The following is a 57,671-nucleotide window of genomic DNA, read 5'->3' as shown; positions in this document are numbered from 1 at the left end:
GTCTTACTTCCGTCTGCCGGTATAACACTGCACCCAGACGTACTGCCGCCAGCACCAATGCCTCATTCAGCAGGGAAGGAATAAGCTGCTGTTCGGATCGGTTGTAGAGCATCCCGTGCTCTGAGCGGATATATGGCTCTTCCCTTGCCAGACGCTGATTATCCCACCATTCCAGATGAGAGCTGTCAGCCTGTACGCTATCCTGCTCGCTATCATAAGGCCGCTCTCCAACAGAATCCATCTCTGCAGAGGCAAGCTGACGAGAATGATGTTCCAGATCATGTGATTCCACAGGCAGCAGGAATCCTTCACTGCGCAGTCCACAGTGTATACCTGTCAGCTCATACAGCTGTTCGGTCAGCCCGGTGTACAGAGAGCGGCTGTACAGAGCCAACTGACGAAGATCCGCATGCTGGAAATGTTCCGACTCCGCTGCCAGCATTCCTCCGGCAGCGCCTGATGCCCCCGATGCAGGCTGATTTTTCTCAATGATGGCTACTTTCATGCCTTTCACCGATAATTCATAAGCGATAGAGGCTCCAATCACACCAGCTCCGACTACAATCGCGTCATAATATCCGTTGCTTCTCATTGCTCATATCACCTTCCTCAGTCTATGTTCTCTCTGTCACAGCTGATGCAGCGGATAAGGCGGCTCTATAGGCGGCAGCCTGTTCAGCCGGATCATCGGCTGCGAATATGCCGGACATGACAGCTATACCGGCTGCTCCGGCACGAACCAACTCCTCGGCATGCTGCGGCTGAATGCCTCCGATGGCAATGACAGGAATATGCACAGCACCACACAGCTGATGCAGCTGATGAATTCCGCGGGCCGGAACTCCCCGCTTGGATGGCGTCTTATAAATATGCCCGTAAAAAAGATAATCCATGCCTTCCTGCTCTGCCTGTATTGCGTGCGCGGTAGTGTGTACGGATCGCCCAGCTATATATTTCCATGGATGCTGAATGCCCTGTTCCGGTTCGTATGAAGCGGACGCCGTTTGCAGCAGACTCTTCATGTCATGCCGGGACAGATTATTGTCTGAAAGAGATATACTTGTCCTCCATCGATCCGCTTCTGCTCTGTTGAAACTGTGCTGTTCAGGCAAATGGATGCCCCCGATTCCCAGCTCCGCAGCAAGCTGAACTCTGCTATTGAGGCGAATCTTCGCAGCAGGGATTCCTTCCTGCAGCATGACTTGTATCAATTCTTTCACCTGATCGTCTGACCACTGCTTCTCCCGAATGTGAATCGCTGTCACCTGGTGATGCACCTGTGTACCGACTGCAAGTATCTTCTCTGCCGGCTGACTGCCTGTACTCACAATGTGCAGCTCCATCATGCACCTCCTGCTTTCTACTGACCGACTAATCTGTATCTCTAATCTGTACAATTGAATAATGAGCAACGAACCGACCGTGCCTTTAGAGGCTAATCAGACAGAACCCGATAACGCAAAAAAAACCACCTTCCCGCAGGAAAGTGGTTGTCTGATTCAAACAATAACAGGGCTATTTTACAAGCAGCCTGCCGAAGTATAATCTTGTCAAAACATTGATGATATCATTGTGTGCATCCTTATGTATTATTGCCTGATAGATGCCGTTAATCCGTTCAGCGCTGAATAATGAATGAGAAACAGGATTGCCTGTTCATTCATGTGTCTGCCGCCGACTGCATAATGATAATTTAAATCCAGTCTGCATCGGATCAAGTTGATATACCCGTATCGTCCAAGGTTATTCTTCTACCACTTCCCTACGCTGGTATAATCCAGATCAGGTACAAAGGGTTCGGCAATCAGTTCTGCCATCTCAGCCATTACAGGCTCCCCCAGTGCATTGTAGCTATTCAATTTAAGCATATTCATCTTAGCAAAACTGCTCTTATAAAGCAAATATTATGTAGGAATGGGAAACCTGACAACGGAGCCTGATAGTACAGGTACACCACCTAACTGCTCCATGACCGCCGCTGTCAGAAAAAAAGACTGTCGCAGAAAATCAGCAGATTCCGTATGAGTCCGGTCGAGAATCAAATGTTGACGCATAAAGGAAAGCAGGTTCTGCGTGTTCCATGCATCTTGAAAAGCCTGGTAGTAATTCAGCATGTACATGGACTGATGTACACTGAATTTGCGAACAATACTGGCAGCAGTCAGCAGAGATTCCGGCTGATATGCACCCAGCACCGGAATCCATGGTCTGGAGCGAAACACTTCGGTATGGGCATACTCATGGAAAAATGCTTTTAACTGCGTTATATTTTGGCTCAGATTAACTACAATAAGATCGGCTTCGGCGAGCAGCGGTATTTGCTCTGCTCCCGAACCTGCATCCATCAGGATCAGATCATAATACTCTCCTGCCACGGTGAGCAGATATTTCCAGAAAGAATGATCCGGTAGCTTCTGCCCCCTCTCTTCTGTGCCGATCAGCAGATCCAGTCGGTCTTTGAGCAGGGGAATCATATAATCCGATACATTATTGCAGGTCAGAATACCTGATTTATACAAATAATGAAGCCGGTCTACTCCCGGATTTTTGCGTGGATGAGTATGGCCCATCCTTACCTCTGCAGCCACCAGCCCTGCCTCGATACTGTGGTTGCGACATTGATTATGACACAGCAGCAATCTCAGCCGGTACTGCAGTGAGGCGGTGACAGCGGTAATGGCCGTATGGGACGAGGTTCTTCCATGACCTCCATCCGGACTCCAGAACATCACGGTAGTCATTAATTTGCTCCTTTTCGCTTAATTAGCGCAGATTGAACCACAGTTTGCGTTTTTTCACCGGAGAAGGCAGATAATCGCTCAACAGTTCTCTCAGTACCGAAGCTGCTGCCGGCTGATGATCAAAAGGATCCGGATGCCAGGGAATACTGTACACCTGCTCCGTATGAAGCTCCCGCTGCAGACGCTGCACGGCATCTTCCGGAGCCAGTGGAAGACAATATTGCCATTTGTCCTGAGGATACCGGCGCAGATCTGCAGACATTTGCAGCACATCCTGGTAGCGCCATTCCGCTCCTGATCCCACAACGACTGGAATATCCGCACGCAGAAATTCCTCCAGCCGATCATTTTGCTGGTAACGTCCTAGATCGAGAATGATAAACCGATAGCTGCCACCGAGCAATCCCACCACTTCCGCTCTGGCCGATTCACGCCAGTAATCAACACCTTCTAACGTAAACTTGCGTTCTTCCAGCAGCATATGCTGTTCTGCCATTCCATCCACTGCTACCTGCTGTATGCGGGCAAAAGCTCCAGGCGTATGGTTCATTTCCACCAGTGCGACCTTTTGCTGGCTTCTCGCCAGATGATGGGCAATGGCAACAGCCGTATGTGTAGTTCCCGTACCTGATGTCGCTCCCATAACCGCAATAACCTGTGTGGTCTTGTTCCAACTGCTGGCAGCTACATGAGGGCCTCCGTGCATCCGGTTATAATGTTCGTTGACAGCCTGACCGAGTGCCATTCTGGTGTCGGCTGCAGACTGGAATCGCTCGGATGGCTGATGATGAAGCAGCTTGCGCATGACTGGAATCATCGCTTTGGGTATGTCATTGCGTATAAATTTTTCCATGCCGGGCATCCATTCACTGTAATGTCCTCCGGTCGCCAAATACAGAAGAAGTGCTCCCAGTCCGTACAGATCCGAACGGTGATCGGTCTGTCCGCTTCCATATTGCTCCGGCGCAGCAAAGCCGATTGTGCCCAGTTTCACGGTATCCTGGCTTTCCTCTGGTTTAAAAGTACGGGCTATGCCAAAGTCAATCAGCCGAATATCCATACCTGAAGTGATCATCACATTGGATGGCTTCATATCGCGAAACACGATCGGAGGTTCATGCTGATGCAAATAGTTCAGTACATTACAGAGTTGATCGGCGCAGCGTATAATAAATGCTGTGTCCACCGCGGCAGGCTGGCTTTTGAATTTTTGTTCTAAGGTCTCTCCCTCGATATAATCCATAACCATATACGTATACCCGTCCGGATCGTCAGCGATAAAGTCGACAATCCGCGGTAAAAACGGATGACTGAGTGTCGTCAGCATTTTGGCCTCTGCCGCCACCTGCCTGTATTGAGATGGTGAAGAAATGCTTTCTTTTACAGCCCATTTCTTGCCGGGCAATCTCAGATCATGAGCCAGATAGACGTGGCTCATTCCTCCGCTGCCCAGTTTCTCATCAATACGATAGCGCTCTGCAAGCACCATTCCCTCATAGAGCCGCGTTGGATGAATCATATATATACCGCTCCCTTCCGAATACAACAAAAAAGGGAAAGCCTCCGTCTCACCAAGCAGACATATGATGTCTGTTCAGAAGACGGGATGCTTTCCCTATCCATTGTATATCCATATACCTATATTATAGTAACATTCTCTGAGTTTGTAAAGGAAAATGCAAGCCTAAAGACTCACTTTGATACACCGGAATTACTTTTGGGCTGCAAAAGCTTCGCGATTGCGCTGAATCTGATTCACATGGCCTTCCAGATGAGTCACGCAGAGTTTTTCTACCAGCGCCCGGGCCGTAATCTCGCCGTCTACATTATGCTGGCCTGTACGCTTCTGGTCCTCTTCGGTGATGGTCTCCAGCACGGGAGCAAATGCTCTGCGCATCGCCAGCAGCGCCTGCAAATGATGTTCCAGATCAAGTGAAGCATATCCGAGCCGCTGTGCCCAGCGATCCTGATCAAAAGCAACGATCACCGGATTGTCATCCGCCAGTATGGCCTTGAGCCGATGCTGCAGCACAATCTCCACATCATACAGATGAACAACAATCTCGTGAATACTCCATGCTGCCGGGTCAGGTTTGAATTGCAGCTCTGCCTCGGGAATACAGCGTACCTGCTCGACAAAGCGTTCCATATCCGGTAAATAACGATAGATTGCATTTTGCATAACGCACAGCACATCCCTCTCAAAGATATATAAACCGTTACAGATTAGTATTTCACCATATACAGCGTAATCTCATCGCGATTGTGGAAAAGCTGCTTGGCCCGCTGTATCTGAAGTCTGGATTCCTCGAACGTATGGATAACCTCCTTGATCAGTGCAAGTGGTTTTTTATGCATGAGTTTGACAGTAACGATAACCGTACCGCCGGGCACGACCGCATCCAGCAGATCAATAACGAGCCTTGCCGTCAGTTTGGGGCTCCAGCTCATATCACAGACGAGCAGATCAAATTCTCCTGCGCTGAGCTTCACTTCGGATGCATTGCGCCGGATCACTTTGAGATTCGGATAGTTCTGCAAGGAAGGATGCATTTTGGCAGGATCGACAGCTGTTACCTTCATGCCCCGCTCAAGCAGGAACGACGTCCAGCCTCCAGGTGCAGCTCCCACATCCAGGGCGGAGCGGAAGCTTGTAAAATCAATGCCAAACACCTTTTCCGCTTCCAGCAGCTTGAATTTGGCACGTGAAATCTGTCCTTCTTCCCGCTGAAAGCGTACCGCCCCTCCATTCCAGTCAGACAGGTTATCTTGCGGAAGCGATATGCCTGCATACAGACGGTCTGCTGTCCAGAAGACAGACAGGATCAGATCCGGATTCTGCACGGTATATTCGGAATGCAGCGAAGTCAGACGCTCTTCGAGCAGATGACGAAGCTCGGACATATTCTCTTCCACGTCCGCATCTCCGCTCTTACGCACCTGCACCGACAGCGATATGCCGTATAATTCTTCGCGCTTGAGCAGCAGTTCGGTCAATGCATCCAGCGGATGCTGTCCAGGTTCCAGCTGTTCCAGCACCAGATCGTAGCGTACAGGCTGAATATGACGCAGGAACATCGGCGTTTCCATTTTCAGACGGGCAATGACATCTTCCGGTGCTGCAGGAAGTGTCAGCAAAAGCACTTCACTATGGATCAGCACTGAACTTTTGACGGAGCCAAAGCTGCGTTTCAGTTCCTCCTGCGCATATGCGGCGAATCCGTGATTGGCCGTTCCGATCCAGCGGGATTCCGCCTGTATGTCCTGCCCCTGCTGTATAGTATTCTCATCATTCATGAATATTCTTATAGCCTCCAATAGTTTATGCAATAACACTCCGTATATGTTCAAGTATACGCTGTACCGACTCCATCCGGTAGAGCATGTGCGGACTTTTCACACGCCAGGCTTCAAATGCGATCAGGCAGGGAACACTTGTTATTTCATAAGCCTGCACAAACCGGGGAGCAAAATTGATATTAAGCGCATAGACCATATGATCCGGCAGCAGCGGAAGCGAAGTCTCCAGCATCCTTCGTCCCATCCGGCAGGTACCGCATAACGGAGTATATACGTAGATCGCAATGGCCTCTCCGGATTGTGAGGCCATTTCCAGAGCCTGCTGCTCCGTTAATTCCTGAATCACGGCCATCACTCCCTGTATTATTTGCCGCGTGCGGCTGCACGGGCGATTTGTTCCAGCAGCTCTGCCGGCATCGGGCCATTATGCACAATGACCTCTTCCGGCTTCGCCTGGTAAAGCAGTTCATACATCTTTTTCTTGCCATACATGCTGGAGGTATGCAGATAGATCTCCCTGGCGTACAATCCCTCATGAATCATGGCTTTGACAACATCCGTTCCATCCATCTGGCCAAAACCAAGCTCGTGATCGAGCGAGAGGATGTTCACTTCGCATTCACGAAGCATCATTAGACATTCCTCTCCGTCTCTTGCCAGCGCAAATCCGTCGGGACATGGACGGTAATCATCCATATACAGATTGATCATCAGCCTGCTCCTCCCGGATCACTGTTCGAACTGGGATGCCGGACAGTAGTAGGTTTTTTTGCCAGCTACGTCGGTTTTGACCACTTTGTCTGTAGCAGAGCGTACGGAAGGTTCTCCTTCGCGTTCATAGACACGGCGCAGCGCATGGAATCCGCCGGTCAGCGAGTCGTTTGCTGTCAGGGGCTGTCCTTCCATATGACCGCCTGTCTCAATCGCTTCTTCCAGTACACTATGCATGGCATTGTAGAGTTTGGACAATGCTTCTTCGTCGAGATCCTGCACCTTTGCTGAAGGCAGCAGTCCTGCCGTAAAGGCTATTTCATCCGCGTAATAGCTTCCGATCCCTGCAATCAGGGACTGATTGATCAAAGCGGTCTTGAGTGCACCCCGGCGGCCTTTGAACAGGGTAATAAACTGCTCTCTGGTCAGCTTGCGGTCTGTCGCTTCAGGGCCCAAATCGGCAAAGTAAGCCTGGGTTTCCTTGGCGGAGCAGAAATACATCAATCCCTGGCGTCCGGCTGTATAATACAGTGCTGTGCCATCTTCAAATTGCAGCTCCACATCCGACTTGCGATCCGCATTCTGTTCACGGATACCATAATACAGCGAGCTTCCAAGCACGATGCTGATCAGCAGGCGATGACCGCTGTGCAGATGCAGGTTCAGATATTTGCCGCGACGTTCAATAAAAGCAATCCGGTTGCCTGCCAGCATCAGATTGACATGATCCGCTTCAATATTTGTTACTTTTGGACGATGAACAACCATTTTCTCAATAGCTACATTCAAGATATAACCTGTCAGTTGGATCTTATAATTTTCAAGTTCTGGCAATTCAGGCATGGGTTTATCCCTCTCTCTCCAAGTATCATTCATATATTTCATGATTACACGGGCGGTTAGACCGGGCAATCCCTATAACTGATCGTACCCAATCTCGGCCAGTGTCTGACAGATTCGGTCCGGCTTTACACCTGTACGACGCTGGTGACTGGCCAGATTATCCATTGTCGTTACACCGGTCGTCACCAGCACAGTATAACAGCCCGCGGCAGCTCCTGCTGCAATATCTGTCATCATATTATCTCCTACCACAATCGTATCTGCAGCAGGCAGTCCCAACCGTTCCATTGCATATTTCATCAAAATGGAAGAAGGCTTGCCGATAACGACAGGCTCTACACCTGCAGCCGCAGAAATAGCTGCTCCCAGTGTCCCTGCTCCGGGCAGCAGCCCATCATGAGAAGGCAGCTGAAGATCGGGATTCGTCAATACAAAACGCGCTCCCTCTCCAATCAGCCGTAAAGCTCTGGTTAACTTCTCATATGTAAAAGAACGGTCAATCCCCTGCAGCACATAGTCCGGCTGCTGCTCGGTGGTATGAAGTCCTGCTTGGGCAACCGCCTCATGCAGTCCCGGTTCACCAATTACATATACGGATGCTCCAGGCGATTCTGCCGCGATGTAGGCTGCAGCGGCAAGCGCAGACGTGCATACACGATCTGCAGAAGCCTCAATGCCGAGGCCGCGCAGATGTTCTGCCACTCCTTCTGCCGTACGGGAAGAATTATTCGTTACATATAAATAAGGAATATTTGCCTGATCCAGGCTGCTTATCCATTCGGCAGCACCCGGAATCACACGGTCACCATGATACAATGTACCATCAAGATCAATCAGTAATCCTTTGCGATTGCTCATTTCCAAGCCATCCTCTCTATTACTCACAATCCCCATTGTAAAAAAAGTTGCGGCATAAGGCAAACGCTTTGCTTACCCTGCCGCAACTGTCTGTTGGAATCTACGGATTAACGTACCGGGAAAAGCTTATGCTCCTCCGCAAGCTGTGTATTGGCAAATATGCTTTTCGCTTCTTCCAACAACGAATGAAGCTGCTCATCGTCCTTATAGCGAGAACTAAAATGAGTCATAATCAGCTCGCCTACCTTCGACTCTTTTGCCGCCTCGGCAGCTTGTACAGATGTACTGTGATAATATTTGCGCGCCGTATCTTTCAGATCATTGCTGAACGTAGCTTCGTGTACAAGCAGATTGGCGCCATGTGCTAGTTTTTCCACATTTGGACAGGGACGAGTATCACCGAGAATAGTCACGATTTTTCCCTTTTTCGGCTCTCCGACGACTTGATGGGAGTGCAGAGTTTCCCCATTTTCCAGCTGTACACTGCCGCCGTTTTTCAGCTTGCCATATACCGGACCCGGCTGAATGCCGTACTGCTTGAGCAGTTCCTGATTGAGCTGCCCTGGACGATCCTTTTCAATAATCCGATAGCCGTAGCTGTCGATCCGGTGCTCCAGCAGAGCAGACTCTACTCGGAACGTCTCGTCTTCAAATACGACTCCGCCTGTATGTTCCTCGATAATCAGCTCGTATTCCATACGCGACTGACTCAGTTCCAGCGCCATATCGATAAACTGCTTGATTCCTGGTGGACCGTAGACGGTCAGAGGAGAAATCCCACCCTGATTGGAACGGCTGGATAACAATCCTGGCAGTCCAAACAGATGATCACCATGCAGATGAGTAATAAAGATCTTCTCCAGCTTGCTCAATTTGAGCTGTGAGCGGAGAATCTGATGCTGGGTTCCTTCCCCACAATCGAACATCCACAAAGCCTTACGCTCTTCGTAAAGCCGCAGACCGATTGATGTTACATTACGCTGCAGGGTAGGCACACCTGCATTTGTTCCAAGAAAATATAGTTCCATACCTGATAACCTTCTCTCTATATATAGCGTTTCTTGCTGTCATCATGCTATACCGCAGTCTGAAGCCTGGGATATAGACCTTTTATAATGATGCATCCCATCCCGCGGCTGCTGCAGCTTAATAAAAATCCCCCGATGGCTTCGGAGGATTATGCCTGTCATCCTGCCGCTATCGGTTCGGATCGATTCCCGACACGCATAACGGATGTTATATCGCTCAAGCTCAACTCTATTATCATACCATGATATGCGCACTTCCAAAAGTCACTAAATAGGCTGCTGTTTCTCGCTTATGCAGAAGCCATCTGCCTTTGGAGCGGATGTATTTTAATACCCGTATTTAAAAGTGTGAAATCACGGCATATCTCCATTTGGTTGAACCTGTCTGTGTCTTGCTTTATGATCAGTAGGAACATGTACAAACGGAATTATAATGAATTGTTGATGAAAGTGTCGACAACGAAAGTATTTTCTTTTATAATACATCATAAAAATGATGAAAGAAGGGTAATCCGATGGCTGAAATCAGAATTAGAAATACAAATGAGCGAATTGCTGGAGATGACAATGTCCTGGAGTTCCTGAACAAGCACGAAGTGGTCTATGAGAAATGGGATGTGTCCAAGCTGGCTCCCGAGCTGAGCGAGAACTTTACGCTGACTGACGAGCAGAAACAGGCTGTTCTCGATACATTTGATGCCGAGATCAAGGATCTCTCAGCCCGTCGCGGTTACCGCACCTGGGATGTAATCACTCTCTCCGAAGCGACTCCTGACCTCGAAGCCAAACTGGCCAAATTCGAGGAGATCCATACGCACACTGAAGACGAGATTCGTGCGATTGTATCCGGGAATGGTATTTTCATCATTAAAAGTCCGGAGCATGGCTACTTTGATGTGGAGCTGGAACCTGGCGATGTTATCTCCGTTCCAGAGAACACACCTCACTTCTTCACCCTGGTGGACAATCGCAAAATCGTCGCTGTCCGCCTGTTCGTCGAAACCGATGGCTGGGTAGCTCATCCGTTCGCAGATTCCAGTTTCCAAAAAGCTTGATTATCTGTCATATCATTTCTATCTCCTATCCTTAAAACAAAATCCCCTGCGCTGGGTAGCTGCAGGGGATTTTTACATATCTTTGCGTAATGTCTGCTGATATCAGACCAGTTGAGCCGTAATATCATGAAGATCTGTCAAACGCTCAATCTCGTAATCAGGATGAATATCACTGTCATTCACCTTGTGGTTGCGATTAACCCAGACTGCCTTGATCCCGGAGGCCAGAGCACCCTTGATATCGGTCGTCAGTTTGTCTCCTACCATCAGCGCCTGTTCTGGCTGTACATCCAGCAGCTTCAAGGCATGATGGAAAATGGAAGGGTCCGGCTTGCCTTTGCCAAACGCTCCGGATACCACAATATGGTCAAAAAATGGAGTCAGCTCCGGCACGCCATCCAGTTTCTCCTGCTGCAGAGCCGGACAGCCGTTGGTCAGCAGCAGCAGCTTGACCTTGCCTTGCAGTTCACCCAGAATCTGCAGCGTCTCTTCGTAGATATGTGGACGACTGCGACGCTCCTGTACAAACTGCTCGGCCAACTGATCCGCCAGCTGTTCATTCTCCACTCCCAACGCACTTAGTCCGCGCCGCCAGGCATCCCGGCGGTATACCGGAGCAATCTGCTGCAGCTGCCGGAACTCCTGCTGTTCGCCAGCAGAGAACTGTGCCCACAATCCTTCAAACGGATTGATGCCGATCTGTTGAGTAAAAGCGAAAGTCTCATACGATTCATACAGCGCTCTGGCTTCACGGCGTACCGATTCTTCCAGAGCGGAAGCATCAACACCTGCCGCCTGCTGTGCTGTCAGGCAGGTCTGTTCAAAAGCTTCCTGTATACTGCGTTCATCCCATAATAAGGTATCGTCCAGGTCGAATAAAACAGCTTCAATACTCAACGTCAAATCCCCCTTGATCTTTCGGTTATCCCCGATTGTCTAACACAGCTTCATATTACAATTTGTCTTCAAGCGTAACATTATTGGCAGCTGCAAAAGTTCTCAGCTGTGCAGCCATTGCATTCGTATCATAACGGTTCAGTGTGCGGGCAAATACCCATGCTCCACCTTTGCCGCTGTGCTCGATGATCACATAGCCTTTTTGCAGACGGATCTTCTTGATCTGAGCTGCTGTTACGAGGCGTTCACGGTTAAATTTGGTCGTGATCACTGCATCTTTGCCGACTTTGAGATACGGTCTGCGCAGATAAAGGATAACGCCTAGCAGCAGATACATAACTACCGTTACAATAAACAATACGGTGCTGCCCATGGATGCAGGATACATCAGACCCATCGCACCATAAGCCAGACCGAGCAGAACCAGCGTAGCCGGGAATACAAAATTCCGGCCTTTGTAGGTCGTATATTCGGATGGTTTGGTGCTCTTGCTGCCTACTTCGCTTTGACCGGCCTTTTTGCGCCGGGCATTGACCTGCTTGGTATTACGTTTGACTTGCCTCTCCCAGGAACGGGACATCGCGATTTCCCCCTAAATAAAATATAAAAGATGATTGTTCTATATTCAGACTGGTCGAACTGTAAGCCGTACTTCCTAAGGGACAAGCCGGACTGGCAGTTCAATGATCTCAATACGCTTACATGTCGAGAAACCGTGAAATGAAAGGGGATGCCCAGCCATGATCAGCTATGACATCCCTGTATGGTTGTTGCATCTTATTATAATGAAGATTGAACAATACCATCTTATTTATATTGGAATATCTGTTTCACCATGCCGCGCAGCAGCTGCTCAGCGTTTGCCTTTGGCGCTGTCTTCAGCGTCTTCAACAAACTCAATGGTCTCCAGCTGCTGACGGAAATTGCGGCGGATATTACCAAGATAAACGGCACGAAGTTCATCCCGCTCGATTGTTTCTTCTGCGGTCAGACCGGTGTCCTTCTTTTTACGTGCCAGTTCATTAATACGTGCAATCAGTACATCGATGTCCATGACTAACCTCCCATTCTTATCTTTACTAACTTTGACATGTAAAAAAAGGCTTGTCAAGGCTATTACAGCCGGACAAGCCTTTTATATATCAATATAGAAATAAGGTGTATATAGCTCAATTAATCATACGGAATAACCAGTACATCGCCGCTCTTAATCTGGGTGGAAACGAGCTGGTTATGATCGCGGATCTCAGCTACATAATCACGGATATCCGTCTCCTCGGATTTGTAACGAGAAGCGATTGCCCAGAGGCTGTCACCACTCTCAACAATAACACGCTGTTCGTTGCCCGGCACTTCATCGGCAATGACCAGATGCTGAAAACCTCCATATAAAAGGATCGATGCGAACAGAACACAGATGAGCAGGCGTCCGCTCGATTTCCATTTCGACTTCTGGACGGTCATCTCAATTAGATTCAGCGTCTTCTGTCGCAGTGTTTTTTTGACAGGTTTTTGGCGGGAAACTGCTTTCCGTTTCTGGTTCGTATCATCAGGCAGCTCGGAAGCGTATGTCCATGTATCGACTGTCATCCCTTTCTCTGCCTTGGTTGCAGAAATGGGAGCAGTCTGGCTCGGCTGTGCTGTATCCGCAGATGTATGTTGAATATCGGTCTTAATGGAAGCGGCAGATTGCTCCTGCTGTTCCGGCTGATTGTGTATGCTCTTGTATGTACTGTACTTTAACATGAATACCACACCCCAAACGTTTGTTCTTGTTTCTTCGTCAATAATATAGCACGAACATATGTTTTGATCAACACCTTTTTGCGAACTTTCGTTCGCTTTTTTGGAAATGAGGTGTATGATGAATAGGGAAGCGGGTTGAGGCAATTATAGCCGTCTGCTTTGCTTCGAAATAAGGCAGGAGGAAATAGTCACTAACTTTTAGAACTTATGTTTGTACGAACGGAAGTTCTATGTTATACTTTTTCCAAACGTTACTAGTATTGGGGTTGATACGGCATGTCCAAGATTTCAAGTCGCCAACAGGCTATTCTGGAATTTATCCGGAATGAAGTTAAACTCAAAGGTTACCCACCGTCCGTACGTGAGATTGGTGAAGCTGTAGGTCTGGCTTCCAGTTCCACTGTACATGGTCATCTGGATCGTCTGGAGAAAAAAGGCTTGATCCGCCGCGACCCTACCAAACCTCGCGCGATCGAGCTGCTGGGTCAGGAAGAAACCGAAAATAATCTGCTGTTTGCGCAGACGGTGTCCCGTGTACCGATTATCGGCAAAGTTACCGCCGGCGTACCGATCACTGCTACTGAGCATATTGAAGATTATTTCCCTCTTCCACAGCAATTTACAGGTGACAATCAGATCTTTATGCTTTCCGTTGTCGGAGACAGTATGATTGAAGCCGGTATTCATAATGGTGACTTTGTTATCGTCCGCCAGCAGCAGACTGCTGATAATGGCGATATCGTTGTTGCTATGACGGAGGAAGACGAAGCCACCGTCAAAACGTTCTACAAAGAGAAAGATCATATTCGTCTGCAGCCGGAGAACCCAATGTACGAGCCGCTTCGTCTGACTCGTGTCACGATTCTTGGCAAAGTAGTGGGCTTGTTCCGCAACCTGCACTAAGTTTTGTCGCTGCGCGCAGATTGCTAACCAGCCCTTTGCATGTATGATCACTCTTGTTCCGCCACTTTCCTTTGTGGCGAAATAACCGAAACGCAAAAAAGACTCCTGTTTATGGAGTCTTTTTTGCGTTTCATGGGTTTTACCTTTTGTCGGCTGGATTCTGCCTATCTAGTTTATCCATTTACTTTGTTCATTTGCTCCGATAAGCTGATTCAGCCATGATTAACAATGCCTGTTGGGCATACCCTGTTAGGTGGCTACATCTTACGCAGCCTGTTCAGCTCCTGAATGAATCCCTCGAGCAGCAAACTGATATTCTTGATCTCCGCAGCATGCTGCAGCTCCAGCTTTAACTTGCGCGCTTCAAACACTTCCTTGGCCTTGGTCGTATGAAAAGAATACGAATGGTACATATCATAGGTCTCGCCTTCGCTGGTTCCTTCGATATCAATCCGCTGATAAATCTCTTCCAGACGTCGGCAGATCTCCAGTTCCACCCGTACATCGATAATGTCTCCGCCTGCCACGTCGCTTCCCCGCAGCGGATTCTCGATCGTGTACAAATTGCGCAGTTGCTCCTCCAGATTGCCGATATGCATCTCACAAATAGTAATCAGACGCTGCCTGACTTCCTTGTCCATTGAAATGCCTCCTTTATTTGTACGAATGGTGCTGCAACAAGTGGTCAGTCATTTATTACCCGCACCGGTCATAGAGTTACCTCATGTTCGTAAAATAGAAGAGTGTGTTCTTGCATTATTAGTTCTCGCATTATTATTAGATAAAGAAATAGTAGTAGATAATCCATTTTGATTCCAAAAAAGGGTGTATGCAATTATTTAGTTACATACTGATCATATAAAAAATAAACATCCCAAACTCCCTTCAACCTTTTGCATAATTTTATAGTGAAATTGCAATCGGTATGAACTACAAATCTCATACCAATCTTTCTCTATGGAGAACTACTATGCTCAATTCTCAGTTTGTCTGCAATAGCTGCAATAAACGAACTATTGGTCGGCTTTATTTTGCTGACGTTAATTTCATAATTGAAAAGGTGACTCATATGCGACATATCTCCCCTGTTCCAGGTAACTTCGATCGCATGACGAATCGCACGCTCAACCCGTGCCGGATTGGAATTGAACTTTTGGGCTATTTGGGGATACAGCACTTTGGTCACGGAGCCGAGTATATCGATGTTGTGATATACCTCTGTAATAGCTTCGCGTACGTATTGATAACCTTTGATATGCGGTGGTACACCAATTTCGTTCAGAATCTTGGTAATGGACGCTTCCAGAAGCTGCTCCTTGTCAGCATTACTAATCGGGGCTGCCGCTGCTACAGGGCGAGGCGCTGCAGGCACCGACGGCTGTGAATGATAGGCTTTCGCTGATACCGGTACGTCAGCCAGCTGTCGTATTCGGCTGCCCAACACCTGAAGATCGAAGGGCTTGAGCATAAAATAAGAGGCACCCAATTCCAGAGCACGCTGCGTTACCTGTTCCTGTCCAAAAGCAGTCAGCATAATAATCTTGGGTCTCGGAATAATATTCATATCAGGAAGACGTTCCAGCACTCCTAATCCATCCAGATGCGGCATAATAATATCCAGCAGCACTACATCCGGTGGTTCCGGTAACTCTTCAATCAATTGTAAAGCCTGCTCCCCATTATAGGTCGTACCTGCGAGAGTCATATCTTCCTGATGGGAGATGTAGTCTGACAGCATCTGCGTGAATTCCCGGTTATCATCTGCAATGAGTACATTGATCATTATAAATACATATCCTCCTTTTCGTTAATAACAATCATATCACCACAAATATATGTAATAAAATGGTATTAAAGGTATTAATATGATTGTAACACTTTTAGGGAGTTAGTTTTCAAGTTTAGTAATTGAAAATAAAATTTATTGTAATATTTTCCAATTTAGTGGAGGCGTTTGATGCTATGCAATGATTTTATTTTGGTCCATTATAGTTTCCAATAAAAAAGACGATGCTATGATATGCTCTCGTCTTGTCAGATTTCCATCAAATTGGAAGTACCTAGGTTAGATTTACTTTATCAAATTTGCTAATCTTGATTAGGGAGCAGCATTAGCTCTCCAACTGAGCAAAAAATAAAGCCCTGTTTGCCGATAATCGGCAAACAGGGCTTTTTGCAGCTTAATACAGCGTCATATACTGATCGCGTTCCCACTGGTGAACCTGTGTTCTGTACATGTCCCATTCGATCTCTTTCAGCTCATAGAAGTGAGCTGTCGCATGCTCTCCCAGTGCTGTAACGACAACATCGTCACGCAGCAGTTCGTGCAGTGCTTCTTTCAGATCGCCTGGCAGGCTCGGGATACCTTCGTCGATACGCTCATCTTCAGTCATTATGTAGATGTTGCGGTCGATTGGTTTGGACAGGTTCAGCTGACGGTCGATTCCATCCAGACCGGCTCTCAGCATAACAGCCAGTGCCAGATAAGGATTGGCCGTTGGATCCGGATTACGTACTTCGATACGTGTGCTCAGACCACGGGAAGCCGGGATACGAACCATCGGGCTGCGGTTACTTGCAGACCATGCTACATATACAGGAGCTTCATAACCAGGCACAAGGCGCTTATAGGAATTCACTGTCGGGTTGGTTACCGCTGCCATGGAACGGGCATGACGCAGAATACCTGCCATATAATGACGGGCTACCTGGCTCAGTCCCAACTCATCCGATTCATCGTAGAATGCATTGCTGCCATTCTGGAAGAGGGATTGGTGACAGTGCATACCGGAACCGTTCATACCGAACAATGGTTTTGGCATAAATGTCGCATGCAGACCATGCTGACGGGCAATCGTACGAACAACCAGCTTGAACGTCTGAATCTGGTCAGCCGCCTGCAGTGCATTCGCATATTTGAAGTCGATCTCGTGCTGACCTGGAGCTACTTCATGGTGAGAAGCTTCAATTTCAAAGCCCATCTCTTCCAGCGTAATCACGATCTCACGACGACAGTTCTCTCCCAGATCGGTAGGTGCCAGATCAAAGTAACCACCCTGATCATTCAGTTCTTCGGTCGGATTGCCGTTGGCATCCGTACGGAACAGGAAGAACTCCGGCTCTGGTCCAACCATCATCTCGGTGAAGCCCATAGCTTCCGCTTCCTTGAGGTTGCGTTTCAGAATACCGCGCGGGTCACCAGCGAATGGTGTACCGTCAGGCATATAGACATCACAAATCAGGCGCGCTACGCGGTTCTCGGTTACCCACGGGAAGATCACCCATGTGTCCAGATCCGGATACAGATACATATCGGATTCCTCGATACGTACATAACCTTCAATAGAAGAACCGTCGAACATCATTTTGTTATCCAGTGCTTTGGTCAGCTGGCTCAAAGGGATTTCGACGTTCTTGATCGTACCCAGCAAGTCAGTAAATTGCAGGCGGATAAATCGTACGTTTTCTTCCTTGGCAATACGCAGAATATCGTCTTTTGTATAACTCACGTTACCCTCTCCTCTGTGCTCTTTTATTTTTTATTGAAGAATCGGGATAATTCCCCTTGGATCAGTGAGACTTGTCCAGGACGTTTGCCTGTGACAAGCTGCTGCTTAAGCATACGATGAAGTTGCGAATCTGACAATTCCCTGCGGCGTTCTTCCGTGTCCGCCGTGATCACTGTAGCTTCTTCCGATTCCTTGGATACCGGGTTCATCACCTGCTTGATCCCTGCGATATTTACCCCTTTTTCAATCAGAGCCTTGATCTCCAGCAATCGTTCTACGTCATTAAAGGAAAATAACCGCTGGTTACCCGACGTACGCGCCGGTACGATCAGATTATGCTGCTCGTAGTAACGGATCTGCCGTGCGGACAGGTCTGTGAGCTTCATTACGATCCCGATAGGGAACAGCGCCATATTTCTCCGAATTTCATCGCCCATATATTCATCAACCTTCCAATTAACTTTTAAGTTATCTGTATCCTATTGTACATATCCTGATATCAAGCGTCAATAACATGTTAAGTTTACTCACAATAATTTTATATCCAGTTAACATGAGGTTAATAATTGTGGATGCAAACGCTTTTTAACGCTATATTTCCATACTTATTATGGATATATTATAACATCCATTCTTCATCCAGATGACCCTGGCTGTCTCATAATCCATTTCTGAATAAGACCATTGGAAAAGCTATCAAAAGCCGTCCTGCAGGATATACCGCTGCGGTTCATAAACTTTTTTATCCAAATCGATTCCCATGGTTGTCGATTGTTTCGTATCCTCTGCACACCGAGTGTATGCACGTGAATTTTATAATAAATCGCGTTCAAGCATCGTCTGCAGGGCCATCAGTACACCCAGTTTGACATGAGAAAAGGTAAGACCACCCTGCATGTAGCCGATATACGGTGCACGGATTGGTGCATCCGCAGACAATTCCAGACTGCCACCCTGGATAAATGTACCAGCTGCCATAATGACCGGATGCTCATAACCCGGCATATCCCAAGGTTCAGGTACGACATGACTGTCGACAGCTGCAGCCCGCTGAATGCCCTGTACAAATGCGATCAGCTGCTGTTCACCCTTGAAGGATACCGCCTGAATCAGATCTGTCCGCTGTTCATTCCAGCCAGGCTTGCTGTTGAATCCGGCCACTTCAAACATGGCTGCAGCATAGATGCTGCCTTTGAGTGCCTGTCCTACAATGGTAGGTGCCATATACAGCCCCTGATAGATGCCGCGTGTGGTCCCCAGCATGGCTCCCACCTCTCCGCCGATTCCCGGAGCGGTCAGCCGGTAGGAAGCAAGCTCTACATACTGGCGTTTGCCGCATATGTAACCGCCCGTTTCGGCAATACCGCCGCCTGGATTTTTGATCAGCGAGCCGGCGATAAGATCTACGCCTACCTGTGTCGGTTCCCGTGTCTCTGTGAATTCGCCATAGCAGTTATCGACGAAAATAATAAGATCCTCACGATATTCACGAATCCGGCGTACCATCTCTTCAATCTGATCTATCGTAAAGGAAGAACGCCAGTCATAACCACGGGAACGCTGAATTCCGATCACCCGGGTTTTCTCATTGATCAGCGAAGCGACCTGTTCCCAATCGACCTGCCCGTCCGCTGTCAAAGAAGCTTCCTGATAGGTAATACCGAAATCAGCCAGCGATCCTTTACCATCACCGGGTTTACCGATTACTTTGTGCAGCGTGTCATAGGGACGACCTGTAATGTACAGCAGTTCATCTCCCGGCCGCAGCACGCCGAACAGCGCTGTAGCAATCGTATGTGTACCCGAGGCAAAATGCGGACGCACCAGGGCAGCTTCACTGCCAAATACTTCGGCATATACTTCTTCCAGTACTTCTCTTCCCCGGTCATTATAAGCGTAGCCTGTTGAACCTGCGAAGTGATAATCACTTACACGGTGTTTTTGGAAAGCTTCAATGACTTTCCACTGGTTGGCATCTACAATGCGGTCCATGCCTTTTACAGCCTCACCGATCATCTGTTCAGCCTGCACGGACCATTCCATTATTTGTTTATCAAAAACTGGCATTCCTGTCTCTCCCCATAATGATAGCCCGCCCCTATGAATATAAGGCGGGCTATCAGCATATTCATCTTCCATCATTCTACCACAAACCAGCGCTGCTGGCTAAGCCGGCGCATCGTTGTTCACATGAATACGACGCATCTGTGCAGATTACATCGTAAAATGTAAACTTTCGCGCTTCATATTTTACATGCAGCGGTAGGGTGAAGGGAAGTCTTTATTCAAAATGTCGCAATTCTGTCACTTTATTTCATATTCCTGCAGTCGATAACCGAATTTATCATAATCGGTCTGATTAATCTCTACTGTAAACAGGGCATCATTATCTTCATAATCCTGATCTACTACACTGCTGAATGTGTACAGTTGCGAGATCAGATCTCCACGATCGGCCGGGATACGATAAGTGCGTGTGCCGCCTGCCAGCTGATCCTGAACCATGTTTTTGACCGCTTCCAGATCCTGCTCATTGTAGGCGCTGATACGCAGATGCGTCTGATCAACAGGCAGCATCTCCTGCTGCTGTGGCGTACACAGATCGATTTTGTTATATAAAATGACCTGCGGCTTGTTACCCGCGCCGAGTTCCTGGAGAATTTCGTCTACCACTGTCATTTGCTCATCTCTGCGCTCTGAAGAAGCATCTACTACATGGAGGATCAGATCGGCTTCATTCACCTCTTCCAATGTGGCACGGAAAGCGGCAATCAGATCATGCGGCAGATTCTGGATAAATCCAACCGTATCGGTCAGCACAATTTCTTTGCCTCCTGGCAGTTCCAGATTGCGGGAAGTAGGATCCAGGGTAGCGAACAGCTGGTTCTGAATATAGACATCTGCATCGGTCAGCTGCTTGAGCAGGGTCGATTTGCCAGCATTTGTATAACCGACGAGCGCCACCTGCACTGCGCCTGCTTTTTTGCGGCGTTCACGGTACAGTGTACGATGACGCATAACCTCTTCAAGCTGGCGCTTTAGATCGGTAACACGGGAACGAATATGACGGCGGTCTGTCTCCAGCTTGCTCTCACCGGGACCCCGTGTACCGATACCACCGCCCAGACGGGACAGGTTTTTACCCTGGCCGGACAGGCGTGGCAGCAGATAGCTGTATTGAGCCAATTCCACCTGCAGAATACCTTCACGCGTCTTGGCACGCTGAGCGAAGATATCAAGGATCAGCTGGGTACGGTCAATGATTTTGGCATCCAGATGTTCTTCCAGGTTACGTACCTGTGCACCGGACAGTTCCTGGTCAAAGATCACCGTATTCGCCTCCAGCGAATCGACAAGAATGCGAAGTTCTTCGACTTTCCCTTTACCAATAAACCAGCGTGAATCCGGTGTCTCCCTGTTCTGCGTTAGCTGCTCCAGCACTTCTACACCTGCTGTCTCGGCCAGACTGACCAGTTCTTCGATCGAGCCTTCCGCGTTAACGCCATTTCTTTTATCCATCTGGGTATACAGACTGACCAGTACGGCTCTCGCCTGCTGCTCGGTCTGCGTATCGTGAGTTTCATTTTTCATATTATCCGGCTCCTTGTAAGATATAATGGCCCGGGTCTGTCAGGAAAGGAAGAGTAATCTCCCTATCCTGTTATTCAGCACCCGCTTCATTGTGCAATGATGTACTTGTTCTATATTTACCATTGTTGCTGCAGATGAATCGGATCAGGAAGATTTGGGGATTCCCTTCTTCAAAAGCCTAACTATCATTCAGTCAGTTGGATACACATACAGCAGTCTGTGTTCGGGCTAGCGATGTTCCCTGTTAAACAGACTCTGACGGTGCTTAAGGGATAAGGAGAATAATGGAAATGCATGAGCATCAATCTGCTTGAGCAGTTTGCTTGCAGTACGGTGCGCCAGTTCATAATCCTGCTCGGTAATCACTCTGCGACGCAGCGCATCGTCCAGCTCATCTTCGTCCAACAGGAAAATCTGCCCATCCTTCATTACGACGATATCCAGATACAAATCATCAAACCAGGGCACTCCCTGGTCCGTCACTCCCTGTGTTTTGCAAATATCGATATACCATTCGATAATCTCCTGCTTGTCATCGAACATGGCGGTTACGACATAATTGGCGTTCTCGGGATAGTATTGCATCCACGAATATTCTGCTGCTGCGATACAGAACCGGCGTCCGCCGTAGATTTTATACAAAGGCTCACGCAGGCGGTTCATATGGTACAGTGTCACATATCCTGTAAAAATACTATTATTGACGTAGCGACGTGTATAGCTGCGCTGGATAACGCGTCGCCAGTTCGCTCGATCTGCAAATTTACGTTTCATGGAAGTGTCCCTTTCCTACAAAGTAACTTCAGAATAGCATATTTGCCCGTATCACTCAAAAAGCCTCCAACCGATAGGATTGGAGGCTTTTGAAATTACGTCTTACTGGGTATCTGTCGGCGCTGCCGAATCTCCCTGGGTATTACCCGTATCTCCTGTGGCTGCCGCAGGATCGGTAATGCCGGTAGATGGTGCACTGGTATCGGTAGAAGTACCTTCACTTCCCGGCGTGGTTGAACCATTTGTTGGAGGTGTGGTTCCTCCATTGTCGGCTGGTGTCTGAGAATTACCATTTGGTCCACCATTTCCGTTGCCGTTTCCATTATTTCCGTTACCGTTACCATTTCCGTTACCATTACCATTTCCATTATTGCCATTCCCGTTGCCTCCGCCGTTATCAGGCCCTTCTTCTCCTGTAGGGGGAGTCTCTGGCATTCCTTCCGGCGGCACGATACCATCCGGATTATCCACAGACGGTTCTACAGGTTCTTCCTGGGCCTGATCCACGGTAATCTGCACCGTATCCGAGGCATCGGATTCTCCGCCATCCGTCGTAGCTGTTACATAATATTCGTAAGTGGCACCAGGTGTAATGCTGCCATCCTGAAGGGAAGTACCCCCGGAGCCGCTGGATATCGCAGTGAACTGGGATTCCGAGCTTTCCTTACGATATACCGTATAACCTGATGCCCCTTCTACTCCAGACCAAGACAGAGCCACAGCCTGGTTATCCTGATCATACGAAGCCGAAAGTCCGGTTACCACTTTTGGTGCTTCCGGTTCCTCTTCTACCGGCTGCTGCGGTTGAACAGGTTCAGCGACCTGCTGCGGTGCATCAAAGTTCTGCACCGGATAACCTTCCAGCGCCGGACCCATTACGGCAGCAAACATCGCTGCTGCCCGGCCGCTGCTTTCATTGAGCAAGTGGTTACGATCCGGTCTGTCATATCCCATCCAGACAGCTGCCGTCCATTCTTTGGTATAACCGACAAACCAGGCATCACGGTTGGCACTGCTGCGCAGTCCTTCAATCCCGTGCTGCGTCGTACCGGTTTTACCGGCTACCGGACGATTGATTTGCGCCCGTTTACCTGTACCATCGTTAACAACGTTTTGCAGCATCGAGGTCATCTCGTCGGCTGTCTGCTTCTTCATGACTGATTTGCTGTCCATTGCATTTTTGTAAATTTCTTTGCCGGAATTATCCGTAATACTCTTCACAGCATAGGCTTGTGTATAATTACCGCCATCTGCAAATGTGCGATAGGCTTGCGCCATTTCCAGCGTATTGGTACCACTGCTCAGACCACCCAGCGCAATCGCCAGGTTACGGTCGGCATCCGTGAACTTAAAGCCAAGTGACTTGGCAAAGTTAACGCCTGTATCGACACCGATCTGATTCAATGTCCATACTGCCGGAATATTAATTGACTCTTGCAGCGCATCCGCCATAGTGACGGTACCGGAATAACCATGCAGGTTACTCGGACAGTAGCTGCCAAAACACTGCTTTTCATTGCTTAGCTGCGAAGTTGGTGTAAATTTGCCTGATTCCAGTGCCGGAGCATAGGATACAATCGGCTTGAACGCCGATCCTGGCTGTCTGCGGCTGTTAACCCGGCTAAAGTCACCTTCGCGATAATTACGGCCGCCGAGCAGCGCAACCAGTCCACCGGTATCATTATTGACGATAACCATGGAGCCCTGGACAGGAATATCATCCGCGCTCTTCTCAAACAGATCTTCGTTTTTGAAAGCATCTTCCAGCGTTTGCTGGGCTTTGGCATCCATTGTAGTGTAAATGTTATATCCGCCACGAGTCAGATCATCCGAAGACAATCCGGTGACATCTTCCGCTTCCTGCATCGCATACTCCACAAAAGCCTGATAGTGCGATTCTTTGGTGGAACTGTTGGCAGGACTCTTGTACACTACCGCTTTGGCTTCTTCCGCTTCGGCTTTGGTAATATAACCCTGATCGGCCATTAGCTGAAGTACCACCGCTCTACGCTCCGTGGACAAATCCGGATTGGTGAGCGGGTTATAACGGGAAGGAGCTTTGGGCAGACCCGCCAGCGTGGCAATCTGCCACAGCTTCAGCTTATTCAGATCACTTGTACCAAAATAAGTCTCGGAAGCTTCCTTGATTCCGTAAGCGCCCCGACCGAAGAAAATACGGTTCAGGTAGGTTGTGATAATATCCTGCTTTGATTTATCACGCTCAATTGCCAGTGCGATGGAAAGCTCCGTCGCTTTACGGAAGAACGTTTTATCATCATTCAAAAATACGTTTTTCGCCAGCTGCTGGGTAATGGTACTGCCACCCTCTACAGCCGACCGTGCGATAATATCTTTTACCGCGGCACGTCCGACAGACCAGAGGTCTACCCCCTGATGATCAAAAAAGCGCCTGTCCTCGGTCGCTACAAATGCATTTACCAGCATTGGAGGCAGGTCTTCGTATTTGACCGGATCACCCTGCCGTGCGGAACGCTCAACGATCAGCGTACCGTTGCGGTCGTAGATTTTGGTCGGTTCGTTGATCACAAGTTTATCGATATTTGCTTTGTAGATTTTTTCCCCACTTACCATAATGAATAAATAAGCGGCCAGTGCACAAAAAATACCTAAAGCCGTTACACCGAACAGCGTCCAGAACACGCGCTTGGCGGTTATCTTTTTCTTTTTTGTTTTGGGTGCGGGTTTGGACTGTCCCGGTCTTGTTCTTTTTGGTGGTTGGTTTTTGTCACTGCGGGATAGATTCTGTCTAGGCATATCTCATTCTGACTCCCTTTCGGTAAAACAAATTGAACCCCTTTAACGGAAAGAAACGAACAACCCTTTTGGAGAGGCTGTCCGATTCTTTCTCTTCATTAAGACGCTATATGAAGCTTAAAGGTTTCGTTTTTTTGCATTAGCCTTCGCTCTGGTTATCCTGCATGAGGGATACGTTGCGCGATGGTGTGAAGGTGGACACCGCATGTTTGTAAATCATTTGCTGGCGTCCTTCACTGTCTACCATAATGGTAAAGTTATCAAAAGCCTTGATCGTACCGCGGATTTGAAAACCGTTGACCAGGTAAACAGTTACCGGAATATTTTCCTTGCGCAGTTGATTTAAAAAAGTATCCTGGATATTAATCGACTTGTTCATTGACCGTACCCCCAAATGATTATTAATTCAGCATTAGCAAATGCTCAATTGTAATACGAATATGATACCTGGCTAAGCTGAATGTCAAATTAAGTTGTTGAAGTATATTCCCTGTCTCTGTATAAATTTCCTGCTACGATCTCATATACTTTATCGATATGCTGTTCTCTATGATTCGTATCCGTTACATCGACCCAGTGAATATCCTGCATATGGCGGAACCAGGACAGCTGCCGTTTGGCAAAGCGGCGCGTATCACGCTTAAGCAGCACGACGGCTTCCTGCAGCGGTACACCGCCTGACAGATGCGCGGCAATTTCCTTGTATCCGAGTCCCTGCATGGCTACCATTCCGGGAGTATACCCCTGATCAAGCAGATGCTGCACTTCCTCCAACAGGCCTTCTTCCAGCATTTGATCAATCCGCGCTTCAATACGTTTATATAGCATTTCCCTATCCATTGTCAAACCGACGATACATAATTCATAGGGAGACTGCTTCATTTGCCGGGATAACTGGTCCGAAAGTTTCACTCCGGTCATATGATACACTTCCAGAGCCCTTATAATGCGTCTCTGGTCATTGGGATGCAGACGGGTCGCCGACTCTGGGTCTACCGCTGCCAGACGGTCATGCAGCGCCTGTGCACCATGCTCCAGTGCATAATCGGTCTGCTCCTGACGGAACTGCTCATCCGCTCCGGTCTCACTGAACTGGAATTCATAGCTGACCGATTCGACATAAAGACCGGTGCCCCCGACGATAAAAGGCAGTTTGCCGCGGGAAGCAATCTCCGGAATCAGTGTCCGGCAGCGCTGCTGAAATTCGGCCACCGAGAATGGTTCGTCCGGCGAATGAATATCAATCAGATGATGAGGAATGCCCTGCATTTCTTCGGGGGTGATTTTGGCTGTACCGATATTCATACCACGGTACACCTGCATAGAATCACCCGAGATAATCTCGGCGTCGAATCTCCTGGCAATCTCGATGCTAATGGCTGTTTTCCCTACAGCGGTAGGGCCAACAAGGACCAGTAATTTGGGTTTTCCTGCTGCCAGGCTCATAGGTGAATCACTCCATATTCAATTTTGGAATTCTTGCGGCGGATGCGTTCAAAGCCAAGCCGCTCGTATTCGGGACTATCCCATTTTTCCTTGAGCATGACCGTTTTGCGAGCTACGCGAATCGCATGAGAAATCGACTCCGGATCAAGCGCATGATCATTGGCAAAGCCGCGCAGCGGCGCGATCGCAGCCGACTCATGCAGCGCTTCACGGAACATGGGATCAAAGTATACGATATCCACGCTTTTATCCGGCAGCTGGCTTAAGTAGGTCTTATGGTCCTGCTGCACTACCCGAATGCGCCGCATCGCTGCATTGACAGCCTCCAGATTGCTTACATAAGTGCGCAAACCTTCTGTCAGAAGCGCCGCCAGCGGAGCGGAGCTTTCCAGTGCGGTCACCTGTCCTTGCGAGCCGGCTGCCAGGGAAAAGACCAGTGAATCCGACCCGAGTCCCGCTGTGCAGTCCAGAACGGTATCTCCCGGTTCCAGACGGGATACGGTGATCATCGGGTCCTCTTTTCCCTGTAATAAGCGCTTGGCCCGTACAAAAGCCATGCTTGGATGGAAAAACATCGCAGACTCACCCGGGCGGACGAGTCTTGCTTCATTTTTCACCAGTATAATAATGTCCTGTTCCCCATGACGGGCAGCCAGCTTGGCTACCGACTGTCCGCCCCGTGGAACAAAAGGAACGGCGAATTCCACTGCCAGCTGCTGTGCACGCTGCAAAGTAGCCTGGGAGGGATCATCACCTGTTGTAATTATCATCATTCATTCTCCATTCTTCTTCACACTTCAATTACATGACCCGTTTGAACATTTTCTCCAGATCATAGCTGGAAAAGGATACGACAATCGGGCGGCCGTGCGGACATGTATAAGGCTGTCTGCACGCGGCGAGGCGATCAAGCAGTGCCTGCGCCTCGGCCTCGGTGATTCTCTGGTTGGCCTTAATGGATGCCTTGCACGAACAGAGCGTGGAAGCCTGCTCTCTCAGCTGGGCCAGATCAATCTTGCGTTCACTGAGCACCCACTCGGCCATTTCTTCGATAACACGCGCTTCCTCGCCTTTGGGGAACCAGTACGGATAGGCACGTACGCGGAACGTCTGACCGCCAAAATGCTCCAGATAGACGCCGACACGTTCAAACCAGTGCAGACGATCCTTGAGCTTGTCGGCTTCGGCGCGTGTAAATTCCAGTGTAATCGGCAGCAGAAGCTCCTGGGATGCCGATTCCGGCTGGCCGAATTTCTCATAGTAAAATTCGTAGTTGACCCGCTCATGGGCAGCATGCTGATCGATCAGAAATAATCCCTCCGCATTCTGTGCGATCAGATAAGTGCCATGATGCTGGCCGATCAGATTCATTTCCGGAAACTGCGGCAGACCCGGCTCCTCTGCTGTTCCATAAATCATTTCGGCCGGAATGCTGCGATTCGGATTCGCTCCGCTTGGCCGCTGCTGCGTCCGTGATGACGATTTGGCAGCCGGGCGATTATAGTCACGGGCATAGGATTGTTCCCGGATCTGCTGGGCCGCTGACTGCGACGGATTATGGCGTTCATATTCTACCGGTGCAGAGCCTGTGTCTCCCGCTTGCGGCAGGCTTGTATCCCCTCCGGGCAGCTGTGCATATTCGGCAGTCGGTACAGAGAATTGATCCTGGTTCGCTGATGGAACATGAGCAGCCCCAGAACCCAATGCTTCAGTAGACGGCTGGGCTTCTGTATGATTAGCTGCTGAATCCATGTCTGTTTCTGTCCGGGCAGCTGTTTGGTCTGTTGAAAGAACTTCTTGCTGTCCTGCTGCAGAAGACGTTGTCTCCTTTTTCGCTGGCAATCCGGCTGTATCTTCAGGCAGCCCGTTGGAACCGGATTGCTCCATTGTATTCGCTGCTGGGCCGGCAGTTACGTTGTCCGTCTGCTGTCCAAAACGATCATCCGGCATATCGGAGCGGCTCGGAATTCCCGGAATATCCTGATCCGTATATGGCGGTATATAAGGTGCATCCAGATCGCCCAGTTCGGTTCGTATCACTGGTGCAGGATTCTTGAAAGTGGATGAAGCCGCAGCAGAGCTTGCCGGCTCCTGCAGATCATTTTCAAGATTCACAGCCGGTGTGCGATTAAAATTGAACTGCTCCTGAATAATCGACTCACTGCTGCCGCGCTTGACGGTCTGCTTGGTCGCGTGGGGAATCAGTATTTCCTTACGCAGTGTCTGGCGTACCGACTCTTCCACAAACATCATCAGTTCCGCTTCCTTGCTGAATCGCACTTCCATTTTGGCCGGGTGCACGTTAACATCGACCAGCGACGGATGCATCGTCAGACGCAGCACGGTCAGCGGATACCGGTTGATCGGCAGCAGCGTATGATACGCTCTCAGAATCGCCTGATTGACGGCATAACTCTTGATATAACGACCGTTCACGATGACCGACATGGCATTGCGGTTGGCTCTGGCAATCTCCGGGCGGCCGATATAGCCGCTAATGTGGTAATCCAGATGATCCTGCTCAATCGGCAGCACCATTTTGGCTGCTGAGGTGCCGTAGACGGCAGCGATCACCTGCAGCATATCGCCATTACCCGGCGTCTGCAGCAGCAGATTGCTGTTATGCCTCAGGGTAAAGGCAATCTCCGGATGTGCCAGAGACATACGATACATAATATCCGAGATATGTCCCAGCTCAGTCTGAACGGTTTTCATATATTTCAACCGTGCTGGCGTATTGTAAAATAGTGAATTGACCCGGAAATCGGTTCCGCGTGGAGCTGCATCATCCTCATTGCTCTTCAGCGTACCACCTTCGATAACAAGACGTCTGCCTGCTCCGTCATCGGTTGCACTAGTGAGCAGTTCCACTTTGGAGACGGCTGCAATACTCGGCAGTGCCTCCCCGCGGAAGCCCAGACTGGTAATCTGATACAGATCACGGTCGTCCACCAATTTGCTGGTCGCATGACGGTAAAAGGCAGTCTCGCAATCCTCGGCGGCGATTCCCTGGCCGTTATCATGCACACGAATCGATTCCAATCCACCTTCACCGATATGGACATCTATCCGGGTGGAACGCGCATCAATTGCGTTTTCGACGAGTTCTTTGACGACCGATGCAGGTCGTTCGACCACTTCACCGGCAGCAATCTGGTTGGCGATATGTTCATCCAGCACACGAATCTGACCCATGGATTCTCCTCCCTCCGGTTATTTGAATTTTAGTTGCTTTATTGGTCGATACGAATTAACGCATCGTTTTCATTTTCAGTTCATTCAGCAGCTGCATCGCCTGCAGTGGTGTCATATTCATCAAATCAGCACTCTGGATCTGGCTGACGATCTGTTTGGCGACCGGATCTTCTTTTACTTTCACCGGCTGAGGAACTTCATCTTCCTCAAAAATCGACAGCTGTACAATATCCTGCTGTACAGCACCTTTCCGGCTTCTGGACGCATCGCTGTCTGCTGGCTCAGACGGGAATCCGCCTGTCGCCAGCACCGGGATCGCTTCATCCTCTGCTGACTGGCGTTCTTCGTACACGTAGCCATGTGCCTGCTCTTTCACCGAATCGCTGTTTCCCGCAACAGGCGCATCCTCTGCAGATAATACAGACTGCGTACGCTCTGAGGAGCTGCCTCCTGCTGTCACAGCATAATCGACAGCTTCATCCTGAGCCACCACGGTGCTTGTCGCTGCCTGTTCCATCCGGTCAAGCAGCAGATTGGCACGGTCGATAATGCTGCCAGGCAGGCCCGCCAGCTGTGCACAATAGATCCCGTAACTGCTGCCAGCCGCGCCGGGTACGAGCTTGCGCAGGAAATGCACTTTGTCCCCGCTTTCCTTGACCGCCATGGAGAAGTTGCGCAAATGTTCCAGCGTCTCCTCCAGATGAGCCAGTTCATGGAAGTGGGTAGATACGAGCGCTTTACAGCCAATCTCGTGATGGACATACTCGATCACAGCCTGGGCGATTGCCATCCCTTCACTGGTCGATGTTCCCCGTCCCAGCTCATCAATAATGATCAGACTGCGCCGGGTCGCCCGTTCGGTCATTACCTGAATATCTGCCATCTCTACCATAAAGGTACTCTGGCCACCAATCAGATCATCCGCTGCTCCGATCCGGGTGAAAATCCGGTCAATCATCGGAATCTCCGCCTGGCGTGCAGGCACAAAACAGCCAATCTGCGCCATGATGGACAGCAGCGCCACCTGACGCATATAGGTACTTTTACCAGCCATATTCGGACCGGTAATCAATACGATATTGGCTTCTTCTTCCGTAATATTCGTACTGTTGGAAATAAAGCTGGCATGATCCATAACTGCTTCCACGACCGGATGACGTCCATCCTGGATTACCAGATCATACCGGTCGGTCAATACCGGTTTGACAAATGAACGCTCGGCACTGACGGTTGCAAAGGATTGATACACATCAATCTCAGCCACTTTCTCGGCCAACAGCTTGAGACGGGCCACCTCATTCGATACACGGGTACGCAGATCGGTGAACAGCTCATACTCGATATCAACCATCTTCTCCTGGGCTTCCAGGATCAGTGCTTCTTTTTCCTTCAGTTCCGGTGTAACAAACCGCTCGGCATTTGCCAGCGTCTGCTTGCGCTCATACCGCCCTTCCGGCAGGGTGTTCAGATTGGAACGGGTAATTTCAATATAATAGCCGAATACTTTGTTGTAGCCTATTTTGAGCGACTTGATGCCTGTCGCCTGACGTTCAGCAGCTTCCAGTTCGGCGATCCACTGCTTGCCGTTCACACTGGCTTCACGCAGTTCGTCCAGATGTTCATGATATCCCTGACGAATCAATCCTCCATCACGCACCGAAATCGGCGGATCATCGACAATCGCCGAACCGATCGCTTCCGCCAGATCATGGCAGGCATCCATCTGCTGGGCGACGCTCTGCAAAGTGGATGAAGGCGAATCGGCACACAGCTGGCGCAGATCCGGAATACGCAGCAGGGAGTCCCGCAGCGCAAGCATATCACGTCCATTGGCGGTACCAAATGCCATTCGGCCAACGAGACGCTCCAGATCATAGATGCCCTTGAGCTGCCCTCTCAGATCCTCACGCAAAATAAAGCCCTGATGCAGCTTGTCCACCGCTTCCAGGCGTTCTTCCACCAGACGGCGAGACAGCAGCGGCTTGTCAATCCAGCGGCGCAGCAGACGTCCACCCATCGGTGTCTCTGTGCGATCCAGCAGCCATAACAAGGTGCCTTTGCGTGAACGCTCACGTACGGTCTCCACTAGCTCCAGATTACGGCGAGTGAATGGATCGAGAATCATATAATTTTCCGGTTCATAAGCGTTAATATGGGTCAGCTGGCCGAGTGAACGCTTCTGCGTCTCGCTCAGATAGGCAAACAGCAGCGCAATACAGGCCTGCCGCTCCTCATCCAGTCTCGCCCAGACCGCTTCGCCAAACTGGCGCCTTGCCAGTTCTTCGCGGGATTTGTCCCACTCTGTATACAGCACCTTACGGCCCATCTGTGACGCCTGCTTGTATACATCGTCAATCAGTTCAATCCGGCCGATAATCTCGGACGGCTCATATAGTCCCAGCTCGTCACGCAGCCATTCCTGCGAAGACAATGCCGAGGTGACATGCAGTTCACCGGTAGACAGATCACAGGCAGCCAGCGCCATTTTGCCATCCTGTTCGGTCACACAGACCATATAATTGTTGGCTTTGTCGCTGAGCGCCTTGCTCTCCATCATCGTACCCGGCGTAACCACACGGATAATTTCCCGTTTCACGATGCCTTTGGCTGTCGCCGGATCTTCCACCTGCTCACAAATGGCGACTTTGTAGCCTTTTTCAATCAATCGGTGGATATAGTTCTCCGCTGAATGATAAGGCACTCCGCACATCGGGACACGTTCCGGCACACCGGCATTTTTGCCTGTCAGCGTAATTTCCAGTTCCTTGGCAGCCAGCACGGCATCATCAAAAAACAGTTCATAAAAATCGCCCAGACGGAAAAATAAAAAAGCGTCCCGGGCCTGCTCCTTGATCTGCAGATACTGCTGCATCATTGGTGTATATTGACTCATTATGCCCCTCCAAACCAACCTGTATTCCTGTGCCTGTATGAAGCCTGTTCGCTCCCATACTGCACTTATTTATTATTGTTTAAACATTTTTCTACTATTAAAATAGTGAATCTGCGCCAGCACCCTGCTGCACAGCCTATGCAAATGCGTGTTCGTCTATCTATTATAACGAAAGAACCCAAAAAGTTCTACGCTTCCCGGGTTCATTGAACAGCATCCCACTACATCGCAGAACATAACAGAAAGGACCGGTAAGCCTGGGGCTTCCGATCCTCTCCGGATACAGTATATTTTATACGATTCATTGATCCATGAAAATAATAGATTACTGTGTTACTGGTTTGTCCGCTGTCAATTCAACTTTGGCAAGTGTATCGTAACCTGCATCATACGAAATATCCAGGTTTTTGACACGCTTGTTCACTGCCTGCAGTTCATAGCGGTACAGTGTCGGAATAACCGGAGCTTCTTCAAACATCAGCTGCTGCCATTGTTTGTAGGCATTTTTGCGGAACTCCATATCAAATGCTTCCGGTGAAGTTCCTTCTTTGAGGAACTTATCCGCATCTTCACTTGTGAAACGGGAATAGTTGAATGCTGCTTCACGACCATATAGACCCGATGGATCGATATCGCTGCCTGTACCCCATGCTGCGCCAAACACATCGATATCTGGGCTATCCGCTTTGATATTATCGTAGAAGGAGTTAAACTCTTGCAGGCGACCATTAACCAGTTGTACGTTCAGACCTACATCTTTCCAGTTTTGCATGTAGAATTTGGCCAGCGGTTCGGATACAACATCTCCGCTCATCGCTGCATAGTTGATCACCAGCGGTTGGCCTTTAGGATCTTCACGCAGTCCATCACCGTCTTTGTCCACATAACCCGCTGCATCGAGCAGTTGTTTTGCTTTTTCCGGGTTGTACGTGTAACCTGCCAGACTGGAATCATAGTAGTTGGCAAAAGCAGGAATGATCAGTGAGGTAGCCGGTGTACGCAATCCTTTGTACAGCTGCGTACCTACCTGAGCGTTATTCATTGCATATCCCATAGCCTGACGCAGGGATTTGTTTGCCATTTTGGCATTCGGGTCCATTACGCTTTCGCCTTTGGCTTTGTCATACTTACCCAGTTTGAATCCGATATAGCTATAGGCCAATTCCTGACGACCCAGGAATTGAATATTGGTAGGGTTGGTTTTCTCATCATAAAGGCTGACAGGGAAGCCATCGACATAGTCCACATCGCCTTTTTTGAGAGATTCGATCAGTACGTTAGGGTTAACGACTTTCAGATGTACACCGTCAAGTTTTGGTGCACCGAGGAAGTAATCCTTGTTGGCTTCGAACTCCACCGACTCACCTGTAACCATGGACTTGATTTTGAACGGTCCATAACCAACCGGTTTTTTACGAACAGGATCGGAGGCGGACATATCAGCAATAGCCATATCTCCAAATACTTTTTTCTCCAGTGGATAGCTCCACAGACCGGATTTCACGGATGGAGTAGCTGTAATAAAGTCGATCTGTACCTCTTTGTCATTCAGGATTTTAATGCCTGAAATTGTTTTGGCTTTACCGGCATGATAATCTTCCATACCGACGATATTCATCATCAATGCATCATAACGAACGCCTTCGTAATCTTTATTGCCAATGACTTCAAAAGCAAAAGCATAGTCTTCTGCTGTAACCGGATTACCATCTGTCCAGTTCAGCTTGTCATTGATCGTAACGGTAACCGTTTTATTTTCGTTGGACAGTTTGATGTTGGCTCCACCGCCATCCGTGATATCGAAGTTCTTGTCAATTGCAAAAAGGGAAGGATAAAAGAACTGCATAACATTGGCATCCGGATTACCTTCATAGAATACCGGATTCAAGATGCCTTCAAAAGGAGTATCCGAAGCCAGCCCATAATTCAGAATGCCGCCCTGAATCGCTGCTTCATTGTTCGACGTTTTGCTCGCAAACTTGCCTGTTTCCTTGACACTTTCATTCGTTTTTGGTGCATCTGTTTTTTCGGCAGCCGAATTGCTTCCGCTGTTGCACGCAGACAATACCAGAACGAGAGACATGAACAAAATGGATAGTGATTTTTTCTTTTTACTTCCCCACATAAACCTTCCTCCTTTTTGATATACAGCTCTAATTTATTATCCCAATCGCTGTTTGGCGTCGGATGCACGTTTAAGTGCCTGTCCAATAAAGTTGATCGCCAAAATCAAAATTAAAATCAGCAGCGATGCCGGTAACCAGTTCCACCAGTACTGCTCCAATACGATCGGATTGGTCGCGCTGCTCACCAGCGTACCCAGACTCGGTGTTCCATCAGGCAGACCAAATCCCAGATAAGACAACCCTGTCTCAATCCCGATATTACCGGCCAGATTCAGAGTAAGATTAACAATAACGATAGAACTGAGGTTAGGCAGTATGCCGAATGTAATGATCTTCCAGTTCGGCGTACCCAGTGTCTTGGAAGCCTGAACATAGTCCAGTTCCCGCTCTGCCAACACTTTGGCCCGGATTAGCCTTGCTTTGCCGACCCAGAGAAATGCGGTCATAATAGCGATAAATTCCCATACCCCATACTTGGGAATAATGGTAACAAATACGATGACCAACATCAGGAAAGGAAGCACAAGAATAAAGTCGATAAAACGCATAATAATATTATCAACCACTCCACCGAAAAAGCCTGCAATCAGACCAATGGTCAGTCCAATCGCTGCGGACAAAATCGTAATCATGAATCCAATCGTAAAGGAGTTCCGTGCTCCGATCACCAGTTGTCCGAAAATATCACGGCCCGCATCATCGGTACCGAGCCAGTGATCTGCACTTGGAGCAGCCTGAATCGCCATCAGATCAATAGTAGTTACTTCATCCTGGTTAATAACTGTAATGGAACCATAAATCCCGATCAGGAATAAAATCAGAAAGATGAGCGAGCTGATCGCCAGCTTGTCTTTAAGCAGCTCACGGCCCAGAATAGACCAGTTTGAAGGCGATTTCTGAATCGTTTCAATAGGTGCAACAGTCTCTACACGCATTCCCATAATGTGTACCTTCCTCCGTTCTTATTCATATATTGAATGGTTAAAATGTCTGCGGTTACTGCCTTGCGTGCTTTAACCCATTCGAATACGCGGATCAACCCAGCTTAGAATAAGATCAGATAACAGAGTACCTATTAACGCAAGCAGACCGGATAACATAACCAGCGCTGTTACGACGGAGAAATCGCGTTGGGTAATGGATTGCAGGAACAGCTGTCCGAGTCCCGGATAACCGAAAATGGATTCGATAAACAGATTGCCTGCCAGTACAGCCGTTAGATCATAGCCGAGAAAGGCTGCAATCGGCAGCAGCGAGTTACGCAGGATATGACGGGAATACACTTTGGATTCCGGCACTCCTTTGGAACGGGCTGTTTTTACAAAATCCTTAAGACGGGTATCAATTACTTCGTTACGCAGATACTGGATCGTCGCTGTAGTACTTACCAGTGCACCTGCACATGCCGGCAGGATCAGATGGTAGAATTTATTTACATAATACGACCATGTGCCCGGCTGCACGCCTACATCCACACTTCCGCTCGTTGGGAACCATCCCAATCGGAAGCCAAATACGAACAGCATCAATAAGGAGAAAATAAATATCGGAGTCGCAAAGCTTAGATACGTATAGCCGGTGATCGTCTTGTCCAGCAGGCTGTTCTGATACCTGCCGCTCAGAATTCCTAATGGAATCGAGATTACATAGGTAAGAATCAATATGGCTACACCAAGATAAAACGTATTGGCCAGTCTGCTTCCGATAAGATCAGTTACACCAACCTTATGTACATAGGATTTACCAAGGTCACCCTGGACCAGATTGCCCAGCCAGCGTCCATACTGCACCCAGGCCGGATCATTGAGTCCCAGTCTCTCGCGCTGCTCTTCCAGCACCTGTGCGCTGACTTTCGGGTTGGCTTCGATCGCTCCGCTAAGAGCATCGCCCGGCATCGCTTTGGCTACAAAAAAGATCAGTACACTGAGTATGAACAGCTGGGGAATCATGATCAGGATACGGCGAAGCGTGAATTTCCACATAATAGTTATCCCCCTTACTTTACGGTAGTGCTACCTGATGGGATGGGCTAATCGTTTTCAAAGCCAGCGGTTTGCCCTCCGCATCCATAAGCTCTTTCAGATCCTGCTGATATGACACCATGATTTTCTGCCGGGTCCGTGCACTTTCCTGACGCTGGGCCGGGTCAATGTTCGGAATCGCCGTAATCAGACGCTTCGTGTAAATATGCTGCGGATTCTCATAAATATCATCCGTATTGCCCTGCTCGACCAGACGGCCGCGATACATAATTCCGATCTGATCACACATATGACGGACGATGCCCAGATCATGACTGATGAACAGATACGTAAGATTGAATTCTTTCTGGATTTCTTTCATAAAGTTCAGTACCTGTGCCTGTACAGACACATCCAGCGCTGATACTGGCTCATCCGCAATAATCAGCTTGGGATTGAGCGTCAGCGCCCGGGCGATACCGATCCGCTGCCGCTGTCCGCCGGAAAATTCATGCGGATACTTGAAAGCCGCCTCGGGATTGAGACCGACTCGATCCAGCAGATTCTGCACACGGCGGCGTTCCTCATCCGGACTCAGCTTTTCAAAGTTACGCAGCGGCTCGGCGATAATATCCATCACCCGTTTCCGGCTGTTCAGCGAGGAGTAAGGGTCCTGGAAAATCATCTGGATATCCCTGCGCAGCGGATGCTGATTTTTGTGGGCGATCCGTGTCAGATCCTGCCCGTCAAAGGCTACGGTTCCATCCGTTATTTTATTTAAGCCGATAATGGCGCGGCCGGTAGTCGTCTTGCCACATCCCGATTCACCGACCAGTCCATATGTAGTTCCCGGTTCGATCTGGATAGACACTCCGTCTACCGCTTTGACATGATCCACGACACGCTGGAAAAAGCCGCCGCGAATCGGATAATGCACCTTGAGGTTATTTAGCTCCAGCAATGCCATCCATTACGATCCCCTTTCCCTCATCTTCAAAATGAAAATGCTGATAGCACGAGCAGCGTACCCAGTGCCCCGGACCAACTTCATCCAACTGAGGGTTCTGCACATGGGCAGTCTGCGGAATCCACGGAATACGTTCCGAGAACCGGCAGGAACCGCGCGGAATATTTTGCAGTGACGGTACACGTCCATGAATAACATGGAGCTGTTCCTGATCGGCATTGGCACCAGGCATGGAAGCCAGCAGGGATCGGGTGTACGGATGCAGCGGATTGTTGAACAGATCCATGACACTGGCAACTTCCACAATCTCTCCCGCATACATCACGACTACCCGGTCAGCCATCTCGGCTACAACGCCCAGATCATGAGTAATCAGCACAATACCGGCTTCTGTCTCTGCCTGCAGCTGCTTGAGCAGATCGAGGATCTGCGATTGAATCGTCACATCGAGCGCCGTCGTCGGCTCATCTGCGATAATCAGGGAAGGTCGACAAGCGATCGCGATAGCAATCATGACACGCTGCCGCATTCCTCCGGACAACTCATGTGGATACTGGTTATACACGCGCTGCGGATTCGTAATGTTTACATGTTCCAGCAGTTCATAAATGCGCTTCGTTTTTTCCTTTTTGGATAAAGTCGTATGATAGTCCAGATTCTCTTCAATCTGTCTGCCAATCGTCATCAGCGGGTTAAGCGCCGTCAGCGGATCCTGAAAAATCATCCCGATCTCTGAGCCACGAATTTTGTTCATCTGTCCAGGCGACAGTTGGTTAAGATCCTGCCCCTTAAAAATGAGTCCACCATCAATGCGTGTATTTTTGTTATCATGCAGTCGTGTCAGGGAAAGTGCCAAGGCACTCTTTCCACATCCCGACTCTCCTACGATAGCCAAAACCTCGTTTTTGTTAATGGTTAAATCCAGCTGATCGACAGCAGGATAATACTCATCCTTAATGCGGAAAGACACCGTCAGATCTTTGATTTGCAATACCGGTTCTGTATTCAAAATTCTGGTTGCCCCCTCACCTCAAACTTTAACGCAATGTAAACATTCCTCATAAGATTGTTATCATTTTATATTCATAATCTTCCACAGGTCAATAAAATTTATCTTTTTGCCAAAATGGACGAAAGATTTTAGTAAAAAAGCTATCACCAAATGTAATAAAGGTGATAGCTTTTGCCTATAGCGTTATCCTTATTTTACCTTATTATCCTGAGTTAGCAAGGGGTTTCTTGCTTTATCCCGCTTAGAAATTTTGAGATACTGCTCCAGCTCCCTGCACAGCTGCAAAATGGCAGAATACACTTCGAATTCCTCACGTGTAACCGGCAGTCTCGTTTTACGGAAATCTTCTTCGAATTGTAAAAGCAGCTTTTCTGTTTTCCCTGTGTAATACGGCGTTTTTACATCCTGGGCCAGCTGTTCGAAAATCTCGGCGGCCTGATCTCCCTGAGGCATCTTGCTGTATACCTGGGCAACGAGCTGCATCATGTTCTGAATGGAATCCAGATGCTGCTTGCGCATATAAAAATATACAATCCACGACTCATCCGGGTGCAGCATCTGGTTCTCCAGTTCGCGCTTGGCTGCTGTATGGCCCTGCTCCACCTTGGCGGCCGCCTGAATCACTTCTTCCCCATCCCATACATAGGCAGGTTCATGCAGTGTACGGGCAATCTGACCAAACATCTGGGACAGCAGATCATTGACTTCCTTGCGAATGGCATTCAGCCGCTTGTACGGATTGGGCATATACACTAGATTGACGATCGCTGCCGACCCGAGACCGATCAGCAGAAGCTCCACCTCAATCAGCATTGCCTGTGCAGTCAGCAGTCCACCATTGTAGATATGGACAACGATAACCGAACTGGTGACGATTCCTCCGCTGAAGCCGGCGCGGGTAATGATCGGAAAAGCAAGCAAAATATACAGCGCAAATACCCAGTGTTCAAATCCGAAAATAGAAAATAATACAAACGCACAAACCATCCCGATCAGTGATGCAAAAAAACGGGCAGATATCGTCTGAAGACTGCGTTTGCGTGTAACATCCACTCCCAGTATGGCGAGCAGTGCTGCCGACATTGCGCTGCTGATTCCCAGCGTACTGGCTGCTACTACAGCCAGCAGTGCAGCAATGGCGGTCTTGATCACGCGAAAGCCCATCGGTTATTCTCTCCTTACACTCTTCTCTTATAGTGTTTTCTATTTATAATCAACCTGACAAAAAGGGTATATGGTGTCACCCGAACATCCTGTCTGAACAGGTTGGATTTATCCAATTTCATATAACATCTATCCTACTGTATTTCGCCTGATCCTACAATGTGGACAACGACGCAAAAGCCTCTCCTCCACCTTTGGAAAAGTGAAAGAGAGGCTTAACGAACTGCGTTATTTGATAATCAAAAGATATACTGATCCAAGCAGTATAATGGGTAATTAGTTACATATTCGATGATAGAAGAACATACAGTCAGACCTATTGACTTTATAATGCTTTTTTTAATTCCAATTCTTTTTCTACTATTATAAGGGCCTACTCTAACAAATTAATACAGCCAGACCTAAAAACTGGATCAGACGAGTTTATAGATCTCTGTATATTTCTGCTCCAGATAATCGGCCAGATAATCCGGATTCAGCTCTTCACCAGTGATCGCCTGGATCAGTTCGGATGGCGTTCTGCTTTTACCGTAACGATAAATTTTATCGGTCAGCCATTCCTTAATCGGCAGCAGATTGCCTGCCGCGATCCATTGTTCAAACTCCGGCAGTTCCTTACGCATCGTATAGGTAATCTGGGCGGCATACATATTGCCAAGCGAATACGAAGCAAAGTAACCAAAGTCCCCGCCGGACCAGTGTACATCCTGCAGAACGCCCTGCGCGTCATTTGGCGGCGTGATACCCAGATACTCTTCATATTTGCTGTTCCATACTTTCGGCAGATCGGCGACAGCCAGATTCTCGTTGAAAATCATTTTCTCGATTTCATAACGGACAATAATGTGCAAATTGTATGTCAGCTCATCTGCTTCGATTCGGATCAGTGAATTTTCCACCACATTGGCAGCCCGGTAAAATTGTTCTTTGCTCACACCGGACAGCTGTTCCGGGAACAAGGACTGCAATTTATCGTAATAATGATCCCAGAATACACGGCTGCGGCCGACAATATTTTCCCAGAAACGGGACTGGGATTCATGAATTCCCATCGACGTACCGGTTGCCAGCGGTGTACCGACCAGGTCAGCCGAAATATTTTGCTCATACAGCGCATGTCCGCCTTCATGCAGGGAACTGAAAATGGCGCTCATCAGATCTTCCGGATAATAGTGCGTCGTGATGCGTACATCGCCCGGATTGAGTCCGGTTGCGAACGGATGCTCACTCTCATCCAGACGCCCTGCCTGGAAGTCATAGCCCATCTGCTCCAGCAGGAACAGGCCGATTTCTTCCTGTTTTTTCAGATCATACTCCTGCTTCAGGAATGAATTGTCCGGCTTGTTGCTTGATTGCTGGATTCTTTGCAGCAGCGGGACAAGACGTGATTTTAACCGGTCAAAAACGGCATCCAGCTTGGTTACCGTCATATCCGGCTCATACATATCGAGCAGCGTATCGTAGCGGGTATCCTTGACACCCCAGTAATCGATAAACTCGCGGTTCATCTCTACAATCTCCGACAGCATCGGTTCAAAGCCCTGGAAGTCGTTGTTATGCTTGGCTTCTTCCCAGACGGTCTGGGCATGTGTCGTCAGGCTGGAGTACTTTTGAATTCTCTCCGGCGGGATTTTCTGGCTGCGTTCGTATTCCTTGCGGCACTCTGTCACCGAGCGCTGATCGGTATCACTCAGCTGACTGAATACGTCGGTGCGGGACAGAAACTCAATATAGCCTCCCATCTCCTCGGAGATGGACAGCTTGAATACTTCGGTTGACAGCATCCCGATCGTTTCTGCACGCATTTCCGCACCTTTACGCGGAGCGCCGGTGCGCAGATCCCAGCCCAGCAGGCCGAGTGCTTCGTGGTAGCTGCTGATCTTGCGGACCAGCTGCCGGAATGAGCTTAATACCTGTTCTACGTTTTGTTCCATGATCGGGTACACCTCATTATTTGTATTTTGTAACTTTATCCATCTTGATGATACGTTTTTCAAACCGTATAATCAATGTTACATAATTTAATATTTTGGAATCAAGACATTTACAGACGTCAAAAACTGATGTAAAATCTATTCGTTTACATGAGAAAATGATGGATGGTTGTGCAGGAAAGTAATGAAAAGAATTATCAGGCAATTGTAGCCGATCATTCGAAGCTTCACCGTTCCATGATTCACCATCTGAAGTTTTAATTGAGGAGGAAATACAATGGATTCAGTTACAAATATTATGCAGCACAACGAGAAGTTCGTGCAGACCAAGGAATATGAAGCTTATCGCTCCAGTGCTTTTCCGGACAAAAAGCTGGTTATTCTGACATGTATGGATACACGCCTTACCGAGCTGCTGCCCAAGGCCATGAATATTCGCAACGGCGACGCCAAAATCATCAAAAACGCCGGCGCTGTTATCTCCCATCCATATGGAAGTGTTATGCGCAGCGTGCTGGTTGGACTATATGAGCTTCAGGCAGAAGAGGTTATCGTTGTCGGCCACTATGGCTGCGGTATGGCCGCACTGGACGCTGATCACATGATTAATGAGATCAAAGAGCGCGGCGTTTCCCCAACTGTATTGTCAACTCTGGAACATTCAGGAATTGATTTAAAAAGTTGGCTGCAGGGGTTTGGTAACGAAAAGCAAGGGGTAATAAACAGTGTGGAGATTATTAAGAATCATCCATTACTTCCCCCCCATGTACCAGTACACGGCATGATCATTGACCCCGCAACAGGTCAACTGGAATTGCTCGTGAATGGGTACACCCAACAAGAGACATCATTGTAGCAGAAATCGCGGGCCGGCTCCTTACATAATGAGGACTTAGCACAATCCGATTTACTGCTAAAGCCCGGATGAATTCATCCGGGTTATTTTTTTATCAGCTGCTGCTGCTGTTTATTTGGAAAAGTTGAATCTTTTTGCATACTCATACGTAAGCTTAATTATGACTATTTTTTGTCTAATATGTACTTACTTTTGTATGCTTTCTTCTATTTTGTTCGTCGATTTCTTGCGAAAGCATACAGTTGTAGTGTACACTTTATTGTAAATCGGCCGATTTGCTGCTTTAGAGATAGGAGAGACTGCTTATGAATACGCTATCGTATGGTTTACTTGCACTGCTTGCACGCAAACGTTCATCCGGATATGACCTGATGCTCAGAATCCAACCGTTCTGGCAAGCCAAACACAGTCAGATTTACCCACTGCTCTCACGTATGGAAGAGCAGCAGTTGTTGACAGCGGAATGGGTAAAACAAACAGACAAACCGGACAAAAAAATCTATGCCATTACTCCGCTTGGCGAGCAGCGTCTGCAAGAATGGATGCAAATGCCCGCCAGTGAACCGGTCACACGGGACGAGCTGGTACTCAAGGCGTTCTGTCTGTGGATTACGGACAAGGATACTGCACTCGCCCTGTTCCGCAAAAGATCCATCTTTTATCAGGAACAGATTCACTACTTTGAGCAGGCGATTCACAAAATGCCTGATGAGAGCCACCAGTTTGGTTCTCAAGATTTCGGATTGTATATTTTGCGTCAAAAAGCGCTCGGAACAGCAAGATCGAATATGGAATGGACGACCTGGGTGATCGATATGCTCAAAAATGCGACACCACCGGAAGTATCTTCTGAACCACAGCATTACTAGTACCATCCGGTAAACCGAATTTATTTAAAATTCGTCTAAAATCGTGAAACCGGTCGATCATCATTACGTATTACCGTAAGAGTACCCAAACACAATACCAACTAGGGGGATAATGGACATAATGAAAAAAGTGCTTATGGTCTTCATGGCATTCACAGTCGTTTTTGCTTCCCTTGGCATCTTTGCCAGCGATGCAGATGCAAGACGTGGTGGCGGCGGATTCAAATCCCAGCCAAAATCCTATACAAACACACCGAACCGCGCGGATAACAACAGCGGCAGCGTGAACAGCACCAACCGTTCCACTACCAACAACCGCAGTACTGCAGCTACAACAGGCAAACGCGGATTTTTCAGCGGCGGTAACTTCTTTACAGGCATGATGGTCGGTGGTCTGGCAGGTATGCTGTTCGGCAGCATGTTCGCGAACATGGGCTTTATGGGTAACTTCCTTGGCCTGTTGATTAACCTGATTGCTATCTATGTACTCTTCATTGCAGCTCGCGGAATCTATCGTATGATCCGTCAGCGTAAGAAATCCGCTGACCCTTACAACAGACGCTAATGGCAATGCGGCTTAGCATGGATGAGATTATTAATGCAGTATGTCTGAACATCGCAGAACGTAAAGGCATCCAGCCTACGGACGTCACTGTTCAGCTCGCCTGGGAAGAAGATACAGGCTATACAGCAGAGGTCTGGGCGCAAGGTCGCAGCCAGTACCTGATCGAAAGTAATCTCATTGAAGCGATTCTGCGGTATATGTTTTCCGAATACGACGCGAGAGTATTCCGGGAACAGGTTGAACTGATTATCAACGATGACGTAGAAGAGATTCAGGCTATTATTCACGACAATTAAGTAATTTTATTACTTCCAGCATAATATAGCATTTCAGCAAGCCCTCCTCTGTATCCCAACCGGTACATGGAGGGCTTTTATTTTTTGGTGACTGAATCGCAGCCTTGAATCATTTATAATATAGCGCTGGATAATGTATCGCTTTACCGGCCAGGCGAACGGATAAAACGCTTTCTTGTTGACATTCTGGCCGGAGCTTGTTAGAGTTTTAGTGAAATCAGAATATGAATTAGGGATGTTACCTGTTGGGCATAACCTGAATTCTCCTGTCTGCTTGTGATGAGCTGTCGGGAGAGTTCAGGTTTTTTATTTGCCTTGGACACCCTTACTCCAGACATATGGAAGGAGAACGACTATGACAACATTGAAGTTTCCGGACAATTTCTTATGGGGAGGCGCGATTGCGGCGAATCAGGCTGAAGGCGCTTACCTCGAAGATGGAAAGGGCCTGACGGTAGTGGATCTGCTTCCTACTGGCGAGAAAAGATACGAGATTATGAAAGGCTATCTCTCCTCTCTCACCCCACTCGAGGGAGAGTTCTATCCGGCTCATGAAGCGATTGACTTTTATCATCGTTATCCGGAAGATATTGCCCTGTTTGCCGAAATGGGATTCAAGGCACTGCGTGTCTCCATTTCCTGGGCACGTATTTTCCCGACCGGTGAAGATGCCGTACCGAATGAAGCAGGTCTTGCCTTTTATGACCGGATGTTCGATGAGCTGTTAAAACATGATATTCAGCCGGTAGTTACACTCGCTCATTTTGATGTACCGATACAGCTGATCGAGAAATATGGCAGCTGGCGCAGCCGCGAGCTGGTTACTCTGTTCGAGACGTATGCGCGTACCGTATTGGAACGTTACCGGGATAAAGTCAAATACTGGATGACCTTTAACGAGATCAATATGCTGCTGCATCTTCCTTTCCTCGGGGCAGGTCTCGTATTCAAGGAAGGCGATAATGTAAAGCAGATCCAGTACCAGGCAGCCCATCACCAGCTGGTCGCCAGTGCACTGGCGGTCAAAGCCTGTCATGAACTGATTCCGGATGGGCAGATCGGCTGTATGCTGGCTGCCGGCAGCTTTTATCCATATACATGCAATCCGGAAGATGTGTATCAGGGTATGGAAAAAGACCGCGAATCCTACTTCTTCATCGATGTGCAGTCCAGAGGGGAATATCCAGGTTATGCCCGCCGCTTCTTCCGCGATCATCAGTTGGACATTGTCATGGAATCGGGAGACGCGGAGATTCTGAAAAATAACACGGTTGATTATATCGGATTCAGCTATTATTCCAGCCGAACAACCAGCACAGATCCGGAAATTATCAAAAATATAACTTCCGGCAATGTATTCGGCTCGGTAGCCAACCCTTATCTGGACAAGTCTGAATGGGGTTGGACAATCGATCCAAAAGGATTCCGAATTACAGCCAATCAGCTGTATGACCGCTATCAGAAGCCTTTATTTGTAGTGGAAAATGGGCTGGGCGCAGCGGATGAGCCTGCTGCAGACGGCACTGTGAATGATGATTACCGGATCGATTATCTGCAGCGCCATATTGCCGAGATGAGCGAAGCGATTGAGGATGGTGTGGATATTATTGGTTACACCAGCTGGGGACCGATTGATATTGTCAGCGCTTCGTCCGGTGAAATGCGCAAGCGGTACGGTTATATTTATGTGGATCGTGATAATGAAGGTAACGGCTCTCTGGATCGCAGCCGTAAAAAGAGCTTTGACTGGTACAAGAATGTTATTGCGTCAAACGGTACGGATCTGGGACTATAAATGAACCGAATGAGGATTAACAATCATGTGGTCAGTGTCCATCAGACAAATAGTACCGAACTGGTCATAATGGGCCGGGTGGTCAGGGATTACCCGGACTGATTATGGAAATTATATCCTCTTTCCTTTCACCGAAGTTCCCGATCCGGCATTTGCTTCGAAAGCGAATATTCATGAAAAATTTATAGCAAAAACGACTGTTTCGTAATTAAACGAGAACAGTCGTTTTTTTGTTTATTTCATAGTTCATTTGGTAGTTCATTCCATGCTTTATTCCGTACGTTTATTCGGCAGAGTTGGCAGAGTTATTCAGCCGCACGATCCAGATCGACAGATACGATACACAGATCTTCCTGGTTGCGGCTCAGACGGGCCAGCTTGGTGAGGAACTTCTCGTTATCGATATCCAGCAGGCTGTGCGCATACTGTTCCAATTCACCGATGACTACCTTGGGATTGCTGCCCGGACGAGCGATCAATCCATTGGTGTACAGTACAATTCGTGTAGATTCGTTGTATTCCAGCGTCTGCGTGTTGATATTGGCATTCTGGTTCATACCGACCGGATCTGTTGTCACATTCAAGCGAGCCGATTTGCCGTCATTATTGAGCAGAAGTCCCGGGGTATGACCGGCATTGAAGTACTCCAGCTGCTTGGTCTCCAGATCAATCAGCATGTATATGGCTGTAAAGTAAGCTGTACGACGCGTCTTGCCGAACAATGTACGCATCTGGCGGTTGAGCTCGGCACATACCTCTTTGGGCTTGCGGTACATACCGATGATTCCATCGAGCAGGGAGCGGATCGACATGCTAATCAGTGCAGCTGCGATCCCGCTGCCGGGTACATCGATCAGCAGTACGCCACACTGCCGGTTATTGAACATTTTCCAATAGAACATGTCTCCAGATACTTCGGAAGATTGGAAGTATCTGCTGTGAATCTGAATGCCCGGCTCAGCCAATGGCGGCGTCAGCACACTGTTCTGCAGATGTTTGGCCAGCTGAAGATCTTTTTGAACCTTTTCTTCCCAGGATTTGCGGGAATCCATTTCCTTTTTCAGACGCAGTGCGGATTGGACGCGGGCCAGCAGCTCATAATCCGGACCACCCTTTTCGATAAAGTCCATACCTCCTGCTCCAAATGCTTCCTTGAAGTGCACACGGTCCGCTGTCAGGAAAATGACCGGCAGATCCTGATAGACCGGCAGACTTTTGATAAAGGTACAGGCCTGGATGCCATCAATATCCGGCATAACGATATCGAGCAGAATCAGATCGACCGAAGCGGCTTTGCGCGGTGCCTGATTATTATAAATGCCGAGGATCTGATAAGCTTCCTGGGCAGAAGTCGCCTTTTGTACATCTTCGTATCCGGCTGTTCTTAAAATATTCTCCATAAACGCTACATTCAATTTGGAATCATCAACAATTAGTATGCTGCTCATAAGCTCTCCCCCGAAGTCAGTATACTTATTATTCGTCAAAACAGTCTAATTATATAATAGCGGGTAAGTAAGAATCTTAAATAATTAATGTTACTTATTCGGTTGAACAAGACCTATTTGAACTAACTGTATAGAAGTGAAACACACCTATTGCAAATAAGCCAGTTAATCATTCTGCCACGAAATGATTAACTGACTTGTTCCCAAACTTCATTAAATTCAAGCAAAATGGCTGTACCTTCCGAACTGGTATGAAGCATAATTCGGTCTGCCAAAGTATACATAAGCGCAAAACCTTTGCCAAGCGAACTCTTACTGCTGTATCCTGATACCAGAATCGTTTTGGGCAGTTCATGTAGCGGGATACCTGAGCCATGATCTGTAATATAAATCTGATAACGCCCATTTTTACGATAAACGGCAATTCGGCCCTCTTCCGCATGTTTGATCAGATTGGTAACTGCCTCCGAGACAGCCAGCTTGATATTCATTACTTTTTTGGAACCTTGCTTTTGGATTTCCGTGGGAATATGCTGAACTGCCAGCGTACGGCTGGAAGACACGTCTGCCCGAGTATTCACTTCCATCTCATCCATCCATTCGCCCAGTTCATTCCTGATTTCATCCGGCTCTAGACAGATATCAATCTTACTATGAGATAATTTGCTGATAACATCTTTATAGGCACGCAGTGTATTTATATGGAGTTCCTCACGATATTGCAGTGCAGGTGTAATGTCATTGAGCACTATAGCCACCCAATCACTTTCAGGGTAAAAATGGGCTTCATACGTATTACCCTGACTGATCAGCACTTCATAAAAACTTTCCGAGAGAACCAGTGCACGTTCAGCAAGTACTTCAAGATCCTGTAATACCGTAAACGATACATCAGAATGAACTCGTAAGCTGTCTGTCCCTTGATATTTTAACAGACGAGTGCCTCCAGTAATACTTGATAGTTCACGGTGCTTCTTATCATGTTCTATGACGGAATTAAGCTCTGTAATGCTTCCGATATCCGTATACAGCATATGCTGCCTCAGGCAAGCAACCGTATCTACATGAATATGGCTAACCAGCTCCGGATCCAACTCTTTATGAGACATTCCTTTCAGTCTCCGGATCACTTCTTCATCCTGACTGAAATGTCTCATCAAATATTCGAGTTGATCGCACAGATAAATAATTCGAGATTCATATGGGATTTCTTTGGCTTGCAGCTTGGATGGATAACCTTTACCGTCATACCGTTCATGATGATAAAGAAGCCAGTTCGACATTTGTTTATCTCCCGTAATATTCAGAACAATATCAGCGCTATAAACAGGATGCGATTGATACTGTCTCTCTTCACTAAGTGATAAAGCGCCCCTTTTGGTCAAAATATCCAATGGAAGCATGATTTTCCCGATATCATGCATCGTAGCCATATTAACCAGATCGGCACGATTTTTTTTGGGATATCCAAGTAACTCCAGTAGATGTTCGCAGATAACCCCTACATTGTGTCCATGACCCTTTAATCGATTCGAGATACGAAGCTCACCAATGCGGATAAATTCTTCTATTCCACGACGTCGCAGCTCTACCTGACGAATGTATCCATAAGAGAAAAATATAACAAAGAAAAGAATAAATAAAATATATACCGTTTCATGAAGCATATATCCAAGCGAGAGATGTTCCAGAAAATGAGGAACAATAACTGTACACAGAACAATAGGCACTGTAAGCTCTTTTAATTTGATAACCAGATTGTGGCGCACCGGAATATTACCGTTTGCTTTTTTTCCCAATTCTCCTAGCAGCATAAATAGCAAGCTAAATGTCAGCGCTCCTATTCCTGCCTGAAGATAGATGGATGTCCCATCAATCATTTGGATCATCAAGTGAACCCCGAAAAAGCATAATACATATCTTCCCTGAGCAGCCAGTAATTGAAACAGACTAATCTGTGATGGTCGAAAGTCTGCCTTACGGAAGTGGTTGATCATGCTGCTTAGTGTAATGCCATATAGAGCCGGTATGGTTCCGTAAGCCAATAGCAGAATCAGAATACCGGCGAGACTGCCGCTATACTCCTCCCCGCTCAGCAGACGAACCGGGAACAGATCAAGCAAAGCAATTAGCAGAAGAATCGGAAACACTTGGAAAAGCAATAGACTACCGATCTCCCAGCTTATATAGCATATACTAATAATCCCCACTACACTCAGAGAGACAGTATATCTATTTTTTTTCATTTAACGAAAAATGGACTTACCCAGAATTTCGTCCAGCTGCAGTAATTCGAATACTTCCATCACTTCCGGCTGGGTCTTCTCGATCCATACCTGTCGTTCCTGTTCCTGTAAATTCTGCACCAGCTTAATAAGCAGACCGATACCGGAGGAATCCACAAACTGAACGGATTCCAAATTCAAAATAACAACAGCTGCTTTTGCCAATTCCGGTTCCAATTCTTCCTCAAATGTATCGCCTGCATCAATATCAATATCTCCCTCACAATAGACAACGATCTCTTCTCCAGTTAATTCCAAACGATATGAAAACATATTATTCCCTTCCTTTCCATACTAATTGATTATTCTCATCCAATTGAGCTATAACATGCTCGGCATCTTCAGCAAACTGATAAATTCGTTCACCTACCTGAATAGTAGTACCAGCCAGGATTTTGCCTGCTTTGATTTTGCCTTTTGCATCTACATGCAGACGGGTCGAACCAGTCCCTGGTGACCCCCCTTCCTGCAATATCATTCCTTCAGCAGCATAATAAGTTCCGCCTCGCAGGGCTCCAATAGCTTCCAGTCTGCCTTCGCAATGAAGATGAGCATTGTAAGTTCCTTTTTCCACAATGATATCGCCACCACAACGTACCGTACTGCTTTGAATATAATGCAATCGGGCAAAATTACGTTCCAACGTCGGAGTCACAGCCATGGTATACAAATAATTTGTTCGTCGGATAAAGCCTTCCAAATCTTCCGCCGTACGGAAATGACTTGATTCTTTATGCATAAACCCGGTTCGGATCTCATTGAAATATCGAGTCCATTCTTCTTTTAGTGTGGACTGATACTGTTCTTCCAACGTCATTAACCGCTGCAATTGTTCCATCATCCATTTGAATCTTCCCTGAAATAGAACCTGAAACAACGGTGCGAGTCCGGTTTGATTCATATCGTTAAGCTTAAATGCAGAAGCGCCACTCACCTGCCGAACAGCCTTTTTTAATAATTCGGTCTGCTCACGAAGATACATCAGCATTGGAGCAACCTGTCCATGGAACAGCTGCAGCTGCCCTACGACAACCTTGCTGCTAAGTATATTCGCATGGACGATTAATGAGTTTCCTGCAGTAATCTGCGCCATATTAACATTGCCTCGTACACGAATATTGCCCTCTGCTTCAACTTGCATCGTATCTTGTACGGCACCGCTAATCTCCACATCACCCTGAAAATGAATATTGCCTGTCGCCAGGTCAACATCCCCATTGTGCATCAGCTTGGGAATTATCGACAGCTTGATTAGACGTCCCTGTTTATTTGGGCTGGGCATACCCGATTTAAGAGCAATTGCGCTAAGTTTATCCTCGGATAGCATCACATCTTTGCCAGGGACGATTTGAATATCATGTACAGCCGGTGCCTGAACTCTGTTACCGTAAATATCAATTCCATCTGTTCCAGGATAAGCCGGGATGATCGTACCAATCATTTCACCCTCCAGAATGGAAGGGAATTCACGTGTCTCACGGTAATCAATCGTACCGTTCTCCCGCAATTTGGGCTGTACTTTGCGCGCTGTATCATTTGTTTTTAATTCAAACATTCCGTCATGACCATGTATCGGAGCACGTCCGGAAGCAATGACAAAGCTGCCTGCTTTGTCCGCACGACATGCTACTTCAATAACGGATTGATCTATACCAAAAATAATATTCAAATCGGTAAGCTGCTGATAAATCACCTCTGGATCAATTGCTGCAGGTATCTTTTTTTGAGCGACGCGCAGCATCAGACGAGTATCCGGCTCTGTATCCACCAAGTAGTTCACAATACAGTAACCAGGTTCTATTTTAAGGGTGGCGGTCATGCCATCTTTGGCGATATCAAGCTGCCAGATGGCATCTTTGGTTTCACTATCCAGTTTTACTTCAATGCTGTCTTCTCCGCTAACTGCAGCAGATTGACCTGCGAGCAAGGTTCTACCATTAATTACCACATCTTCGCTTTTGAACGCATCAATGATCGGCAAACTTCCTCCAGCTGGAATATTGATACATATCCGTCCCTCGGCAACCCAGATTTTCCCTTCCTCCTGTATATTTTTAGAAGGTGCATGTTCCGGTAGTCCTGCTGCCAATTCTGTGAGTGTAGATGTGCTGGAATTTGCCGTGGAGCCGGTTAGCTCTGTCATACCGATAACTCGCCCATCCAGTGAAGCTGGTATCATCTCACCATGAATATCCACAGGAGGAACGAAAGTTGTAGGCTGCGGTATGCTGGTAGCGAGCAGGCTTACTTTAACAACAGCCGGTTTGGAATTGAGCCCAAGAAATCCCCGGTTTTCACTATCAATAACTTCAATGCTAACTTCTTCTTTTTTGGCCCCCAACAGTGCAAGCGCCCGGTCTACTGCTTGCTCTACCGTTTTACCTTTGGAAATCACATTGCGTTCCATCTGCTACTCCTCCATTCCTGTACTATTTCAATTCAATTGACAAGATACAAATATCATCATCCCGCTGACGATTAAGGCGTTCCAGCTTGCCAACAAAAGCCCCGTTATCAAGATAATAAAGACTCTGTGCGTATTGCGAAAGCTGTTCAATACCGGTATGAATCGATGTTCCTGGCTTTTCTACCAAACCGTCCGTATATAATACGATCCGGGCAGGTGTCTCATAGGTTATCGTAACTGTATCCAATTTCATTTCCTGCTTGATTCCGATTGGTACGGTAGTCCCGTTTAATTTTACCGGTTCCTCATTCTGTCTGAACAGCAACCCGGGCGGATGCCCTGCGTTAAAATATTCGATTTCCTTTTTGTCCAGATCGATGAATAAGTAGATGGCCGTAAAATATGATGTACGCCGATTCTTACCGAACAATAATCTCATCTGCCGATTTAGCTCAGCACATACTTCTCTCGGCTTACGATACAGACCAACAATGTTATCCAGCAGTGAACGAATCGACATACTAATTAATGCAGCAGCAATGCCATGACCACATACATCAATTAGCAGCACTCCATACTGTCGCGGGCTAAACATTTTCCAGTAAAACATATCTCCAGATACTTCTGAGGACTGCATATACCAGCTATGAATACCAATGCTAGGCTCATCCAGTGGTGACATCAGTACACTACTCTGGAGATGTCTGGCCAGCTGAAGATCTTTTTGTACTTTTTCTTCCCATACTTTCCGGGCATCCATTTCTTTTTTGAGCTTCAACGCAGATTGTACACGTGTCAGAAGCTCATAATCAGGACCGCCCTTTTCAATAAAGTCCATACCTCCCGCGTTAAAGGCTTCTCTAAAATGTACACGGTCAGCAGTAAGGAAAATGATGGGTAAATCCTGATACACCGTTAATTTTTTGATTAGTGCGCATGCTTCAATCCCATCAATATCCGGCATCACAATATCCAGCAGGATCAGATCCACCGAAGCCGGTCTTCGCGGTGGCTGTCCGTTATGAATCCCGAGAATATGATAAGCTTCCTGTGCCGAATAAGCGGCCTGTATATCTTTATAACCAGCAGCCTGAAGCACATGAGTCAGATGCAATATATTCAAGCGGGAATCGTCTACAATCAATATGCTGCTCATGAGACCGCTCCCTTTAGGTCAGTATACTTATTCATCGTCATAATGTGCCTGTTATGTAATATAAAGTATGAAAAAGCCCGGGATAGAATGTGAGATTCTGTCCCGGGCTGCAGCATTTTTTATTTAAATGGTTGTAGATGTTGAAGATTATGGACTATCGCTCTCTAGAATGAAAGGGCTGCGGCAGTACTGCTACTTCATTTGCTCCTCATCAACCTCCTGAAACTGACGCTGTCGCAGCCATTCCCGTTTGTTCATCACAAGAGTGCTGGCAATCATATCGTGTAATCCCTGCTTACGCGGAGTCCAGCCAGCGATCATAAAGCCAATTCCGAAAATGTTGCTGAGCATTTTCCCCCAGTATCGTCCAGCAGCACGACCAAAACGCAGGGGCTGGTAATAACTGTCGACAGCCATAATCTTCATTGCCATTTTCCCGGGAGTAGCATGAAAACGGGAAGATTCAAATAGACTGAAGTACAACCATGGAAAAATCAGCTGTGTGAATTAGTCATTTCTGATTTTTGTGCTTCTTTTGGTTCATACATATTGTGGTGTTCCTCCGATAATTCATTTTGCTTTTGTACATAAATATAGAATTTGCATATAGCAGCGTATAATTACAATAGTCTTAAAGCGAAAACCAATCAAATCCCGCCTTTGATTCCTTTCTTGTTGAGAATCTAATTTTGCTCCCTGTACTTGGTAAATAAGTTTGCTTACTTTTAGAACTTTCAATTTCAACAAGTATATTTTTCCCTAAATAATAGCAGAACCTATTACTTTCCAAGTATCTCTACATAAGAAAAAAATGATATCTCTTATTTTTTAAAAGCCGATTCTCCTTATTATTCAAATTGGAATGAGTTTTGAATCGATTATCAAGGGTTTAGGGTGATCAGTGTTTTGTATATTATATAAGTTGAACTAAACAATTACACGTTCAAACAAAGTCGATCAATCACTTCTTGCGACTGCTGATTCACACGCGACAAGTATTTTCGGTGATAATCTATATGATCGTCGGATAGCTGCCAATCATACTGATTAAGGAATTGAGCAACTTTTGCTAAGACTTGATTCCGATGAACGACATCATTGTGCTTCGATTTAGCAAGGTAATGAGCGAGACTTAGCTCGACTTGCTCCTGTGACATCGGGTCTATGACATACTTGACGAAGATTTGGGTAAGTTCATCAAGATCAAAGCCATGTCCTAGTACATTCTCCCGCCGCATCAGGGTTAGGGCTGTATTTAGCGGTAGCCGTTTCATGGATGCACCCTCCCTTCTGCGGCGGCAGGGGCGGCTAGCTTTTGCTGAACGCTCCATTTCCTCCATAAGAGATACTGCCGCTGTGCTTCCTGTTCATCATAGCCGTTCTGTACCATGACATTCAGGATGGCGCGGGGGATGGAATTAGTGTAGCCATATAAGCAACTACGAAACCTTTCCCATGAGATGTCATACAGGACAACAAACGCCCGATGTGTTAGCCCTAGCTTCTGAATGCATTCTTTGACTGGATGCATCATGATAGATTTCTCCTTTCAAGTTGTCTTCCCTCATAGGTTAGACACTCTACAGGCAGGAATCAAACCAGACATACAGAAGCTTAGGGCGTTATTGAATTCTTGAATTTGTCACATCGGGAATCATCCATGAATAACAAGACTACATAGAAATTAACGGTAATTCCCTAATCAACTCCATTAGATTACCGCATCTCGTCACACTATCTGATGATTTTCTCATTCGGTTAAATCTTCGAACAGGCATGAAAAGTTGAATTTGCTTGACTTCGTTATCTCTCTCTAGCTTAACAGACGGTGCTTGATGCGCATGGGTGGCGGTAAATAAAAAAAACAGGTCAATCATGGTAGCATCTGACCATAATGACCTGTTTGATGTATCGGGATAGGGATATTTAGGTTATAAAAATAAAGCATATGATGTGCGTACAACCATATTTAGTAAAACTTCATATGGGGCTGATAAGGGTTAAGTCTGTTTGAGCATTGCTACCCATTTCACTCGGCACTGGCAGCCAATTCCTCTTAGCCACTTACTTCACATTTTTCTAACATCCATTTCTTTGCTTCATCTGATTTCAACAAAATCGGCTTCTCCAACGTACCAATATTAATACTTTTAATATGAGCTTCTTCTATACCTTTAATATTTTTTAAAGTCACTCCGCTTAATAATGTTTCTTCAAATGTCGCTACACTTATATCTATATTTTCTAGTCTTGCCCAACTAAAATCCGTTAAGTAAAACGATACATTAATCAAATTACAATCTAGTAAATATGCATTTCTAAATATTGCTTCCCAACAATCACCTTTACTAAATCTACTGTTTTTAATGACGCAGTTGGAAAAATCTGTATATCTAAGATCTGATTTATAAAAATCACATTTATCTAAATATGCATTTTTAAATGTTGACGAGGCTAATAATGATGTGTGAAAATCAATATTTTCCAGTCTGAGATCATCAAAAGTACACTCAGTTAAATATGCTTGTTCAAGCAATATATCGGATAAATCAATACTTCTTAAGTCCACTTCATCTAACTTTAACATTTCGCCTTCTTTACCAATTGTCTCAACCCACTTTTTATGCAAATCAAACTTCCTATTAAAATTCCCTTCCATTTTCCCACTCCTTAAGGATACCATATTATTTTATCTGTTACTCCTTCTTCATCAATTGCTTTCTTGAGTTGTTCAACATGCTCAGGCTCCATTTTTCTTGTGTCAATAATTACGTTGTTCCCATTATCAAATTCTTTTTGTAGCTTTTTCATACCTTGTTTGATAGTAAAGGCACCCTTTTTGGGATTTGTTATAGGAATTCCATTGTCACCACTTGGGTATGATTCAAAGCTTTTCACGTCCCACTTTAAACCTGAAGAAGTATCAATAAACTCTGCTCCATTTTCTGCTTGAGGATCACGTACTAGCTTTCCCAATTGACCTCTTTCTTCTACTGCTAATCCAACTTCCCTTTCCCTGATATTTTTAGGTTCTATTTTCCCATTACTTGCTGGATCTCGAGCTAAGTCATCCAATTCCTTCTGAGTTCTACCGCCCGTATAATTTCCAGCCTTATCATAAAGGTTAGGTTTGTTACCTTCTCCCGTCCCCTCAGACCGCATGTACCCATTCTTCCCCGGACTCGGTAAATCCTTCTCAGCGATCCGATGCACTGTACCATCTGCTCCAGCCACTTCTATTCCTGGATTCAGCTTCGCCATTCGTTTCATTCTTTTTTAATTGTGAGTATGCAAAAAAAGCTCATTCCTACTCATGGTTCAAGTGGGTAAGAGCTTTTGAAGTTTATCAAGTGTTTGAATTGTTTAGTATTTGGTTTGTTGGTTGTATTGTACGACCTACTCTCTACTGGTGTAAAGGGGCTACTTATTATCTTTTAACCATTTTCTAGCTTCTTCACCTACTAGAATATTTGGTTGTTCTGGCGTCCCAATATTGATGCTTTTTATAAAAGCCTCTTCTAGCCCCCGAACCCCAGTTAATTTAGCTCCTTTTAGCAATACTCTTTCAAACGTAGCTAACCGCACATCAGCATTAATCAATATTGCATTGCGAAAATCCGTCTCATCAAAAAGACCAGCTACTAAATTAGCATCTGATAAATCAGCTTGAACAAACACCGTCTCAATACATTCACTATCAGCAAGTCTTGCAGCTTTAACATTGGCATTTGTGAAGTCCACATACGAGACATTAGATTTACAAAAGTCTGCTCCTTCTAAATTTGTAGATATAAAAGTTGATGAACTTAGTAAAGATGAAGAGAAATCTTTGTGGTTTAAGTTCATGCCATCAAAGATACAAGCTGTTATATATGCTTGGTCTAATGGATATTGTGACAAATCCACATTTCGCAAATCAATTTCATCTATACCTAGTTTTTCGCCTTGTTCTCCAATAGTTTCAATCCAAAGACGGTGTGATTCTAATCGAGTCGTAATTTCTTTGATATCAGTTGTCATACCTAACCCTCCTATGGATACCAAATAATCCTATCTGATATCCCAGCTTTTTCAATTGCCTCTTTTAACTGTTCAACATGTTCAGGAATCATGTCTCTTTTATCCACAATTACATTGTAAGTTTTATCTAGTTCTTTATTAATCGCCTTCATCCCGTTATTTACTGTAAATGCGCCTTTCTTGGGTGAAGTATGACCATTTGGATAAGATACGAAACTTTTAACGTCCCATTTAACGTTATTTGTTGTATCAATAAATTCTGCTCCTCCGTTTCCTTCTGGGTCACGTACTATCTTCCCTAGTTTTCCTTGTTGTTCCAAATCTAGCCCTATCTCTCTTTCTTTTAAGCCTTGATCCCTAATTTTACCGCCATGTGAAGGATCGCCTGCTAAATCATCCAATTCCTTCTGAGTTCTACCGCCCGTATAATTTCCATCCTTATCATAAAAATTAGGTTTATTCCCTTTTCCCGTCCCCTCAGAACGCATATACCCGTTCTTTTCCGGACCCGGCAGATCCTTCTCCGCAATCCGGTACACCATCCC

The 57,671-nt window shown here is 47.1% G+C and carries 53 protein-coding genes, 1 pseudogene and 1 riboswitch (1 of these 55 running past the window's edge); of the genes and pseudogenes, 7 read left to right on the top strand and 47 right to left on the bottom strand.

All coding sequences use genetic code 11. The annotated features are described in order from the left end of the window. From thiO to rnz, 11 genes are all read right to left on the bottom strand, one after another. On the bottom strand, positions 1–592 hold the start of the coding sequence (gene thiO, locus WH45_RS22785; protein ID WP_052723684.1) for a glycine oxidase ThiO. It extends 635 nt beyond the left edge of the window; only the first 592 of its 1,227 coding nucleotides appear in the window; it begins with the start codon at positions 590–592; its stop codon lies off the left edge, out of view. 22 nt (positions 593–614) lie between these two features. Then, positions 615–1,346 (bottom strand): thiamine phosphate synthase, encoded by a 732-nt coding sequence (locus WH45_RS22780; RefSeq protein WP_082096626.1) that lies wholly within the window; start codon positions 1,344–1,346, stop codon positions 615–617. Positions 1,347–1,742: 396 nt separating this feature from the next. Beyond that, a riboswitch (TPP riboswitch) is annotated at positions 1,743–1,849 on the bottom strand. A gap of 55 nt (positions 1,850–1,904) precedes the next feature. Next, positions 1,905–2,741, bottom strand: coding sequence for a hypothetical protein (locus WH45_RS08505; RefSeq protein ID WP_046213974.1), 837 nt, complete (start codon positions 2,739–2,741; stop codon positions 1,905–1,907). 22 nt (positions 2,742–2,763) lie between these two features. After that, positions 2,764–4,260, bottom strand: coding sequence for a serine/threonine protein kinase (locus WH45_RS08500; RefSeq protein WP_046213973.1), 1,497 nt, complete (start codon positions 4,258–4,260; stop codon positions 2,764–2,766). Positions 4,261–4,452: 192 nt separating this feature from the next. Further along, positions 4,453–4,923 (bottom strand): DinB family protein, encoded by a 471-nt coding sequence (locus tag WH45_RS08495; protein ID WP_052723682.1) that lies wholly within the window; start codon positions 4,921–4,923, stop codon positions 4,453–4,455. A 44-nt stretch (positions 4,924–4,967) separates the two neighbouring features. Next, entirely contained in the window at positions 4,968–6,038 is a 1,071-nt protein-coding gene (locus WH45_RS08490) for an SAM-dependent methyltransferase (protein WP_046213972.1), read from the bottom strand. A 25-nt stretch (positions 6,039–6,063) separates the two neighbouring features. Next, the gene (locus WH45_RS08485; protein WP_052723681.1) at positions 6,064–6,387 is read right to left on the bottom strand and encodes a thioredoxin family protein; all 324 of its coding nucleotides are present in this window, start codon (positions 6,385–6,387) and stop codon (positions 6,064–6,066) included. A gap of 17 nt (positions 6,388–6,404) precedes the next feature. Further along, complete coding sequence (locus tag WH45_RS08480; protein ID WP_046213971.1) at positions 6,405–6,752, bottom strand: cyclic-phosphate processing receiver domain-containing protein; 348 nt, start codon at positions 6,750–6,752, stop codon at positions 6,405–6,407. Between the two features lie 18 nt (positions 6,753–6,770). Beyond that, a complete protein-coding gene (locus WH45_RS08475; protein WP_046213970.1) occupies positions 6,771–7,595 on the bottom strand; it encodes an Fpg/Nei family DNA glycosylase in 825 nt (274 codons plus the stop codon). A 72-nt stretch (positions 7,596–7,667) separates the two neighbouring features. Then, on the bottom strand, positions 7,668–8,453 hold the full coding sequence (locus tag WH45_RS08470) for a TIGR01457 family HAD-type hydrolase (protein WP_046213969.1): 786 nt from the start codon (positions 8,451–8,453) through the stop codon (positions 7,668–7,670). Between the two features lie 107 nt (positions 8,454–8,560). Next, positions 8,561–9,481 (bottom strand): ribonuclease Z, encoded by a 921-nt coding sequence (gene rnz, locus WH45_RS08465; RefSeq protein ID WP_046213968.1) that lies wholly within the window; start codon positions 9,479–9,481, stop codon positions 8,561–8,563. A 515-nt stretch (positions 9,482–9,996) separates the two neighbouring features. Here rnz and WH45_RS08460 point away from each other — a divergent pair. Beyond that, positions 9,997–10,536 (top strand): cupin domain-containing protein, encoded by a 540-nt coding sequence (locus tag WH45_RS08460; RefSeq protein ID WP_046213967.1) that lies wholly within the window; start codon positions 9,997–9,999, stop codon positions 10,534–10,536. A gap of 102 nt (positions 10,537–10,638) precedes the next feature. Here the strand turns inward: WH45_RS08460 and WH45_RS08455 are convergent, their stop codons facing one another. The 4 genes from WH45_RS08455 to WH45_RS22775 form a co-directional block, all read right to left on the bottom strand. Then, positions 10,639–11,433: an HAD family hydrolase gene (locus WH45_RS08455; RefSeq protein WP_046213966.1), complete on the bottom strand. Its 795-nt coding sequence runs from the start codon at positions 11,431–11,433 to the stop codon at positions 10,639–10,641. A gap of 55 nt (positions 11,434–11,488) precedes the next feature. Continuing rightward, positions 11,489–12,013, bottom strand: a complete 525-nt coding sequence (locus tag WH45_RS08450) for a hypothetical protein (RefSeq protein WP_046213965.1) — start codon at positions 12,011–12,013, stop codon at positions 11,489–11,491. Positions 12,014–12,286: 273 nt separating this feature from the next. Continuing rightward, entirely contained in the window at positions 12,287–12,487 is a 201-nt protein-coding gene (locus tag WH45_RS08445; protein ID WP_046213964.1) for a DUF896 domain-containing protein, read from the bottom strand. Between the two features lie 119 nt (positions 12,488–12,606). Then, positions 12,607–13,179, bottom strand: coding sequence for a LysM peptidoglycan-binding domain-containing protein (locus tag WH45_RS22775; RefSeq protein WP_052723680.1), 573 nt, complete (start codon positions 13,177–13,179; stop codon positions 12,607–12,609). A 276-nt stretch (positions 13,180–13,455) separates the two neighbouring features. On the opposite strand from WH45_RS22775, the gene lexA reads away from it, so the two are divergent. Next, positions 13,456–14,082, top strand: coding sequence for a transcriptional repressor LexA (lexA, locus tag WH45_RS08435; protein WP_046213963.1), 627 nt, complete (start codon positions 13,456–13,458; stop codon positions 14,080–14,082). Between the two features lie 257 nt (positions 14,083–14,339). Here lexA and WH45_RS08430 read toward each other — a convergent pair whose 3' ends face one another. From WH45_RS08430 to WH45_RS08335, 20 genes are all read right to left on the bottom strand, one after another. Beyond that, positions 14,340–14,723 (bottom strand): hypothetical protein, encoded by a 384-nt coding sequence (locus tag WH45_RS08430; RefSeq protein WP_046213962.1) that lies wholly within the window; start codon positions 14,721–14,723, stop codon positions 14,340–14,342. Between the two features lie 314 nt (positions 14,724–15,037). Next, on the bottom strand, positions 15,038–15,865 hold the full coding sequence (spo0A, locus tag WH45_RS08425; protein WP_046213961.1) for a sporulation transcription factor Spo0A: 828 nt from the start codon (positions 15,863–15,865) through the stop codon (positions 15,038–15,040). A 397-nt stretch (positions 15,866–16,262) separates the two neighbouring features. Continuing rightward, positions 16,263–17,591: a type I glutamate--ammonia ligase gene (gene glnA, locus WH45_RS08420; RefSeq protein WP_046213960.1), complete on the bottom strand. Its 1,329-nt coding sequence runs from the start codon at positions 17,589–17,591 to the stop codon at positions 16,263–16,265. A gap of 23 nt (positions 17,592–17,614) precedes the next feature. Continuing rightward, the gene (locus WH45_RS08415) at positions 17,615–18,028 is read right to left on the bottom strand and encodes a MerR family transcriptional regulator (protein WP_017812459.1); all 414 of its coding nucleotides are present in this window, start codon (positions 18,026–18,028) and stop codon (positions 17,615–17,617) included. Between the two features lie 376 nt (positions 18,029–18,404). Then, on the bottom strand, positions 18,405–19,634 hold the full coding sequence (locus tag WH45_RS08410; RefSeq protein WP_235338352.1) for a methionine gamma-lyase family protein: 1,230 nt from the start codon (positions 19,632–19,634) through the stop codon (positions 18,405–18,407). A gap of 261 nt (positions 19,635–19,895) precedes the next feature. Further along, positions 19,896–21,182, bottom strand: a complete 1,287-nt coding sequence (hflX, locus tag WH45_RS08405) for a GTPase HflX (protein WP_046213958.1) — start codon at positions 21,180–21,182, stop codon at positions 19,896–19,898. Between the two features lie 228 nt (positions 21,183–21,410). Next, entirely contained in the window at positions 21,411–21,956 is a 546-nt protein-coding gene (locus WH45_RS08400) for a ribonuclease FAU-1 family protein (RefSeq protein WP_046213957.1), read from the bottom strand. Between the two features lie 102 nt (positions 21,957–22,058). Continuing rightward, positions 22,059–24,731, bottom strand: coding sequence for a penicillin-binding protein 1A (locus tag WH45_RS08395; RefSeq protein WP_046213956.1), 2,673 nt, complete (start codon positions 24,729–24,731; stop codon positions 22,059–22,061). 139 nt (positions 24,732–24,870) lie between these two features. Further along, the gene (gene hfq / locus WH45_RS08390; protein ID WP_017812464.1) at positions 24,871–25,110 is read right to left on the bottom strand and encodes an RNA chaperone Hfq; all 240 of its coding nucleotides are present in this window, start codon (positions 25,108–25,110) and stop codon (positions 24,871–24,873) included. Between the two features lie 89 nt (positions 25,111–25,199). Beyond that, positions 25,200–26,177: a tRNA (adenosine(37)-N6)-dimethylallyltransferase MiaA gene (gene miaA / locus WH45_RS08385; RefSeq protein ID WP_046213955.1), complete on the bottom strand. Its 978-nt coding sequence runs from the start codon at positions 26,175–26,177 to the stop codon at positions 25,200–25,202. Beyond that, complete coding sequence (locus WH45_RS08380; RefSeq protein ID WP_324292925.1) at positions 26,174–26,950, bottom strand: class I SAM-dependent methyltransferase; 777 nt, start codon at positions 26,948–26,950, stop codon at positions 26,174–26,176. Before WH45_RS08380 ends, miaA begins: the two co-directional genes overlap by 4 nt. A gap of 28 nt (positions 26,951–26,978) precedes the next feature. Further along, entirely contained in the window at positions 26,979–29,372 is a 2,394-nt protein-coding gene (gene mutL / locus WH45_RS08375; RefSeq protein ID WP_046213953.1) for a DNA mismatch repair endonuclease MutL, read from the bottom strand. A 55-nt stretch (positions 29,373–29,427) separates the two neighbouring features. Further along, positions 29,428–32,265 (bottom strand): DNA mismatch repair protein MutS, encoded by a 2,838-nt coding sequence (gene mutS, locus WH45_RS08370; protein ID WP_082096624.1) that lies wholly within the window; start codon positions 32,263–32,265, stop codon positions 29,428–29,430. A gap of 325 nt (positions 32,266–32,590) precedes the next feature. Then, positions 32,591–34,390: an oligopeptide ABC transporter substrate-binding protein gene (opp4A, locus tag WH45_RS08365; RefSeq protein WP_046213951.1), complete on the bottom strand. Its 1,800-nt coding sequence runs from the start codon at positions 34,388–34,390 to the stop codon at positions 32,591–32,593. A 36-nt stretch (positions 34,391–34,426) separates the two neighbouring features. Next, on the bottom strand, positions 34,427–35,326 hold the full coding sequence (locus WH45_RS08360) for an ABC transporter permease (RefSeq protein ID WP_046214554.1): 900 nt from the start codon (positions 35,324–35,326) through the stop codon (positions 34,427–34,429). Positions 35,327–35,404: 78 nt separating this feature from the next. Then, entirely contained in the window at positions 35,405–36,373 is a 969-nt protein-coding gene (opp4B, locus tag WH45_RS08355) for an oligopeptide ABC transporter permease (protein ID WP_046213950.1), read from the bottom strand. 19 nt (positions 36,374–36,392) lie between these two features. After that, positions 36,393–37,319 carry an ABC transporter ATP-binding protein gene (locus tag WH45_RS08350; RefSeq protein WP_046213949.1) on the bottom strand — a complete coding sequence of 309 codons (927 nt, stop codon included), beginning with the start codon at positions 37,317–37,319 and terminating at the stop codon, positions 36,393–36,395. Continuing rightward, the gene (locus tag WH45_RS08345) at positions 37,297–38,328 is read right to left on the bottom strand and encodes an ABC transporter ATP-binding protein (protein WP_046213948.1); all 1,032 of its coding nucleotides are present in this window, start codon (positions 38,326–38,328) and stop codon (positions 37,297–37,299) included. Before WH45_RS08345 ends, WH45_RS08350 begins: the two co-directional genes overlap by 23 nt. Positions 38,329–38,520: 192 nt before the next feature. Next, a complete protein-coding gene (locus WH45_RS08340; protein WP_046213947.1) occupies positions 38,521–39,495 on the bottom strand; it encodes an aromatic acid exporter family protein in 975 nt (324 codons plus the stop codon). A gap of 413 nt (positions 39,496–39,908) precedes the next feature. Beyond that, positions 39,909–41,429: a carboxypeptidase M32 gene (locus WH45_RS08335; protein ID WP_046213946.1), complete on the bottom strand. Its 1,521-nt coding sequence runs from the start codon at positions 41,427–41,429 to the stop codon at positions 39,909–39,911. 277 nt (positions 41,430–41,706) lie between these two features. On the opposite strand from WH45_RS08335, the gene WH45_RS08330 reads away from it, so the two are divergent. From WH45_RS08330 to WH45_RS08310, 5 genes are all read left to right on the top strand, one after another. After that, positions 41,707–42,285: a beta-class carbonic anhydrase gene (locus WH45_RS08330; RefSeq protein ID WP_046213945.1), complete on the top strand. Its 579-nt coding sequence runs from the start codon at positions 41,707–41,709 to the stop codon at positions 42,283–42,285. A gap of 305 nt (positions 42,286–42,590) precedes the next feature. Next, complete coding sequence (locus WH45_RS08325; protein WP_046213944.1) at positions 42,591–43,154, top strand: PadR family transcriptional regulator; 564 nt, start codon at positions 42,591–42,593, stop codon at positions 43,152–43,154. Between the two features lie 121 nt (positions 43,155–43,275). After that, positions 43,276–43,719 (top strand): hypothetical protein, encoded by a 444-nt coding sequence (locus tag WH45_RS08320; RefSeq protein WP_046213943.1) that lies wholly within the window; start codon positions 43,276–43,278, stop codon positions 43,717–43,719. Between the two features lie 5 nt (positions 43,720–43,724). Next, positions 43,725–44,015 (top strand): YxcD family protein, encoded by a 291-nt coding sequence (locus WH45_RS08315; protein ID WP_046214553.1) that lies wholly within the window; start codon positions 43,725–43,727, stop codon positions 44,013–44,015. A 355-nt stretch (positions 44,016–44,370) separates the two neighbouring features. After that, a complete protein-coding gene (locus WH45_RS08310) occupies positions 44,371–45,810 on the top strand; it encodes a 6-phospho-beta-glucosidase (protein WP_046213942.1) in 1,440 nt (479 codons plus the stop codon). Between the two features lie 305 nt (positions 45,811–46,115). Here WH45_RS08310 and WH45_RS08305 read toward each other — a convergent pair whose 3' ends face one another. The 12 genes and pseudogenes from WH45_RS08305 to WH45_RS23640 form a co-directional block, all read right to left on the bottom strand. Continuing rightward, positions 46,116–47,258: a PP2C family protein-serine/threonine phosphatase gene (locus WH45_RS08305; protein ID WP_046213941.1), complete on the bottom strand. Its 1,143-nt coding sequence runs from the start codon at positions 47,256–47,258 to the stop codon at positions 46,116–46,118. A gap of 188 nt (positions 47,259–47,446) precedes the next feature. Then, positions 47,447–49,420 (bottom strand): HD domain-containing phosphohydrolase, encoded by a 1,974-nt coding sequence (locus WH45_RS08300; protein WP_052723679.1) that lies wholly within the window; start codon positions 49,418–49,420, stop codon positions 47,447–47,449. 84 nt (positions 49,421–49,504) lie between these two features. After that, the gene (locus WH45_RS08295) at positions 49,505–49,816 is read right to left on the bottom strand and encodes an STAS domain-containing protein (RefSeq protein WP_046213939.1); all 312 of its coding nucleotides are present in this window, start codon (positions 49,814–49,816) and stop codon (positions 49,505–49,507) included. 1 nt (position 49,817) lies between these two features. Further along, a complete protein-coding gene (locus WH45_RS08290) occupies positions 49,818–51,950 on the bottom strand; it encodes a FapA family protein (RefSeq protein WP_046213938.1) in 2,133 nt (710 codons plus the stop codon). Positions 51,951–51,972: 22 nt separating this feature from the next. After that, positions 51,973–53,106 carry a PP2C family protein-serine/threonine phosphatase gene (locus tag WH45_RS08285; protein ID WP_046213937.1) on the bottom strand — a complete coding sequence of 378 codons (1,134 nt, stop codon included), beginning with the start codon at positions 53,104–53,106 and terminating at the stop codon, positions 51,973–51,975. Between the two features lie 192 nt (positions 53,107–53,298). After that, the gene (locus WH45_RS08280) at positions 53,299–53,589 is read right to left on the bottom strand and encodes an RDD family protein (RefSeq protein ID WP_235338324.1); all 291 of its coding nucleotides are present in this window, start codon (positions 53,587–53,589) and stop codon (positions 53,299–53,301) included. Between the two features lie 452 nt (positions 53,590–54,041). Continuing rightward, positions 54,042–54,380 carry a hypothetical protein gene (locus WH45_RS08275; protein WP_046213936.1) on the bottom strand — a complete coding sequence of 113 codons (339 nt, stop codon included), beginning with the start codon at positions 54,378–54,380 and terminating at the stop codon, positions 54,042–54,044. Beyond that, a complete protein-coding gene (locus WH45_RS23645) occupies positions 54,377–54,640 on the bottom strand; it encodes a hypothetical protein (RefSeq protein ID WP_046213935.1) in 264 nt (87 codons plus the stop codon). Before WH45_RS23645 ends, WH45_RS08275 begins: the two co-directional genes overlap by 4 nt. A 522-nt stretch (positions 54,641–55,162) precedes the next feature. Then, the gene (locus WH45_RS08265) at positions 55,163–55,765 is read right to left on the bottom strand and encodes a pentapeptide repeat-containing protein (RefSeq protein ID WP_046213934.1); all 603 of its coding nucleotides are present in this window, start codon (positions 55,763–55,765) and stop codon (positions 55,163–55,165) included. Positions 55,766–55,776: 11 nt separating this feature from the next. Beyond that, entirely contained in the window at positions 55,777–56,367 is a 591-nt protein-coding gene (locus WH45_RS08260; RefSeq protein ID WP_152663521.1) for a hypothetical protein, read from the bottom strand. 159 nt (positions 56,368–56,526) lie between these two features. Next, positions 56,527–57,126 (bottom strand): pentapeptide repeat-containing protein, encoded by a 600-nt coding sequence (locus WH45_RS08255; protein ID WP_046213932.1) that lies wholly within the window; start codon positions 57,124–57,126, stop codon positions 56,527–56,529. 11 nt (positions 57,127–57,137) lie between these two features. Beyond that, positions 57,138–57,671, bottom strand: a pseudogene (locus tag WH45_RS23640) (late control protein); the annotation flags it as partial.

This window comes from Paenibacillus wulumuqiensis (assembly GCF_000971965.1).
Classification (GTDB): domain Bacteria; phylum Bacillota; class Bacilli; order Paenibacillales; family Paenibacillaceae; genus Saccharibacillus; species Saccharibacillus wulumuqiensis.
This window is presented reverse-complemented; position numbering and strand designations above follow the sequence as displayed.

What these genes read in the sequence shown, in the direction of transcription:
- WH45_RS08315 (WP_046214553.1), top strand. Translation starts at nt 43,725, where the DNA reads ATGCGGCTTAGCATGGATGAGATTATTAATGCAGTATGTCTGAACATC.
- WH45_RS08445 (WP_046213964.1), bottom strand. Translation starts at nt 12,487, where the DNA reads ATGGACATCGATGTACTGATTGCACGTATTAATGAACTGGCACGTAAA.
- mutS (WP_082096624.1), bottom strand. Translation starts at nt 32,265, where the DNA reads ATGAGTCAATATACACCAATGATGCAGCAGTATCTGCAGATCAAGGAG.
- WH45_RS08310 (WP_046213942.1), top strand. Translation starts at nt 44,371, where the DNA reads ATGACAACATTGAAGTTTCCGGACAATTTCTTATGGGGAGGCGCGATT.
- WH45_RS08340 (WP_046213947.1), bottom strand. Translation starts at nt 39,495, where the DNA reads ATGGGCTTTCGCGTGATCAAGACCGCCATTGCTGCACTGCTGGCTGTA.
- WH45_RS08480 (WP_046213971.1), bottom strand. Translation starts at nt 6,752, where the DNA reads ATGATCAATCTGTATATGGATGATTACCGTCCATGTCCCGACGGATTT.
- WH45_RS08470 (WP_046213969.1), bottom strand. Translation starts at nt 8,453, where the DNA reads ATGAGCAATCGCAAAGGATTACTGATTGATCTTGATGGTACATTGTAT.
- WH45_RS22775 (WP_052723680.1), bottom strand. Translation starts at nt 13,179, where the DNA reads ATGTTAAAGTACAGTACATACAAGAGCATACACAATCAGCCGGAACAG.
- WH45_RS08460 (WP_046213967.1), top strand. Translation starts at nt 9,997, where the DNA reads ATGGCTGAAATCAGAATTAGAAATACAAATGAGCGAATTGCTGGAGAT.
- WH45_RS08410 (WP_235338352.1), bottom strand. Translation starts at nt 19,634, where the DNA reads ATGGAATGGTCCGTGCAGGCTGAACAGATGATCGGTGAGGCTGTAAAA.
- WH45_RS08430 (WP_046213962.1), bottom strand. Translation starts at nt 14,723, where the DNA reads ATGGACAAGGAAGTCAGGCAGCGTCTGATTACTATTTGTGAGATGCAT.
- lexA (WP_046213963.1), top strand. Translation starts at nt 13,456, where the DNA reads ATGTCCAAGATTTCAAGTCGCCAACAGGCTATTCTGGAATTTATCCGG.
- WH45_RS08490 (WP_046213972.1), bottom strand. Translation starts at nt 6,038, where the DNA reads ATGAATGATGAGAATACTATACAGCAGGGGCAGGACATACAGGCGGAA.
- WH45_RS08335 (WP_046213946.1), bottom strand. Translation starts at nt 41,429, where the DNA reads ATGGAACAAAACGTAGAACAGGTATTAAGCTCATTCCGGCAGCTGGTC.
- WH45_RS08255 (WP_046213932.1), bottom strand. Translation starts at nt 57,126, where the DNA reads ATGACAACTGATATCAAAGAAATTACGACTCGATTAGAATCACACCGT.
- WH45_RS08275 (WP_046213936.1), bottom strand. Translation starts at nt 54,380, where the DNA reads ATGAAACGGCTACCGCTAAATACAGCCCTAACCCTGATGCGGCGGGAG.
- WH45_RS08400 (WP_046213957.1), bottom strand. Translation starts at nt 21,956, where the DNA reads ATGAAACGTAAATTTGCAGATCGAGCGAACTGGCGACGCGTTATCCAG.
- WH45_RS08305 (WP_046213941.1), bottom strand. Translation starts at nt 47,258, where the DNA reads ATGAGCAGCATACTAATTGTTGATGATTCCAAATTGAATGTAGCGTTT.
- rnz (WP_046213968.1), bottom strand. Translation starts at nt 9,481, where the DNA reads ATGGAACTATATTTTCTTGGAACAAATGCAGGTGTGCCTACCCTGCAG.
- WH45_RS22780 (WP_082096626.1), bottom strand. Translation starts at nt 1,346, where the DNA reads ATGATGGAGCTGCACATTGTGAGTACAGGCAGTCAGCCGGCAGAGAAG.
- hfq (WP_017812464.1), bottom strand. Translation starts at nt 25,110, where the DNA reads ATGAACAAGTCGATTAATATCCAGGATACTTTTTTAAATCAACTGCGC.
- WH45_RS08415 (WP_017812459.1), bottom strand. Translation starts at nt 18,028, where the DNA reads ATGGGCGATGAAATTCGGAGAAATATGGCGCTGTTCCCTATCGGGATC.
- WH45_RS08450 (WP_046213965.1), bottom strand. Translation starts at nt 12,013, where the DNA reads ATGTCCCGTTCCTGGGAGAGGCAAGTCAAACGTAATACCAAGCAGGTC.
- WH45_RS08290 (WP_046213938.1), bottom strand. Translation starts at nt 51,950, where the DNA reads ATGGAACGCAATGTGATTTCCAAAGGTAAAACGGTAGAGCAAGCAGTA.
- WH45_RS08260 (WP_152663521.1), bottom strand. Translation starts at nt 56,367, where the DNA reads ATGGCGAAGCTGAATCCAGGAATAGAAGTGGCTGGAGCAGATGGTACA.
- WH45_RS23645 (WP_046213935.1), bottom strand. Translation starts at nt 54,640, where the DNA reads ATGATGCATCCAGTCAAAGAATGCATTCAGAAGCTAGGGCTAACACAT.
- mutL (WP_046213953.1), bottom strand. Translation starts at nt 29,372, where the DNA reads ATGGGTCAGATTCGTGTGCTGGATGAACATATCGCCAACCAGATTGCT.
- hflX (WP_046213958.1), bottom strand. Translation starts at nt 21,182, where the DNA reads ATGAAAAATGAAACTCACGATACGCAGACCGAGCAGCAGGCGAGAGCC.
- opp4B (WP_046213950.1), bottom strand. Translation starts at nt 36,373, where the DNA reads ATGTGGAAATTCACGCTTCGCCGTATCCTGATCATGATTCCCCAGCTG.
- WH45_RS08505 (WP_046213974.1), bottom strand. Translation starts at nt 2,741, where the DNA reads ATGACTACCGTGATGTTCTGGAGTCCGGATGGAGGTCATGGAAGAACC.
- WH45_RS08495 (WP_052723682.1), bottom strand. Translation starts at nt 4,923, where the DNA reads ATGCAAAATGCAATCTATCGTTATTTACCGGATATGGAACGCTTTGTC.
- spo0A (WP_046213961.1), bottom strand. Translation starts at nt 15,865, where the DNA reads ATGATCAATGTACTCATTGCAGATGATAACCGGGAATTCACGCAGATG.
- WH45_RS08325 (WP_046213944.1), top strand. Translation starts at nt 42,591, where the DNA reads ATGAATACGCTATCGTATGGTTTACTTGCACTGCTTGCACGCAAACGT.
- opp4A (WP_046213951.1), bottom strand. Translation starts at nt 34,390, where the DNA reads ATGTGGGGAAGTAAAAAGAAAAAATCACTATCCATTTTGTTCATGTCT.
- WH45_RS08295 (WP_046213939.1), bottom strand. Translation starts at nt 49,816, where the DNA reads ATGTTTTCATATCGTTTGGAATTAACTGGAGAAGAGATCGTTGTCTAT.
- WH45_RS08285 (WP_046213937.1), bottom strand. Translation starts at nt 53,106, where the DNA reads ATGAGCAGCATATTGATTGTAGACGATTCCCGCTTGAATATATTGCAT.
- WH45_RS08500 (WP_046213973.1), bottom strand. Translation starts at nt 4,260, where the DNA reads ATGATTCATCCAACGCGGCTCTATGAGGGAATGGTGCTTGCAGAGCGC.
- WH45_RS08395 (WP_046213956.1), bottom strand. Translation starts at nt 24,731, where the DNA reads ATGCCTAGACAGAATCTATCCCGCAGTGACAAAAACCAACCACCAAAA.
- WH45_RS08320 (WP_046213943.1), top strand. Translation starts at nt 43,276, where the DNA reads ATGAAAAAAGTGCTTATGGTCTTCATGGCATTCACAGTCGTTTTTGCT.
- WH45_RS08265 (WP_046213934.1), bottom strand. Translation starts at nt 55,765, where the DNA reads ATGGAAGGGAATTTTAATAGGAAGTTTGATTTGCATAAAAAGTGGGTT.
- WH45_RS08380 (WP_324292925.1), bottom strand. Translation starts at nt 26,950, where the DNA reads ATGATGATAATTACAACAGGTGATGATCCCTCCCAGGCTACTTTGCAG.
- WH45_RS08475 (WP_046213970.1), bottom strand. Translation starts at nt 7,595, where the DNA reads ATGCCTGAATTGCCAGAACTTGAAAATTATAAGATCCAACTGACAGGT.
- miaA (WP_046213955.1), bottom strand. Translation starts at nt 26,177, where the DNA reads ATGAGCCTGGCAGCAGGAAAACCCAAATTACTGGTCCTTGTTGGCCCT.
- WH45_RS08350 (WP_046213949.1), bottom strand. Translation starts at nt 37,319, where the DNA reads ATGGCATTGCTGGAGCTAAATAACCTCAAGGTGCATTATCCGATTCGC.
- WH45_RS08360 (WP_046214554.1), bottom strand. Translation starts at nt 35,326, where the DNA reads ATGCGTGTAGAGACTGTTGCACCTATTGAAACGATTCAGAAATCGCCT.
- WH45_RS08330 (WP_046213945.1), top strand. Translation starts at nt 41,707, where the DNA reads ATGGATTCAGTTACAAATATTATGCAGCACAACGAGAAGTTCGTGCAG.